This is a genomic window from Corynebacterium sp. MSK310 (assembly GCF_030227355.1).
Classification (GTDB): Bacteria; Actinomycetota; Actinomycetes; order Mycobacteriales; family Mycobacteriaceae; genus Corynebacterium; species Corynebacterium rhinophilum.
Genome location: NZ_JASPFZ010000002.1, coordinates 57,146 through 114,132 on the forward strand (window position 1 = coordinate 57,146; position 56,987 = coordinate 114,132).

Below are 56,987 nucleotides of genomic sequence, written 5' to 3' on the forward strand. Positions count from 1 at the left end.
GCGAAAATATGCCCGCGCCGACGGTGGATCCGATAATCAGCGCGACAAGCGTCCACAATGACACCGAGTGGGACTTATTTTGGCTGGAGGTCATTGGCCTAAAGTACCGCGCCCGCCCCGTTAAAGGGAACTTGAGAAAATACACGGGATAGACTTTGTAGCTATGACAGTCCTGTTGCTCGATGAACGCTGGCCCACCATGATCCCCATGCGCGCCTATGGCAGGTTATATGGACCCGTTCAGTTCACCGGGGAAGTGCCGGTATCAGTGCGGTGGAACTTCTCGGATCTACTTAGCGGCGATGATGCCACCGGCACCTTGGTGACCACCGATGAACACGATCCAGAAACCCAAGCGCGCATTGCTACCGGGGAGCAGGTCATTAGGGCCGAGTCGCTCGAGGATCCCGTGATGCAGGCGCGCAGCGCTATGGCAACGGCCCGCCGCATCGGCGAATGGGAACGCGAGCAGACCCATGAATCCCTCCTGCCGTACTTAGAAGAGGAGGCAGGCGAATTTGCGGCGGCCGTGCGCCAGCGCGCGCCCGAGGAGGATTTGCTCAAAGAGCTAGGGGATATCTTCCTGCAGGTGCTTTTTCACGCCGAGATTTCCACTTTCTCGCTAGACGATGTCGCCGCCAGCTTCGTGCGCAAGATGCGCTCCCGCGCGCCATATCTCTTTGACGGAACGGCGGACATAGTAGGCGTAGAAGAACAAAACCGCCTCTGGGCGGAGGGGAAATCGCGGGAGTAAAAGCGGCGTCAAAGTCTCAGGGACTTTTACGCTTGGCGGGCGCGTGTAGTTATCCGGCGGGGTGAATGTCACTTAGTAGGATGGCTACTCATGAACAGGCTGCTGCGAACAATCGGGGGCTGCGGACTAGCCGTAGTAATCATTATTGCGCTGGTAATGGGGCTATTTGTGTCAAATTCCGCCGATGATTCTTCGGTTCCCAATGCCACCCCGCCCGTGGGTGGAAAAGAGGTGGCAAATATCGATGTCAACGCGCCGGGCCGCACGGCCGATAAGCTAACGCACTGGGCATCGGATTTGGCAGAAGCGACCGATATTCCGCCGCAAGCGCTGCGCGCCTATGGCAACGCGGAACTTATCGCACGGCAGCAGCACCCGGGCTGCAATTTGCGGTGGAATACCCTTGCGGGTCTGGGCTTTGTAGAAACCCGGCACGGTACCTATAACGGCAACTGGTTTAAGTCCTCCAAGTTGGATGACAACGGATACCCGCAGCCGCCGATCGTCGGCATTACCCTGGATGGCACGAATAACACCGCGCACACCCCGGATACCGATAACGGCGAAATCGACGGGGATACGGAATTTGACCGCGCGGTGGGGCCATTGCAGTTCATCCCTACCTCGTGGGAGTCCGTGGGCGGCGATGCCAATGGCGATGGCAAGGCCGACCCGAACCAGATCGACGATGCCGCCCTGGGCGCGGCGAACCTCTTGTGCTTTGGTGATAGGGATCTCAGTGACCCGGATCAGTGGGAAGAGGCCATCTTAAATTACAACCAGTCCAGGGAATATCTGGACAAGGTAGCCCACGCGGCCAATGCCTACTCGGTACCGCAACCGTCTCGTTAGCCTCACGCGTGGCGGTTTTCTGGAACAATTGGGCGTGTAACTGAACTAAGTGGCTCAGCGACGAACATCATCTATAAGGAGTGAGTTACAGCATGGCTGGTATCATCCACGCATTTGGACGCGAGATTCTGGATTCCCGCGGTAACCCGACCGTAGAGGCCGAGGTCTTCTTGGAGGACGGCGCCCACGGCGTTGCCGGCGTTCCTTCCGGCGCATCGACCGGTGTGCACGAGGCGCACGAGCTGCGCGACGGCGGCGACCGCTACCTGGGCAAGGGTGTGCAGAAGGCCGTAGAGAACATCAACGAGGAAATTGGCGATGAGATCGCTGGCCTCGAAGCCGATGACCAGCGCCTCATTGACCAGGCGCTCATCAAGCTGGACGGCACGGATAATAAGTCCCGCCTCGGCGCCAATGCCATCCTCGGTGTTTCCATCGCTACCGCTAAGGCGGCGGCCGAGTCCGCCGCGCTGCCGCTCTACCGCTACATCGGCGGACCAAACGCTCACGTTCTTCCCGTTCCCATGATGAACATCCTGAACGGCGGCTCCCACGCTGACTCTGGCGTGGACGTGCAGGAGTTCATGATTGCTCCCATCGGCGCAGAGACCTTCACCGAGGCGCTCAGCGTTGGTGCTGGCGTGTACCACTCCCTGAAGGCCGTGCTGAAGGACAAGGGCCTGTCCACCGGTTTGGGCGATGAGGGCGGCTTTGCTCCTTCCGTTGATTCCACCCGCGCTGCGCTCGACGTCATCGTTGAGGCCATCAAGAAGGCCGGATTCGAGCCAGGCAAGGACGTTGCCTTGGCCCTTGACGTTGCTTCCTCCGAGTTCTACGAGGACGGCAAGTACCACTTCGAAGGCGGCGAGCACACCGCCGAGGAGATGTCCAAGGTCTACGAGGAGCTCATCAACGAGTACCCCATCGTTTCCATCGAGGACCCGCTGCAGGAAGATGACTGGGAAGGCTACACCACCCTGACCGCCGCCATTGGCGATAAGGTCCAGATCGTCGGCGATGACTTCTTCGTCACCAACCCGGCTCGCCTGCAGGAGGGCATCGACAAGAAGGCAGCCAACGCGCTGCTGGTAAAGGTTAACCAGATTGGTACCTTGACCGAGACCTTCGATGCCGTAGAGCTCGCGCACCGCAACGGCTACCGCACCATGATGTCCCACCGCTCCGGCGAGACCGAGGACACCACCATTGCGGACTTGGCTGTCGCCCTTAACTGCGGCCAGATCAAGACCGGTGCCCCGGCCCGCTCCGAGCGCGTGGCTAAGTACAACCAGCTGCTGCGCATTGAGCAGGAGCTTGGCGATGCCGCCGTCTACGCCGGCCGTTCCGCCTTCCCACGCTTCAACGCTTAAGGCCTTGGGATCTAGCCTAGAAGCTGGACTCCGTTAGAAAGTTAGTCCCCGCGGCGCCCCGGGAAGGTGTGGCGGGGACTTCCTCGTTGTGCCACTATTTTCTGCGCAGTGTGGCCGCGAAAAGCCTATTGCGCAGCACATGTTCCGAACGCTGAAACCGCCTGAGAAAGTTGGTGAATTTCCGCGCGTGCCACGCCCGTGTTACTGGTGTGGCGGCGCTAGGATAGTAATCCTATGGCACGTGAGAAGAAGACGGAGCGCCGCCGGAGCCGCACCAGGGTTCCGGTGGCCTCGCGTGCTGCGGATATCCGCAAATCCCAGCGGGCGCAGGAAAAGAAGAACCGCAAGCCCGATCGCATGAGCATCGTTGGCATGACCGTCATCGTTGTTTTCGTGCTGGTGGTGCTCGTCATCATTGCGGTGCCGCTGCGCAATTACTACCACGGCCGCTCTGAAATCGCCCGGCTGAATGAATCGATTGCGGCGAAGCAGGATGAAAAAGACGCCCTATTAGAAGAGATCGATAAATATAAATCCGAGGACTATATCAAGCAGGAAGCCCGGCGGCGCTTCGGCGTGGTAGAGCAGGGCGAGACCGCGTACCGCATCCTCGATCCTAATATTCAGCCCGATAACCAGGTCACTACCGATAGTCAGGCGCAGGAAGATTCGCGCCCGTGGTTTGAGGTGCTGTGGGATTCGGTGGCGCAGCCGCCAGAAGAAGAGGCCCCAGCGGGCGAGTCGCAGCACCTGCCGATTGAGCCAGCGCCTGAGGAAAGCGGCGATATGCGATAATTGTTCGCATGACCGTCACTGATGCAGATTTAGCCATCGTCTCCGAGCAATTGGGCCGCACCCCACGCGGCGTGCTGGAGGTATCTTTCCGCACGCCGGATGACCAACCGGCCGTGATTAAAACCTCTCCTAAGCTGCCGGATGGCACCCCATTTCCCACGCTGTATTACCTCACCGATCCCCGCCTCACAGCGGAGGCCTCCCGGCTGGAGGTCGCCCACGTAATGAAGTGGATGGAGTCCCGCCTGTCCGAGGACAAGGAGCTCGCCGCGGACTATCACCAGGCCCACGAGCATTTCTTAGCCAAGCGCAATGAGATTGAGGACCTGGGCACGGACTTTTCCGGCGGCGGCATGCCGGAGCGAGTGAAGTGCCTGCACGTGCTCATTGCCTATGCGCTTGCCGAAGGCCCTCAGCACTTCCGTCTCGGCACCGAGGCCGTGGCCATGGCGGCCGACCACGGTAAGCTGCGCGGTACGGCGATTCCGCAGGACTGGCCCACGGTGGAAGAGCTGGGCATTGAACTGGCGGAGTTCGATTTTTCCAACGCGGAATAGGAGTAAGACATGACTCGCGTGGCAGCCATTGACTGCGGTACCAATTCCATTCGTCTGCTCATTTCTGAGATTGATGAAGACGGCAAGGTGCGCGATATTACCCGCACCATGGAAATTATTCGCCTGGGCCAAGGCGTGGATGCAACGGGTGAAATCGCGCCCGATGCCTTAGAGCGCGCCCGCGTGGCCTTGGAAGGCTATGTGCGCCAGATGAAGTTCGAAAAGGTCACCCGCGTGCGCATGGTGGCAACCAGTGCCACCCGCGATGCAAAGAATCAGCAGGAATTTTTCGATATGACTGCTGAACTTTTGGGCCAGATTGAATCCGGTGCCAAGGCGGAGGTTATCTCCGGCGAAGAAGAAGCACTCCTGTCTTTCAACGGCGCGGTAGCCGATATGGAGCCTGACCGCGGCCCCTTCTGCGTCATTGACTTGGGCGGCGGTTCTACCGAATTCGTCGTGGGTACCGCGGATGAAGAGATTCTAGGTTCGCACTCTGCGTACATGGGCTGTGTGCGCCTGACAGAACGCATCATGCGCACCGACCCGCCCACGGAATCAGAGGTTGAAATCGCCTCTGAATACGTAGCAGAGCGCATGGGCGAGGTGGAAAAGATCGTCCCCATGTCCAAGGCGCGCACCATTGTGGGCTGTGCCGGCACGTTCACCACGCTATCCGCCTTGGCACAGGGCCTAGAGCGCTATGATGCCGATGCGATCCATGGCTCGGAGCTGCGTTTCGATGCCCTGCGGGTGCTGCTCAAGCAACTCGTCAGCATTCCCTCGGAAGAACGCGCCCTCAATCCGGTCATTCACCCAGGCCGCGCCGATGTCATCGGCGGTGGGGCAGTAGCAGTTGAGGGAATCATGCAGCTTATCGAGCGCACTAGTGATGCGCGCAGCTTTTTCATCAGTGAAAAAGACATCCTAGACGGCATCATTGCAGGTCTGGTTAGTGAATCTACCCCTCATTAACTCTTTTTAGGAATAGTGTCCTACACTATTCCTTGCGCCCCGCCCCCATAGCCCAATCGGCAGAGGCAGTCGACTTAAAATCGATTCAGTGTGGGTTCGAGTCCCACTGGGGGCACGCTGTGAAGTCTCGAGACATCGTTCCTATGGTGTCTCGAGACTTTTCGTATGGCTCAGTAACTGAGCCACGCCGCGTAGCGTACGCCGATACGATCAGTGCAGTCCCCGCCGGTCCGCAGCTCTTTGCCTGCGTCTGCGTCAATGATTTTAGGTTGCACGGTTTTCCGGTTGTTGCTGTCGATAGCAATTCCGACTGCAATGAATGCTGGGATGAAAAACGCGCTAGCTCCCGCCAGCGTCATGATGATTGCTGTGCTGGTGGATATGAGTGTAAATCGCAAGATGTTCCTTTAATCTCGACCGAAGTATGACTGTCTAGGTACTTGAGGATTAGCTCATGAAGTAGGTACCTTTTTAAGCTTATATCGAAGCTACGAATAGTGAATCCTCGGTGTACCTGACTGCAGGTGATGGGCGCCGAAGACTCGATAAAAGGGCAGCAGGAATCAAGGTCGGTAACGTCCTGGCGGGGGTCGTTCGCCATAGTTAGTCGTCTCGTAGTCAGATGTTCCTTTGCAATCTGTTGACCTTCTTATGTCGAGGCTCTTTCCCGCGGCTCATAAGGCGCGAGAGCAAGTTTCTAGCAACAAAACTCGGGTTACGTCAGCGGAGGGACCGGTCCGGCAATAAATTTCCGAGAATCTTGAACAAATTATTCCAAATGAGGAACTTTGTGGGGCGTGATGACGTTGATCTACATGAGAAAGATGATTTGTACATCACTGAGAAAGGACAACCGTGCGTTCAAGCAATCCGGTTATGACCTCGCTGACTGAAAGTAGCCAGCAGCAGAACCCCAGCTACGCGGGCGAAGCCCCTCGCCCCATGACCGTGGATGACGTCGTCACCAAGACGGGAATTACCCTCGGCATCATTATCGTGGCCGCTGCTATCAACTTCTACTTGGGCACCATGAACCCTGGCACCGCCATGATGCTTATGCTGGTCGGCGGCATCGGCGGATTCATTACCGTACTTGTGGCTTCCTTTGGTCGGAAGTGGGGTTCACCGGCCGCAACCCTAATCTATGCGGTATTCGAGGGCTTCTTCGTTGGTGGCTTCTCCTTCGTATTCGCTAATAGCACCATCGGTGGTTCTAATGGCATGGCGCTGATTGGCCAGGCAATCGTCGGTACCATCGGCGTATTCATCGGTATGCTCATTGTCTACAAGACTGGTGCAGTAAAGGTCACTCCAAAGTTCACCAAGATTTTGGTCGGCCTCATTGCAGGTGTCGCGGTCATGGCCCTTGCAAACTTCTTGGGTGCCCTCTTCTTCGATTTCAACCCACTGCGCGATGGTGGCCCTCTCGCCATCATCTTCTCCCTAGTTTGCATTGTCTTGGCTGCTCTGTCCTTCCTGACTGACTTTGACCAAGCAGATCGCCTTATCCGTGCTGGTGCTCCTGCTAAGCAGGCATGGGGCGTGGCTCTCGGCTTGGCCGTAACCTTGGTCTGGCTCTACACCGAAATTCTTCGCCTGTTGAGCTACGTTCAGCGCAACTAAGTCTTTTTCATGCTTTCGGCCCGCACTACGGTGCGGGCCATTTTTGTGTCCGCGTTTGGCTTACAGGCCTGTAATTATTGGGGTAATTCAGGGGGTATTAAGTCGTTGTTTAGCCTTTAAGCGGGTAGGAGAGGACATTCAGGCTTAAGACAGCTAATGAGCAGCAAATTTCACCATTTGGAAAGTTATAAATGTGGTGTGTGAGATAAATGAAATAGTTAAATAGTGATTAATTTGCGGGCTCGGCAAGAAATTTTTACGCGATTCATGCATGCTATGTGGCGGGAACGGGAAACCGGAAGGTAGAGAGTTCTCTCCTCTATTTTCTCCTCGTTCCAGCTCGTCTAGTAGGAGTAACCGAAGGATTGTTGTGAAACGTCAGGCAACCGTAGCAGCGCTGGTAGTCAGCTCGGTCGCGCTGAGTGGCTGCGTTGCGGAAGTCGGCTCGAGGAGCGCGTCAGAAGATGCCGCGATGACGGCAGAAGCTGATGGCACTAGTTCGGTCGATGGCGCGGGTGATGCCAACGGAAACCAGGGGGATGACGTGGAAGACAATGCGGGGGATTCGGAACACTCCAAAGGCGAGGACACGAGTGCTGGCGCCGGTCTTCGGGGGGAGACCGGCGCCACGGCAGATGGGGATTCCGGGGTACTACCGTCGCCGGGAGAATTTGATCCAGCTGATCCAGATTTCGAGCTATTCGACCCTTGTACGGAGATTCCAACGGACAGACTAAAAGCTGCGGGAATCGGGTCTCCTATTGGGGATACTCGGAGAATCTCCGGTTCCGTCATATGTACCTTTGAGTTCCAAGGTGACCAAAATCGGGGAGGAGTGGTTGGATTATCTGGAATGATTAGTTCCAGCCCGCTTGATGATTCATTGAATCGGGAAGAAAATCCAAAAGGAAACTCTTCAAAGTTTGGGGACGTTGAAGAAAATGAACTTTTTGGAGATATGTTTTGCACTGTAATCCAAGAAACCGTTCGAGGGGTTATACGAGTCAATTACTCAGGATTTAGTCCTGACGAAAGTTACGAAGAAAAGTGTTCAATTGCTAGCGGAGTACTAGCGAATCTTTAGGATAAAAATCGGGGGAATTATGAAAATCAGTAGTGAAAGTCTACTAAACACTGCCATGGAAACAGAGTTTCTAGGAACGGAACTTATGGGGGCGGTTGGGAATGCCCAATCACCGTTGGATTCGGCGTTTTCACCTGTCAGCGGAATCGACCATGTAGGGGCGATTCATCAGCGAATCCTTGAAACAGATCCCGGTTCCGCAGGTAATTCTTTAAGAGCTTTCTCGGAGCAATTGAAATGGCTCTACGACAGTCTTGCTCGTGAAGCCCGAGGCTTTGAAGCCCAAGAAGCTGCAAATAGTAGGGCGATGGATATCGCGGACGCTGGCGGTGAGATTGGCGTTGAATCGATGCCGATTATGGATCAGCCGGAGCCAGGGTATAGCCCGTTTATGTTTACTCCGCCTGTAGTTAACGTCGGTACGTCGATTACTAAGCTGGCAACGGACTTGATGTCTACGCAGATTTGGAGCGTATCCGAAGCTAATGCGCGGTGGAAGTCCTTAGGCTCCGAGGTTCGGGAGATCGTTAGCGGGCTTGAAAAAGCCGCGGGATCCTTGGAAAGCGAGAATGACAGCGAAACGACGTCGCGGGCGGCAGCGAAGATCCGAGAGGTAGCGGCCTCGGGGAAGCATTTTGTGGCCAATGCTGAAGCAATGGGAGAAAAGCTCACTGGTTTCCACTCGCGATTGATGATGATTCAGCCGTCGGCAATGGCAATGGCGATGGATATTATGAAGATCCCTGACCCGGCCGAACGAAAAATCGCAGAGACTGCGGCGTTGGCAAAGCTCCAACCGGATCTTCAAAGGTTTGCCATCGAGGCAATGCCTAATCAGCATGCGTTAATGGAACAGTCGCCAGCTGCCGGAGGGGGCGGTGTTGATGCCGGTTTGTCTGGCGTGGATGGCGATGGCCAGAAGTATAGTACCGACAGTGTTGTGTGGCCGCGCGCGATTCAGGAAGCTATTGCCCGCGGCGAAGTGGGGCCGGGAAACTTCGACGTGGCAAATGGTACGGTCCACGATTTGGAATCCGTCGGCATGACTCCAGAGGAAACCGCTGCGTTCCAAGAGCAATTGCACGCGGACGGCAGAAAGGCCGTTTCCCAATTAGGGGTGGGCGATGGAATAGATATCAGCGGTCGCGATGTCGCAACCAGTGGAGCCTCACTCCCTGGGGCGACGCCGCATAGTCAGCTAGGTTCTATGTCAATGGCTGGCGGTGGGCCCGGTGCTACGGGTATGGGCACTGGGGCCGGGTTAGGTACCGGAACTGGAATTGCAAGTGCCGCGGGTACTCCTACCTTCGGCGGGCGAGCTGGAAGTGGAAATCCTGGCGCGCTCCGCGGTGGCGGATTCAATCCAACGGCCGGGCTCGGTAGCGGGGCCTTGGGCACGGGTGGAAGGCCTGGTTCTGGCGTAGGCGGAAACATGGGTGCACTCGTAAATTCCGCCCCAGGACTAGGTGCTGGCGGAACCACTGCGCGCGGCGGAGCAGCTTTGCGTGGTGGCTCCGGTGAGAGCGTCGGCGCTCGCGGTGTGGGAGGCGCGCTTCCTCGCGGGGCAGGCGAATCTGCTGGCAATAGCAGCGGTGGTAACGGTAGCCGGGGACACCTTGAAAGGGGAGCTGTGCGCGAAGCTGTGGTGCGCGGGGGAGGCGCCATCAATAACCCCGGTGCCAAATCTGGCGCCGCAAGGCCAGCAGCAGGTATGCGAGCCTTTGCGCCAATGATGGGAACCCGGGGTCAGGGAAATGACAAGAACCGGGTGAAGGCGGTAACGACTCAAGTTGAGCGCGATCCTAATAAGCGAGATCTGTTGGGAGAACCACCGGCTGTTGTGCCTGGGGTTATCGGCAATTGGGCGCGAGAATCCTAGGCAGCGAATCGGGAAAGGAAAAGGCTGAAGGATAGTATCCTTCAGCCCATTTCTTTTATTGGGGCAGTTGCGTCGCGGTGGCGTTTGGCTGCTGCACAGGTTCCTCGACCCCGTTCTGCAGGCCCTCCGAATCCACCCCGGGTTCGGTGGTGACAGCAGATGAAGTCGTCTCGTCATTCTTCTGTGCCGGCGCCTCGCCGGTGAAGGTCGATGCGTTGTCGATCTTGCCGGATTCAGAATCCTGTTCGTTCGGCGGGTGGCATGCGGCCAAGGAAAGGCCGGCGGTAAAAACTAAACCAGCGGTGGCGAAACGGGAGAATTTCTTCATGGGGATGTGCTCTTTCTCCAGAGTAGTGAAGGCGGTAATGAGGTGGGAGGAGGAAATTAGGATTCGCGCGGGGTGGCGGCCTTGGCGGAATCGTATGGGGCAGCCGATTCGATGGTTACCGAAATGGTCTTTCCGTTTGGTGCGGAGTACTCGCGGGTTTCACCCTCCTGTGCACCGATGATGGCGGCGCCCAGCGGGGACTGCTCGGAGTAGGTCTCTAGGTCCTTGTTATCGGTCGCAGCGGCGCGGGTACCGATGAGGAAGGTTTCCTTATCGTTCTTGTCGCCGTTGTAGTACACGTGAACAACGCTGCCGGTGTAGGCAACGCCTTCCTGCATGGTGCCACGCTCGGTGGTGGAGTTGGCCAGCAGCTCAGAAATCTGCTTGATGCGGGCCTCTTCCTGGTCCTGCATCTCGCGGGCGGCGTCGTAGCCGGCGTTTTCTTTCAGGTCGCCCTCTTCGCGGCGCTCATTGATTTCCGCTGCCACCTCTGGGCGGTGATCGATGAGTTCCTGCAGCTCGGTCTCGAGCTTTGCCTTGGTTTCTGGGGTGATGTACTGCTTTTGCTGCTCAGCCATTCTAAAACCTTCCGTGCTGTGGAATAGTGGTCAAAGTCCTGCGATGATGGCGGGACCGAAGTTAAGTATGCAACCAGGCAATTGCCCAGTTCTAGGCTGTACAAATCCTAGCACATGGGGCTAGCGACTTTCCGCGTAGTCGGGATTGTCCATATCCAGGTAATCCGGGATATTGCCGGAGCAACCATAGGCTCCACCGGCGACGGCGCGGGCATTGGTGGGGACATCGACGGCAATGCGATGCGTCTCATTTCCGCCAGCGGGAACGGCAAATTCGCGGCGGCCTACCTCGGATTTGGAATAATCGTAAGCCTGCACGATGCAGTAAGCATCCTCATCGGTGTGATTGCGGGTTACGTCGACCCAGACGCGCGTGGTGTCATCGCTCAGAACCTCTTGAGTGACCATAGAAATCTGAGCATTGACGGATTCTTTTTCCCGAAAATACTGGAAGCCGTAGTAGAGAAGGGTGACGAGCATGGCGGCGAAAATTAACACCAGCGCCTTATTGGCCCAGCTACCAGAGTTCTTTTGTGATTTATCGCGCGAGCCGTAGCGCGCGGCGGAGCGAGAATTTCCGGCGGAAGTCATAGCCCTACTTTAACCGAGGAGTACCATTTTCCCATTATCTACTAAGATAGTGGTCTGTTCTAAAAGCTAGTTTTAAAGGGGATGGATTTTCAGTGAGCGACTTTCGCCTCCTAGCAATCCACGCACACCCGGATGATGAATCCTCCAAGGGTGCTGCGACAACGGCCCGTTACGCAGCAGAAGGTGCGGATGTAATGGTGCTGACCTGCACCGGTGGTGAACGCGGTGACATTATTAACCCGGCTATGGACCGTCCTGGTGTTAAGGAAAACATGGCTGAGGTACGCCGCGAGGAAATGGCTAAGGCAGCCCGCGCGCTTGGGGTCCAACACCAGTGGTTAGGCCACGTTGATTCTGGCCTGCCAGATCCTGAGGAAGGCAAGAGCATGGAAGACCTCTTGCCGGAAGGCTGCTTTGCCCTGATGGGCGATGATGCAGCGGCCCAGGAAATGGTGCGCGTTATCCGTTCATTCCGCCCGCAGGTCATCATTACCTATGACGAAAACGGCGGCTACCCGCACCCAGACCACCTCATGGTTCACCGAGCCTCCATGATTGCGTGGGAAAAGGCCGGTGACGCCTCTTACCACCCAGAACTGGGCGAGCCCTTCGAGCCGCTGAAGCTGTACTATTCGCATGGCTTTGTGTACCAGCGTATGAAGATGTTCCACGATCTTCTACTTGAAGAGGGAAAGCCCAGCCCGTACGGTCCTATGCTGGCGCGTTGGGACACGGCTTTCGGCGATATTATGGCCCGCGTTACCACGCAGGTGGAGTGCGCCGAGTACTTCCAAAACCGTGATGATGCGCTGCGGGCGCACGCGACGCAGATCGATCCTGCGGGCGCATTCTTGGCAACCTCCGTGGAGGTCCAACAGCGCTTGTGGCCAACGGAGGAGTTTGAATTAGCCAAGACCAGGGTATCGACCTCGCTGCCGGAAAATGATTTATTTGCGGGCATTGAAAAGAACGAGGAGACTTAAAGCATGAGCGTCTATGACTCCCTTTTCTTGGCTGCGCACGATGTCACTGTTCTTGCGCAAGGCACAGAAGGTGCAGAGGGCGGGCCGATGGGTCCCGAGTTTGGTAAAGCCTCGCCCATCGGGCTGCTTATCTTGGCTATCTTGGGCGTTGCCGTGCTGGTAGCGGGTTGGAATTTCCACCGTCGCTTTTCGCGCTTCCGTCGGCGCACTATGTTCGCTGAAGACCACGGAATCGATCCATTCGACGAAGAGGCAGTGGATGCGGCGCTCAAGGAAGCTGGCCTTTACGATAACCGCAAGAAGTCGATTTTCTAGCCGGTTGGAGTAATCAACGTGACATTTCTCAAGCGGCTGATGTACCCCTTGTATGAAGCACGCCTCGTGCGGCTTATCAAGGGCAGACCGCAGCCGAAGCACGTGGCGATCATGGCTGACGGCAACCGCCGCTGGGCGCGGGAAGCCGGTTTTACGGATATCAGCCACGGTCACCGCCAGGGGGCGAAGAAAATTGGGGAGATGATCGCGTGGTGCCGTGATACCGATATTGAGGTAGTCACCATCTACCTCTTGTCCACGGAGAACTTGAAGCGCAGCCAGCAGGAAGTGCAGCTGCTTTTTGACATCATCTCTGATGTGGTCACGCATTTGTCCCAGGGGGATCTGGATTGCCAGGTGCGCCTTGTGGGTAACTTAGATTTATTGCCCGCGCCGGTAACCCAGCGCATGGTTGACGCCGCTGAGGAAACCAAGGATAACCAAGGCGTCATTGTCAATGTGGCCGTGGGCTACGGTGGGCGCCAAGAAATCGTCGATGCCGTTCAGAAGCTGGTGCGCAGCGAGGCCGAAAAGGGCACGAGCGCGGCCGAGATGGCGGACCGTGTCACCGCGGATTCGATTACGGAACACCTTTATACCAAGGGCCTGCCGGACCCGGATTTGGTGATCCGCACCTCCGGTGAGCAGCGACTTTCCGGATTCCTCCTGTGGCAAGCAGCCTATTCAGAAATTTGGTTCACCGATACCTATTGGCCGGCGTTCCGGAAGGTAGATTTCCTGCGCGCGCTGCGTGATTATTCGCAGCGTTCGCGCCGCTTTGGCAAATAGCGGCTAGATTTTTCGCATCCGCACCTTTTCGACGAGGTGATGCGAGCCCTTTTTCAATACCAGGGATGCGCGCACGCGGGTGGGCAGGATATTTTCCACCAAATTTGGCAGGTTAATGGATTGCCAAATCTCGCGGGCTTGGGCGCGCGCCTGCTCATCGTTCATATCGGCATAAGCAGCGAAGTGAGCATTGGGTCTGCGGAATTCGGTGTGGCGCAGCGTGAGGAAGCGGTCGATGTACCACTGCTCAATATCGTCCGTGCGGGCATCGACATAGACGGAGAAGTCAAAAAGATCCGCGATGGTTAAGGTGGGGCTGGTTTGGAGGACGTTGAGGCCTTCCAAGATTAAGATATCCGGCTGGTTGACCTCTTGATAGCGATCTTTGACGATGTCATAGGTGATATGCGAATACAGCGGCGCTTTGACCACGGGTTTTCCGGATTTGACGTCGGTAACAAAGCGCATAAGTGCGCGGCGGTCGTAGGATTCGGGGAAACCCTTCCGCTTCATCAGTCCGCGGTCTTTAAGCGTTTGGGTGGGAAAGAGGAACCCGTCCGTGGTCACCAGGTCCACCTTCGGGTGAGAGTCCCAGCGCTGTAGGAGCACTTGGAGGAGGCGGGCGGTGGTGGATTTACCAACGGCCACGGAACCGCCTACGCCGATGACGAAAGGCACGTGCGTGGGAGGGTTGCCCAAGAAGGCTTCGGTGGCGGCGGTGAGTTGTTGCCGGGCGGTGACCTGCATGTGGATAAGGCGGGAGAGGGGGAGGTAGACGTCTGCCACCTCGTCCAAATCAATGCGATCGCCGATGCCGCGTAGCTCTTCTAGTTCGTTTTCTGTCAACACCTGTGGCATGGATTTGCGAAGATCACGCCAGGTTTCACGGTCAAAGTCGAGGTAGGGGCTTGAATCCAGGTTGCGCGCCATAGCCTAATTGTCGCACGCGATGATAAGGGAATTAAAAATTTGCCCCCTGTAAGGTAGCCGAAAGGTTATGATATGTAATAGTTCATACTGCTTCCTACCGAGAAGAGGACTAGTCTTATATGGCTTCTTTCAATACTGACCTGCGCGATCTTGACCCCGATGTTTTCGGCGCTATCCAGGGAGAAATTTCCCGCCAGCGCGAAACTCTAGAAATGATCGCTTCTGAAAACTTCGTGCCGCGCGCCGTCTTGCAGGCACAGGGTTCTGTCCTGACCAATAAGTACGCCGAGGGATACCCAGGGCGTCGTTACTACGGCGGCTGTGAGCACGTCGATGTTGTTGAGGATCTCGCACGCGACCGTGCGAAGGCGCTCTTCAACGCGGAATTTGCCAACGTGCAGCCACACTCCGGCGCGCAGGCGAATGCCGCAGTCCTGGCCAGCATCGCGGAACCGGGCGATAAGATCCTCGGCCTGTCCTTGGCGCATGGTGGACACCTGACCCACGGGATGAAGTTGAACTTCTCCGGCAAGCTTTACGATGTCGCGGCGTATGGTGTGGACCCAGAGACCATGCGCGTGGACATGGATAAGCTGCGCGAACAGGCGCTAAAGGAGAAGCCAAAGGTCATCATCGGCGGTTGGTCCGCGTACCCGCGCACCTTGGATTTCGCGGCCTTCCGCGAGATTGCCGATGAGGTGGGCGCTTACCTGTGGGTTGACATGGCCCACTTCGCGGGTCTGGTTGCCGCAGGCCTGCACCCGAACCCAGTGGAGCACGCCGATATCGTCTCCACCACCGTGCACAAGACCCTGGGCGGTCCGCGATCCGGCATGATCTTGGCCAAGCAGGAATACGCAAAGAAGCTGAACTCCAATGTCTTCCCAGGCCAGCAGGGTGGACCGTTGATGCACGCGGTCGCTGCAAAGGCTATTTCTATGAAGATTGCGGCCAGCGAGGAATTCAAGGAGCGCCAGGAGCGCACCCTTGAGGGCGCCCGCATTCTGGCTGATCGCCTCTTGGCGGAAGATACGCAGGCAGCTGGCGTGGACGTTGTGTCCGGTGGCACTGATGTCCACCTCGTCCTGGTTGATCTGCGCAATTCGCAGCTCGATGGTCAGCAGGCAGAAGACCTGTTGCACCAGGTAGGAATCACCGTCAACCGCAATGCGGTCCCGAACGATCCTCGCCCGCCGATGGTCACCTCGGGCCTGCGCATCGGCACCTCCGCCCTGGCCACCCGCGGCCTTGATGCGGAAGCCTTCACCGAGGTTGCCGATGTCATCGGCACCGCCTTGGCACAGGGCAATAACGCCGACGTCGAGGCGCTTCGCCGGCGCGTCGACAAGATTGCCGAGGATTACCCGCTGTATGAAGGCCTTGAGGACTGGAAGCTGGTTTAGTCCTTATCCTCTGCGGCGTCCTCGTTGACGTCGTGCCCGCGAGCCTGCGCCAGCGTGGCGCGGGCTTGCTGCAGCCACTCCGGCTGTTTTTCCAAAAGCTCGCTGATTTCCGCAGTGGTCAGCGGCTTATCCATGTCATTCTTCTTTAATGCGGTGACAGAAATGCCCAGCTTGTGGGCAACTTCCTGCCGGGGGTGGGGGCCTTCGCGGCGCAGCGTTTGCAGCCACTGTGGGGGATTGTGCTGCAATTCGCGCAGTTCTTCGTGGCTTACCGCGCTATTTTGAAATTCTTCGGGCGCGGCGGGCAGATAGATATTCAGCTTTTTAGCGGCGGTCTGCGCGCGCATTGCGGTACCGGACGGTTGCTGTTGGTTATGTTGTTCACTCACGGTTTAACCGTAGCACTTTCAGTAGACTGTGCTCCATGCTGCGCTTAGCCTTTGTGACCGGTACGGAACCTGGAAAATGGTTTCAGAGATTTCAGGACAATACTGCGCACGGCGGTTTATCTACCATCGATGCGGATGACGGCATGGCGGAATTGCTCGCAGGTCGCGTGGATCTGGCGTTAACGCGCCTGCCGGATGCGCGCCTGGATGACTCCTTCCACGTGGTCCGCCTCTATGAGGAGGCCCCTGGCATTGCGGTCCCGAAAGATTCAGTTTATGCGGAGGTGGGCGAGGCGCTGGCGCTTGCCGATGTCTCCGATGAACACCTCAACTACCGCCTCACCGATGCCGGCGAGGTCGATATCGCCGCCGTTCGCGAAGCCCTGCAGGTGGTCGCGGCCAATGTGGGCATCGCCATCGCACCGCTGCCGCTGCTAAAAATCCTCAGCAAGAAACAGGTGGTTCCGCTTGCGCTGAAGGGCAGCGAGGTGCCGGTCACCGAAATTGCCTTGGTCTGGCGGAAGGCGGAGGATAATGAGGCCATCCAGGACTTTGTGGGCATCGCTAAGGGGCGTACCGCCCGCTCCTCCAGGCAGGAGAAGCCGAAGCGCACGGCCCGCGAAAAAGCTAAAGCCAAACAGTCTCGAAGGATTGTTAACAATCCGTTACAGAAACAAAAGAAGCGCCCTAAGCAGCGTAAACGGCGATGAACTGAAACCTGGACCGCGCAAACCTCGGTGCACAGAGTGGCGGCATAGTGCACTTGGGGTCTACGGTGGGCTGCGCTCGCCTCAACGGCGGCCTAAAACTACAGTGAACTAATTTTCGGCTGAAAATCGAAAGGTAGATCTAGAAATGCGCAAGATTACTCGTCGTATTGCAGGTGGCTTCGCGGCCGCAACCCTCTCCGTTGCTCTCGTTGCATGCTCGGACGCAGAGGATACCGTTGATGACGCCAAGGATACCGCTGGCTCCGTAGCCGCAGACGCCTCGGATGCTGCTGGTTCTGCCGCAGCCGATGCCACCGACGCCGCAGGTTCCGCTGCCGCAGAGGCAACTGGCTCCAAGGACGATAATGCAGAGGGCGCCAAGGGCGATACCCAGACCGTCACTACTGCAAATGGCGAGGAAGAAGTTCCCGCTGACCTTGCAGCCGCCATCGAGGAAAAGCAGGCAGAGTGGGGCGACGTGCAGAGCGTAGAGTCCTCCGATAAGGGCACCTTGGCTACCTTCGAGGGCGGCAAGCACCTGGTCTACTCTGAGGAGACTGGTGCACAGCCGGTCATCGGCAAGATTGCTGAAACCTGGGTAAACGAGGGTGGCCTCGACTCTTCCGTTGGCCTGCCTACCAAGCCAGAGGCTGACGCAACTGAGGCAAACGGCTGGACCCAAGAGTTTAGCAACGGCACCATCTCCTGGACTGAGGGTGAAGACGGCCAATTCAAGGCTGATATCGAGGCCTAAAGGCTAAAATTCGGCGCCCGCATAAGCGGCACGCCGAACACTCTCGACACTTTCCCTGCGGGTTGTTCCGCAGGGATTTGTCGTTTTCTTAAAGTTCATCTTCCACCCATGTGATTTCAACCTTGGGTGCTTAGGTTGGGTGGCAGCCCCCAAGAGATCGCAGCACTAGCGGTATTGGGGGACAGACAAGGAAGAACAGCTTTCTACCGTTTCACAAAGGAAGATTCCTGCCATCATGACTCGCCCCTCTGTACTTTCTACTCCACTAGGCACCACCGATAATGACATCGCCACCAAGACCTATGTCCTCGATACTTCGGTCTTATTATCTGACCCGTGGGCGCTGCGAAAATTCGCTGAACACGAGGTCGTCCTTCCCGTTGTGGTTATCTCTGAATTAGAAGGAAAACGTCATCACCCGGAGCTTGGCTGGTTCGCCCGCCAAGCTCTTCGCTTTTTGGAAGAGCTGCGCGCTACCTATGAGGCGCTCGACCAACCCGTTCCGGTAAATGTAGCTGGCGGTACTTTGCGGGTAGAGCTTAACCACCAAGACCAGTCGCTCTTGCCGGCCGCATTCCGCGGCCCGGAAGGGGACCACCGCATCTTGGCCTGCACCTTGAACCTGGCGCACGAGGGTAAGGACACGGTCTTGGTCACCAAAGACGTACCGCTGCGCGTCAAGGCCGGCGCCGTGGGCGTGCAGGCCGATGAATACCACGCCCAAGACGTCATTTTGACTGGGTACTCCGGTATGGCCACCGCCTATACCACCACAGATGTCATCGACGCCCTCTACAGCGATGGGGAAGTGCTGCTAGACGGGGTTGTCACGGACGATGACACCCCGGTTGAAGACTTGCCGGTGCACTGCGGCATCACCTTGATTGCCGGCGCGCAATCTGCCTTGGGGCGCATCATGCCGGACGGGGCGGTGCGCTTGGTGCGCGGCGATCGCAATGCCTTCGGCGTGCAGGGGCGTTCGGCGGAACAACGCATTGCCTTGGATCTGCTGCTGGATCCGGAGGTTGGCATCGTTTCCATCGGCGGTAGGGCCGGTACTGGTAAATCAGCGTTGGCATTGTGCGCAGGCTTGGAGGCTGTCTTGGAACGCGGAGAGCACCGCCGCATTGTGGTCTTCCGGCCCATGTACGCCGTCGGCGGGCAGTCGCTGGGGTACCTGCCGGGCTCTGAATCAGAGAAGATGAACCCATGGGCTCAAGCGGTCTATGACACCTTGGAAGGCCTAGTCTCTGACAACGTCCTAGAAGAGATTCACCAGCGTGGGCTCATCGAGGTCCTGCCACTGACCCATATCCGCGGCCGGTCCCTGCACGATGCCTTCGTTATCGTGGACGAGGCGCAGTCATTGGAGCGCAATGTTTTGCTCACCGTGCTCTCGCGCTTGGGGGAAGGCTCGCGAGTAGTGCTCACCCACGACGTTGCCCAGCGCGATAACCTGCGGGTGGGCCGCCACGATGGGGTACAGGCGGTCATCGAAAAGCTCAAGGGCCACGAGCTCTTCTCGCACATTACCCTTAAGCGTTCGGAGCGCTCCGCCATTGCGGAACTGGTAACCGATCTATTAGAAGGCAACGACTAAGTGGGGGCCGGATGAAAGCGATTTCGCAGACAGCGAATTTAATGAATTCTTTATAGAAAAAATCACCCAAGACCAGTAATAATGGTGCTTATGAGCGAGAACGCCAAGAAGACGTCTGCGGACGATAAGAAAAAGGATTTCCGTATTCGGCCCTTCACTTCGGCCGATTACCCGCAGATGCGGGACATCTACGAGCAGGGCCTGCAAACCGGCCATGCCACCTATGAAACCCGATCCTTGACCTACGAGGAGTTTACGAGCTCCAAGATCATGGCCTCGGTGCACGTAGCCGTTGAGGCGGACGATGATTCCAAGGTATTGGGGTGGGTTTCGGCCGCCCCGATTTCCTCGCGCACCGTCTTCCACGGCGTCGTGGAGGATTCCATTTACTTGGGATCTGATGCCCAAGGCCGTGGCATTGCAGGGGCCTTGCTCGATTGCCTCATTGAAGTGTGCAAGGACCTGCACAAGTGGGCCATCCACTCTTGGATCTTCCCGGAAAATGAAGGTTCTGCGGGCCTTCACAAGTCCCGCGGTTTTGAAAAGGTCGGCACCTACTCACACATGGCCAAGATGACCTATGGTGAGTTGGCCGGGCAGTGGCGCGATACCGATGTCTACGAGCTCCTGCTTCCCAAGCCGGAGGAAAAGAACAGTTAAAGGGCACTCGCCTTTTCGTCACGAAGGCCGTAGCGCTGCCGGGGGAATAAATCATCCCGGCGGCGCTACGGCCTTTATTTGTTTTTCCCAAGCTAGGCGATCAACCAGGCGGGGGAGCAAAAGTGCGCTCCTAGACTGCGGGTACCTCCCAGCGCCCAAACCAACTCTGTGCTTGGGGCCGCATGGAATCGCTCAGGCGGCTAAACGGCGGCACCTCGATGCCTTGGCGCTCTGCCAAGGCCACGAGGTAATCGCGGGTGCGCCATACCTCGATGGGGCTTGCCTCAATATCGAGCACCTCCGCGAGGCCGCCAGCCTGGTAGCCGAGGGAGGAGTTGATGGGGGCATCGGCAAGCGGCAGGCTACCGCGCAGCGCATGGAGCTCCCTACTGGTGGCGGCGGTTTCTGCGGGGTTGAGCGACATTAATCGATCGTCTCCTTCAGGCGCTCTTCACGCAGGGGAAGCAGGACCAAGAGGGCGACGATGACGAGCGGGACCATCAGCGCGATGACCGGGGTGAGTCCGTCATTATAGGAATTTAATACTGCCTGCCTGAGCGGCTCTGGCAGGGAAGACACCAAGTCCGGGGTCAGGCTATTGGCATTGCCCTCGCCATTGCCAAACTTCTCGGCATAGGCCGCGCCCTCAGGTCCCAGCTGCTGGATGGCCTGCGGCAGGCGGTTGGCCATCTCATCCTGCATGTTGTTAATGAACATGGAACCGACCAGGGAAGCACCTAGGGCAGAACCGATCTGGCGGAAGAAGTTATTCGCCGCGGTTGCCGTACCCACCTGGGAGAGCGGGAAGGAGTTCTGGACGATGAGAACGAGCACCTGCATGACCATGCCCAGGCCGATGCCGAAGGCGAGGAACTCGAAGCCGAGTTGCGTGAGCGATGTGTCTACCGACAAGCGGGACATCCAAAAGAGTGCACCGGCGGTAATGGCCAAGCCGATAACGGGGTAGATTTTGTAGCGGCCGGTCCGGGCGATGATGAAACCGACGCCGGTGGAGGTGCCGATAAGGCCAACCATCATCGGAATCATCATCAGGCCTGCGTTAGTGGGCGAGAGGGTGTGGACCATTTGAAGGTAGGTGGGCATATAGCCCAGCACCCCGAACATGGCCAGGCCCAGGATGACGCCGGATAGGGTAGTCAGGGCCATGTTGCGGTTCTTGAAGAGGCGAACCGGGATAAGCGGTTCGGCAGCGCGCAATTCCACGATGGTGGTAATGATCGCGCCGACGAGGGTAATGGCGCCGAGAGTGAGGATCATGGTGGAATCCCAGTCGTACTCGGTGCCGCCCCAGGTGGTCATGAGGATAAGGGAAGCTGTAGTAATGGCGATGAAGGTGGCACCGAGCCAGTCAAAGCGCTTCATATCGGCCTGGCCCACGCGCAGGTTGAGCACCAGGATGCAGACCACCATGGCCAGCAGGCCGAGTGGAATATTCATCCACATGCCCCAACGCCAGCCGGGGCCATCAGTAAACCAGCCACCCAAGACGGGGCCGAGGACGGAGGACAGGCCGAATACGCCGCCCATGATGCCCATGAACTTGCCGCGCTCGCGGGAAGAGGTGACCTCGGCGATGATGGACTGCGAGGAAATCATCATGAACCCAGCACCGAAGCCTTGCACGGCGCGGGCGATGATGAGAACCGTCATGGAATCGGCAAAACCACCGATGGCAGAGCCCACGACGAAGACGGCGATGCCGCCAATGTAGAGCCACTTGCGGCCCAACATGTCACCCAGCTTGCCGGAAATTGGCATGGCGATGGTCATGGTGACAAGGAATGCGGAGATGACCCAGCTCATGTGGTCAACGCCGCCAAGCTCACCAACGATCGTTGGCAAAGCGGAAGAGAAAATCATCTGGCCCAGCGAGCTCATCAACATGGTGAGCACCAGCGCAGAGAAAATGAGCCCCAGGTTATCCGCCCGCGACTGGCCCTGCGCAGGAGCCTTTTCGGCTGTATCTACCATCGGATTCCTTTCATAACATCATTAATCAACTTCAGTGAATCATTAAGACGCGAACTCAGGGCGTCGCTGCAATCGCTATCAGGGGCGGCGATGGAAAGCCACAGGGCCTCGCGGACTACACCGGCGATGACCATGGCCTCCGTTGCCGCTGAATGGCCCTCGAGGATGCGCAATTCCGGTTCTTGGTTAAGGCGCTCCTCAATGAGCCCAATAAGCTCGATGGATTTCGCCCGCTTGCGGCTAATGGAGGCGGCGGCCGCCTCTGGGTCATTAGCAATGCGCTTGCGTCTCTCCCGAATCGTGGGATTAACGTGATGGCCCTCCATGTGCTGTTCCACCAGGTTAAGGACTAATTCCATGATGTTGGTGGTGGGTTCACGGAGGAAATACTCGCGCATTTCCGCGGTGAAGTCAGCACTTGGTGCCCCAAGCACGGCGGATTCCTTCGAATCAAAATAGTTAAAAAACGTGCGCCGAGAAATACCGGCTAGTTCGCAGATCTCTTCAATAGTGACCTCGCCAAAGGAATGCTTGTCCACCAACTCGGTGGCGGCATCCTCGATGCGTAGCCGCGTTTCTAGGCGTTTCTGCTCGCGTAGTGATAGTTCTTCTTGCACAGAATGCAACTTTACACTCGGTGCAAACTTGCACCAAGTGCAAAATGGGTGATTTTGTAGATGTGTACGCCGAATCTATGTTGTAGGTCACAGCATACGCTTGCCGATGCCCCCTCTTTACCCGCGCTTACCATGCCTGGCAAGCGCGTCGAGGCATGCGAAAACCCCCGCTCAGAGGCGATTTCCGAGCGGGGGTCGTAGCGCTAAACGCGGGCTAGATTAAATATTGTCGCGCTCGCGGTTGGTCATGCTCAATACGTCCAAGCGCTTGTCCAGCTCTTCCTCAGTGAGGTTCTCGCCGTCAACAAAGCCCAGGTCGATAACGGCCTGGCGGACGGTGATCTTCTCATTGAGGGCGTGCTTTGCGGCCTTGGCGGAGTTCTCGTAGCCGATGGCGGAGTTCAGCGGGGTCACAATGGAAGTGGAGGACTCCGCGAAGTGCTTCATGCGCTCCTCGTTGGCCTCGATGTGGTCGACGCACTTCTCGGCAAAGACGCGGGCGGAGTTAGCCAGCAGGCGAGCGGACTCGAGCACGTTGCGCGCCATCATTGGGATGAAGACGTTGAGCTCGAACTGGCCTTGCGCGCCGCCGAAGGCAACGGCTGCGTCATTGCCCACAACCTGGCCGGCCACCATGGTGACTGCCTCAGGGATAACCGGGTTGACCTTGCCCGGCATGATGGAAGAACCAGGCTGGAGGTCCTTCAGGTGGATTTCTGCCAGGCCGGTCAGCGGGCCGGAGCCCAGCATGCGCAGGTCATTGGCAATCTTGTTGAAGGATACGGCCACCGAGCGCATGGCTCCGGAGAACTCTACAAGGCCGTCGCGGTTAGCCTGTGCCTCGAAGTGGTTTTCAGCTTCCTTCAGGTTCTCAACGCCGGTGAGCTTCTTGAGCTCTTCGGTCACCTTGCCGCCGAACTCAGCGGAGGTGTTCAGGCCGGTGCCGGTGGCGGTACCACCGATGGCCAGCTCGCCCAAGCGCGGGAGGGTAGCCTCGATGCGTTCGATGCCGAGCTCCACCTGGCGGGCGTAGCCGCTGAACTCCTGGCCCAGGGTGATGGGGGTGGCGTCCATGAGGTGGGTGCGGCCGGCCTTGACAACGTCCGCGAATTCCTTCGCCTTCTTGGTCAAGGACTCGTGCAGCACCTTCAGGCCCGGAATGAGGTCATTGACGGCTGCTTCCGTGGCCGCCACGTGGGTAGCTGTGGGGAAGGTGTCATTGGAGGACTGGCCCATGTTGACGTCATCGTTCGGGTGAACCTCTACGCCCTGCTTCTGTGCCAAGGAGGCGATGACCTCGTTGGTGTTCATATTGGAGGAGGTACCGGAGCCGGTCTGGAAGACATCGATGGGGAAGGCATCATTGTGCTTGCCTTCCGCGATTTCCTTCGCAGCGGCGATAATAGCGTCTGCCTTTTCCGCATCTAGGCTGCCGGAGTCCTTGTTGACCTGTGCGCATGCCGCCTTGAGCAGGCCGAGTGCGCGGATTTGCGCATCTTCTAGGCCGCGGCCGGAGATGGGGAAGTTGTCTACCGCGCGCTGGGTTTGTGCGCGCCACAGGGCATCAGCGGGAACTTTAACCTCGCCCATAGTGTCATGTTCGGTACGGTATTCGGTCATGAAAATCACCTCGGTTAATTGATTGTGTGCGTCTACCCCCAGTATGGCGAAAAGCTAAAAACTAGAGCACGAAAAGCCCGAGCCCGCCCCGCCATTTGGGGGTGAGGTTTAGTTCTTGGTGGGGTCCGAGTAGTCCACGACGGAGTATTCCTGCAGCTTTGCCAGCTTGTGGAAGGAATCGACGTAGCGGATGGTGCCGGACTTGGAACGCATGACCAGCGAACGGGTGGAGGCGCCATTATTGCGGTAGGAGACACCTCGCAGCATGTCGCCGTTGGTCACGCCGGTGGCAGCGAAGTAGCAGTTCTTGGACGAGACCAAGTCATTGGTGCCTAAGACCTTGTCCAAGTCGTGGCCGGCGGCGCGGGCCTTTTCTGCTTCCTCTTCATCCTTTGGCCACAGCTTGCCCTGGATTTCGCCACCCATGCACCGCATGGCGCAGGCGGTGATGATGCCCTCAGGGGTACCGCCGATGCCCATCATCATGTCGATGGAATTGGAATCCTGGCAGGTGGCGATGGCACCCGCCACATCGCCGTCCATGATGAGGCGTACCTTGGCGCCTGCCTCACGGATCTCTTGGATGAGCTTATCGTGGCGCGGACGGTCCAATACCACCACGGTGATATCGGCGGTGCGCAGGCCCTTTGCCTTGGCAACAGATTCGATATTCCACTGCACGGATTGGTTGATATCGATGGATCCGACGGCTTCAGGTCCAACGGCGATCTTTTCCATGTAGAAGACTGCGGATGGGTCATACATGGTGCCGCGCTCTGCAGCGGCGATTACGGAAATGGCATTGGGGCGGCCTTCGGCCATCAGCCGCGTGCCATCTACGGGGTCTACGGCAATGTCCATCGCCGCACCCTCGCCGGTGCCGACCTCTTCGCCGTTGAAGAGCATTGGGGCCTCATCCTTTTCGCCCTCACCAATGACAACAACGCCCTTCATTGCCACGGAGTTAATCAGCTTGCGCATGGCATCGACTGCCGCGCCATCGCCCTCATTCTTCATGCCACGACCTACCCAGCGGCCAGAGGCCAGGGCGGCGGCTTCGGTCACGCGCACCAGCTCCATGGCCAAGTTACGGTCGGGCAAATAAGAAGTATTTTCGGACATGTGTAGTGGTTGCCTTCCATGTTTTCTCACCGTGGGGGTAATTCCCACGCGCTTAGTGTTCTACTTTTCCTATTCTGGCACTTTTTGGTGTCAATAGGTCCGATTTGGGGCCCCTTTTGTGGGGATTTTCCTCTCTCGGGGGAGCATTATCGGCGCGAATGTGCGCACGCGGGAGGCATGTGGCACTTTCACGGCGGCTCATGCGATACTAAGGCGCGTGGCAGCAGAACAAAGACCGAAGATTTTCGAAGGCGCTCGCGACATCATTTTGTCCCTGTCCATAGTGGTCCTCATGATGTTGCTTGTGGTGGGCGCAACCGGGCTTTGCTCGGTGAATCCGGAAACAGCGCAAGGCCCAGTCCAAGAGGTAGACGAGGAGACCTTCCTGGATACGCAGGCCCGCGCCGGTGTTGGCGCCATCCGAGATCCCCAGATGCCCGAAGGCTGGCAGGCCAATGCGGCCCGACGTTCGCAGCTAGGAGGCGAGACAGCCACCGTCGTCAGCTGGCTTACCGCAGATGGAAACTACGTGGAATCCACCCAAACCCAAGTTTCTGCAGAAGACGCCGGCGAAAAATACGACGCTAACTATCGCGGGCTGAACTCCACGCGCGAGGTAGCGGGCCACCAAGTACGCGTGCTGGCAAGCGACGACGATTCGGTGCGCCGCTTGTGGATCGCTGACCTAGGCGATGCCCGCCTCATCATCTCCGGCGCAGCCCCCGATGAAGAATTCGCCGCCGCCACCGAGGCCTTCATCAAGGCCAAGCCTATAAGCGGAAAGTAACCTCGCTGAGCCCCTCATCGTCTGCTTTCACCGTGATTCCCTCAGTACCACCGGCGGCTTCTTCCAAGGCAGCCGCATCTAGCCCGCTCAGGCGCGTCTTTTCTAGGTAGACGTCCACGCGCTCGCGCTGGGAACGCTGCGGGTAGATGGAGACTTGGACCACCTTGGCATCGGCAAGCAGCAGCACGATGGACTGGGAAAAGTAACTCAGTTCCTCCTCAGTCGCCGAAACCTGGGTGATGGTATGCGCCGGCCCGAAAAATTCCTCCACCAACGCGCGGGAATCGCCGCCCATGATGGAGCCTGCCGATGCCGATTTGGATACGAAATCAATCCGCTTTCCCGGGTAACCATAAATCTGCATTACTCTTCACCCTCCTCGGCCTGTTGCTCGTTGTTTTCCGCCTTTTCGAGAGCATCTTCCACGCGCTTGGAGGCGCCATCCAAGTGGGATTCGCACGTGCGAGCAAGTGCCTCGCCGCGCTCCCAGTACTTCAGGGACTCGTCCAAGCCCATCTGGCCGAGCTCTAGAATCTTGACGGTTTCAATGAGCTCATCGCGCGCCTGCTCATAGCTCAATTCCTCTACTGGAGTAAAGGCATCCTGGCCCGGCTGGCCGGAACCAATGGTTTCATCTGACATCAGCATTTCTCCTACTATTTCTGGCTAATCGGCGGCCTGGGAGGCCATGGATACGGCGGTGATGGAACCATCGCCCACGCGAATGCGCAATTGCGCGCCGGGCGGTGATTGCTCATAAGAGCTAACTACCTCCGGATCGCTGCCATCTTTGGGCAAGACTTGAACAATAGAATACCCACGGGCAAGCGTCGCCGAAGGGCCTAAAGCAGAAACCCGTGCGCGAAGGGACTCCACGTGCCGGGTCTCGCGGTCTAACAACACCCGCAATTCGCGGCGCATACTCGTGCGCATGCGCTCGACTTCTTCACGTCGGGCGCGGATCGGGGTCATCGGATCGGCCAATACCGGCCGGGAACGGATATTATCTAATCCACGGCGCTCGCGTTCTACCCAACCGCGCAACGCCGCTGCCATGCGGGAACGCGCCTCTGCGAGGACCGCCCGTTCCTCTGCCACCGAAGGGACCACGCGCTTGGCGGCGTCCGTGGGTGTGGCCGCGCGTAAGTCTGCGACATTATCCAGCACTGGGCTATCCGGCTCGTGGCCAATCGCGGAGACCACCGGCGTGCTGGCGGCCACGACGGCACGTTGCAGGGCTTCTTCAGAAAAGGGCAGGAGGTCTTCGACAGAACCGCCACCGCGGGCGATGATGATGACATCAATATCTGCATCGGCGTCGAGCTCCTGCAGGGCCGAAACCACCTCGGGGACGGTATTTGCCCCCTGAACCGCGGTATTGATGACGCGGAATTGCACGGCCGGCCACCGGTCGCGGGCGACCGCCATGACATCGCGCTCGGCGGCAGAACCGCGGCCAGTAATCAGGCCGATCTTCTGCGGGAGATAGGGAAGTGGGCGCTTGCGCGCGGGATCAAAGAGGCCTTCTGCGGCGAGCTGCGCGCGTAGCTTTTCGATGCGCGCCAATAAATCGCCGATGCCCACGTGCCGGATCTCTGTGGTCCACAAGGAAAAGGATCCGCGGCCTGCATAAAAGGCGGGCTTGCCGTGCACGATGACGCGGTCGCCGTCCTTCAGCGGTGTAGGTAGGTTGTGCAGCATTGAGGAAGAGCAGGTCAATTGCACCGACTTTTCCTGCTGCACATCGCGCAGGGTGAGATAAGACAGCTTCCACGTGGGCTTGTAATTGATCTGCGTTAATTGGCCTTCCACCCACAGATATCCAAGGCGCTCGATCCACCCCTTCACCTGGTCATTGACCTGGCCTACAGGCCACGGGGTCTCTGGAGTATTTGCCGGTTGGTTCACGCAGCCACCCTTTCCATCTACAGCGCCATACGGTGCCTTTTAGTGTAGGTGCTCCGGACAAGCACCGCCCCGCTTGGGTGGCCTAGATGGGCACTTTTGCTGCTGGATAGCCCTTACTATTGTTTTGCTTTACCTTTCGATACTCTGGGAGGCATGACTGATGGTAAAAATGTTCTCCTCGCGGCACCGCGCGGTTACTGCGCTGGAGTGGACCGCGCCGTCGAGACTGTAGAAAAGGCGCTAGAAAAATACGGCGCACCCATTTATGTGCGCAAGCAAATCGTCCACAACCGTTATGTCGTTGAATCTCTGGCCAAGCGCGGAGTCATCTTCGTTGAAGAGGCATCCGAAGCCCCAGAGGGTGCTCACCTCGTATTCTCTGCCCACGGCATCTCCCCGGCGGTGCGCAATCAGGCGCAAGAGCGCAAGCAATTGACCCTGGATGCCACCTGCCCCTTGGTTACCAAGGTGCACAAGGAAGCCCAGCGCTTCGAGCGCGATGGTTACCACATCCTCCTCGTGGGCCATGAAGGCCACGAAGAGGTAGAGGGCACCGCGGGTGAGGCCCCCGATGTCACGCACTTGGTCGATGGCGTCGACGGCGTGGACAAGCTGCCAGATTACTTGCAGGATGAAAAACTCATCTGGCTTTCGCAGACCACGCTCTCGGTGGATGAGACCGTCGTCATCGTCAATAAACTGCGCGAGCGTTTCCCGCACCTGGAAAACCCGCCATCAGATGATATTTGCTACGCCACCCAAAACCGGCAAGAGTCCGTCAAGGCCATCGCGCCGAAGTGCGATCTGATGATCGTGGTGGGGTCAAAAAACTCGTCCAACTCGGTGCGCCTCGTAGAAGTCGCACTCGAGGCAGGCGCGCGCGACTCCCACTTGGTGGACTTCGCCGCAGAAATCGATGAATCGTGGTTAGACGGCGTACAGACCGTTGGTGTGACCTGTGGCGCCTCCGTGCCGGAACTCTTGGTGCGCGAAGTGCTCGAATACTTGGATGATCGCGGCTTTAATGACGTGGAGCAAGTAACCACCTCTACGGAATCCATTACCTTTGCGCTGCCGCGTGATCTGCGTCCCGCGCGCACCTAGCGCTGCAACGCCTAAAACAACGATAACCGTGAGCCTGGTGGCCTCTTAAAGAGTGCCGAGGGCTCACGGTTTAGTTTATTCGTAGAGGTTATCGTCCCAACGCTGCTTCTTGGCAGTGGCTTTTGTCGAGGAAGTGGGACCTGTTTCGGGGGACGGTGGTATCACGTCCCCCGCGCGCCGGTTCGGATCGGGTTGCAAGCGATTTTCGCGTTCCGCCTGTTGCTCGCGACGACGCTCTTCTCGGTCGCGGCCGCGGATGCGGTCCTGCGGCTTCTGCGGAGGTTGCGCCTGTGCATGCGATCTGCGGCGAGAGGCGCGTGGGGATGAGGCCTGCGGGTTTTCGGATCTATTACGCGCCATGAGTTCCGCCACGGAAAGCCGCTCAGCGCGGTTCTGACGATCCCGCTTCATGTCCGCGCGCCGCGAGATCCTTTGCTGATTCACAGCGCGCTGTGCGGCCTTGCGGAAGCGAATCCAGCGCAAAACGCCGATTGCCGTCGCGCCAAGAACCGCGATAAGCAACCACACGAAGTTCTGGACCAGCGGATACACCGAGGTGAGCAGCGACGTTTTAGAAAAACTGGTGCCTTCTGGAGCATTGGACTTGGTGATGAAGATTCCCGCCGTCACCACGGTTACCGCGTACAAAATGGGGATGGACGCGATGGACAGGAATAATCCCCGCTCCTCAACGATGAGCGCTATGAGCAGCGAGCTGATGATGAGGAAGGCAAAGTACATCCAGCCTATAGAGCCGGCAAGAATGGAAATCAATGCGCCGGTGAGCAAAAGTGCCGCCAATAGCCCAAGGCCCTTCAGCAGCGAGATGTTCGGCATGCTCAGGCCTTGCGCGGCGGTTGGCTTTCGTTGTTTGGCTAGTGACACGTCGCAAAATCCTACCGTCTGGCGCGGGCCAATGGCTATATCCACGCAGTAAAACTGCCTAGAATTTATGAAAAATTTGTCCCGCGCGGCCACGTATCAATGGGGGAGGGCTCGCGCGGTGCCCTGTTCGTGCGGCCGGGGATCTCCATTTCGTGCAGCTTGCGGGCAGTCACGCCCACGCGCGAATCCAGCGAGGAGAGCGTGGAATTATAGGCTTCTACTGCCTTTTCGAGGTTTTGACCCACCTTGCCGTAGTGCTCCGAAAGGGTATTGAGCCGCGAATAGAGCTCGCGTCCCAAGCGTTGGACTTCTTTTGCCTTGGTGGAAATATCTTCTTGGTGCCAACCCATAGCTACCGTGCGCAAAAGCGCGAAGAGGGAGCTCGGGGTGGCGATGACGACGTTGCGCTCAAAACCAAACTCGATGAGCTCAGGATCGACCGACAACGCAGCATCGAGGAAGGGATCTGCGGGCACGAAGAGCACCACGAATTCCGGGGTGGGTTGGAAGGCCTCAATATAGTCCTTGTGGGACAACGCCTGGATGTGGCTGCGCAGCTGATGCGCGTGGCGGCGCAGGTAGCCGGCGTGTTCTTCTGGATCTTCGGTTTCTAGCGCATCGAGGTAAGAAGAAAATGGGACCTTGGCATCGACGATGATATGCCTGCCACCGGCCAAGTTGATGAGCATATCTGGGCGCACGATGCGGCCGTTTAAGGGGGCAGAGACTTGGGTATCGAAGTCTACGTGCCGTCTCATGCCGCCGAGTTCGACGACGCGCTCTAGCTGAATCTCGCCCCACCGCCCGCGCACATTGGGTGAGCGTAGAGCCGTAACGAGCTGATCCGTGCGCTCTGTTAGCCGGGACGAGGTGCGGGTCACCGCCTGCACTTGGCTGGACAGGGAGGCCAAGTGGGCGGTGCGATCTTCTTCCAATTCTTGGAGCTGGAATCCAAGCCTATCCATGGCCTTTTCCAGCGGTTGCAGCTCGGCCTGGCGGCGCTGGGATTCTTGCAGCGCCCGGTGCTCCTCGCTCGGCGCGGAGCGGGAAGCGGAATGAGAGTGGGCCAACCATCCCAGAACGGCGCCCAATAGGAGACCGATAAACAGCAGCAGCACGGGCAAAGTGGATGTCATGGAATCCACTATGACACGTGCTGCCGACACAGCACACTATTTTTTCGAATCTCCGTTCAAAAGATTTTCAAAGGCATCCCGCGCCCGGCGCAGGTTGGAGCGCATGCTCGGTTCGTCATAGTCCTCCGGGGTGGAATCGACGTCGACGGAGGCGTCGAGCGTGGTGGGATCGCCATCGGAAGCCGCGTCGGCGCCGGCGATATCGGGGTTGGCGTGTTCTGGGACCTTGCGCCATTGCTCGCGCTTGTACTGCGCTTGCTCTTCGGTATAGCGGCCGATGAGGTAGCCCGCGACGGTGGAGTAGTTGAGCTCGGAGGAGTGCTTTTCGCCGGACTGCAGCTTCATCATGTCCTGCACGTAGCGATAAGCCACCGCGATCATGGCGGCGGTCGGCACGGCCAAGAATCCACCAATGAGTCCAAAGAGCGCGGAGCCGACGATGACGGAGACCAAAACAATGACTGGGTGCAGGTTCATGGCCTTCGCCTGCAGCCACGGCGAGAGGACATTTCCTTCAAGTTGCTGGACCAAAAGAACGAGACCCAAGACCAACAGTGCTCGGGTAAAGCCCAAAGACACTAAGGCGATAACCACCGCGAGCGCGCCGGAGACAATGGCGCCGACGAACGGGATGAAGCCGGCGATGAAGGTGATGATTGCCAGGGCCATCGCCAAGGGCACGCCGATAAGCACGAGGCCGAGGCCGATAAAGATGGCATCGATAAGCGAGACCACCGCCTGTGCCCGAATGAATCCGCCCAGGGTATTCCAGGCGCGCGTGAGCAATTCCGTGAGGTGCCAGCCGGCACGTCGCCCGGTGGCATCGCGCAGCCACGGCAGGAATTTGGTGCCGTCCTTGAGGAAGAAGAAGGTGAGCACCAAGACAATGAACACCGTGACGAAAAATGAGGTGGCATTGCCGATGCCCGTAAATACAGACCCGGCGATAACGCCCGCACGCTCCTGCAACCAGCCTGCGGCCTCGTCGATATAGGTGCTCATATCGTCGCTATCGAGGTTCAAGGGTGGGCCCTGGGCCCAAACCTGGAGCTGCTGGATGCCCGAGACCGTTTGTAAGTAGAGCGACTGGGATTGCCGCATGAAGTCCGGTGCCACCGAGGCGATGAGCCCACCGACGGCGGCTGAAGAGAGCAGGATTGTCACAATCGCTGCCAGGCCCGCGGGTAGTCCCTTTGTTCGCATCCAACGCGCCATGGGGTTAAGCACGGTACAGATAATAAGAGCCAAGAGCACTGGAAGGATGCCCTGCCAGAAGCTACCCAGGACCTGATAGACAGCAAAAAGGAAAACGCCGATTATCAGCAGGCGCACGGCCCACAGGGAGGTCGATTTCACCATCTCGCCCGCGATGACGGAGCGATCGACCTGATTGCCCGGGGGATGCGGCGATACGTCGTCCAATTGGTTGGTGTCGAAGTCACCGTCCATCTTATCGCCCGGGCTCGCCTGTGGCTTTTCGGGTGTTGGTTGCTTATCAGAACTCACCCCACCATCTTGCCTCATAACGCGGTAGGTGCGTTAGGATTAGCCCCGTGAGTCTTACACTAGGAATCGTCGGCTTGCCCAATGTGGGCAAGTCCACTTTGTTTAATGCCCTGACCCGTTCCGAAATCTTGGCGGCTAATTACCCATTCGCCACCATCGAGCCCAACGTGGGCTTGGTGGAGCTGCCGGATCCCCGTTTGGACGCCCTCGCCAAGATGTTCAACTCCGAGCGTATCTTGCCGGCGACCGTGTCCTTCGTGGATATTGCCGGCATCGTCGCAGGTGCCTCGCAGGGCGAGGGTATGGGAAACGCCTTCCTAGCCAATATCCGCGAGGCCGACGCTATCTGCCAGGTGGTCCGCGCCTTTTCTGATGACAATGTCATCCACGTCGATGGCCAGGTAGATCCCGGCAATGACATTTCCGTTATTAATACAGAGCTGATTCTGGCGGATCTGCAGACCATCGAGAAGGCCCTGCCGCGCCTAGAAAAGGATGCCCGGAAGAATAAGGACTTGGCGCCTGTTGTGGAGGCAACCAAGAAGGCGCAGGAAATCCTAGAGGATGACCGCACCCTCTTCGCCGCCGCCAAGACCGGCGAGATTGATCTTTCCCTCGTACGCGAGCTGCACCTGATGACGGCTAAGCCCTTCCTCTATGTCTTTAACTCGGACGAGGCTGTGCTTACCGATGCCACCAAGAAGGACGAACTGCGCCAGCTCGTCGCCCCAGCAGATTGCGTCTTCCTCGATGCACAAACCGAGTCCGAGCTCTTGGAGCTGGATGAGGACGAGGCAAGCGAGCTGCTCGAGGCAGTAGGCCAAGAAGAGCCCGGCTTGGCTACCTTGGCCAAGGCTGGTTTCTCCACCTTGGGCCTGCAAACCTACCTCACCGCTGGTGAAAAGGAAGCCCGCGCGTGGACCATTAAGCAAGGCGCTGCCGCACCCCAGGCCGCTGGCGTAATCCACACCGATTTTGAAAAGAAGTTCATCAAGGCAGAAATCGTCTCCTTCGACGATCTTGTTGCTGCTGGCTCAATGGCCGAAGCGCGAGCCAACGGCAAGGTCCGCCAAGAAGGCAAGGACTACATCATGCACGATGGCGACGTGTGTGACTTCAAAATCGGCGGCTAAAACCTAGCTTGTTGCAGGTCGCGGTAGTGAACGTGGCGAGCGCGCGAATGTAGAGTTATCCTATCTGCGTACCCGACAACAATAAGGAGGCCATAATAATGGCTGAGCTAGAAAACAAGACGATCGCAATCATTGCTACGAATGACTTTGAAGACTCCGAGCTGACCTCTCCGCTAGAGGCCGTGCAGAAGGCCGGCGCTACCGTAAAGGTTCTGGCGCCTAAGGCCGGCACCATTACGGGCAAGAACGGTACCGAGATTAGCGTTGATGCTACGACCAAGGACTCCGAGGGTGAGACCTTCGACGGCATCATCTTGCCTGGCGGCACCAATAACGCCGACCTCATCCGCCTGGATGAGGCAGCCGTTAGCATCGTGCGCAAGCACATGGGCGAGGACCGCCCCTTGGGCGCTATCTGCCACGGCGGTTGGATTCTAGCCGATGCAGAGGCCCTCAAGGGCCGCACCCTGACGTCCTTCCCGTCCCTGCAGACCGATCTCCGCAACGCAGGTGCTACCTGGGTTGACGAAGAGGTCCACTGCGACCAGGGCTTGGTCTCCTCCCGTACCCCGGACGACCTGCCTGCATTCAACGCTAAGTTGGTCGAAGAGTTTGCAGAGGGTCAGCACTAAACTAGGCAAAAGCCTCAATTACTCCCTACGAGCCAGATGGTGAGAAACCTTCTGGTTCGTAGGGAGATTTTTCGTCTATATGGGCTCCTCGCGTTCGCTAGGGTGGATCAAGGATTTGGTTGAATGTTTAAGGATTCTCGCCGTCTGCTAACCTGTGAACCTAGAAGGGGAGTAGTTCCTACGGCGCTTACTGCGCCGCGATGACTGGTCGACACACTGGCTTAAAGGCCCGGCCACTCAGCATCGAGGCATCGATGCGAACGAGACCTTCGGACTGATTCTGGTTGCCGAAGGGAGAGTAGTAGACCTTGTCTTCTTTAAGTTCTGAGCAGCGTATTTTAGAGCGCTTTATGATGTTGTCCATCGCCGCGGCGGTGGCGACAATTGTCCTGAAATCCTTGGCGGCGTGGCTGACGGGCTCGGTTGGTTTCTTCTCTGATGCCCTCGAATCCCTCGTGAACCTCGTGGCCGCCATCGCGGGTTATTGCGCCTTGCGTATTGCCGCTAAGCCTGCCGATGATAATCACCACTTTGGCCACGGTAAGGCGGAGTATATTTCCGCGTTGGTAGAAGGGGCGATGATTTTCATTGCGGCAGGAGCCATCATCTACACCGCAGTCCAACGCCTTTTTACTCCCCAGCCCGTTGAAGAAGGCGGTTGGGGCTTAGCGCTGTCGCTATTGTCCTCGATACTTAATTTGGGCGTCGGTTTGGCCCTGATTAAGGCGGGCAAGCGCTACCGGTCTGCGACGCTAAATGCGGATGGGCACCACCTGATTACGGATGTGTGGACCTCCGCCGGCGTTCTCGTCGGCATGGCTGCGGTGTATCTTACGGGCTGGTTGTGGCTTGATGCGCTTGTGGCCTTGGCCATTGGCATCAATATCTTGTGGACGGGATTTAAGATTTTGCGCGATTCCGTCAGCAGCCTGCTTTCTGAGGCCCTTCCGCAAGAAGAACAAGATCAAATTTGGGATCTCTTAGCTGAACTGGAAAAAGAAAAGTCCGTGACTTTCACGGATTGGCGTACGGTAGCCTCCGGCAGGCAAAGAATGGTCTACCTGACCATGGAGGTGCCAGCGGACTGGAGCGTGCTCTACTCACACGAGATTGCCGATGACGTCGAAGTCGCCCTCGACGAGCTTTTCGCCGGATGCAGCGTATTTATCCACGTGGAGCCGGCTGGTGTTGCGCATCGCCGCCCACTTCCATTCCGGCAATAAATAAAGGCCCAAGGCCCAAGGCGCTGTGCCCTGGGCCTTTATTTTCGTTTATTAAGCCTTGACGCTTACTTCCTCGTCGGAGTCTTCCTCCATGATGTGCTTGACGCCATTTTCGGCTTCATCCCAGACCTCTTGGTTCTGGATGCCCGCGCGCTTGGCGACGACCGTCGCGCACAATGCCTGACCCGTGACGTTGAGTGCCGTACGGCCCATGTCAATGATGGGCTCAATGGCCAGCAGCAAGCCAACGCCGGCCAAAGGGAGGCCCAGCGTGGACAGAGTCAGCGTGAGCATGACTGTCGCGCCAGTGGTACCCGCGGTAGCCGCGGAACCAATAACGGAGACGAAAATGATGAGCAGGTATTGCGTGAAGTCTAGGTCCACGCCATAGAATTGCGCGACGAAAATCGCAGCAACAGCAGGGTAGACAGAGGCGCAGCCATCCATCTTCGTAGTAGCGCCGAGTGGCACTGCGAAGGACGCGTACTCGGTGGGAACGCCTAAGGCGCGTTCGCTGAAGCGTTGCGTTGCGGGCATAACACCCATAGAGGAGCGGGTGACAAAGCCCAAGGACGTTACCGGCCAAATGCGCTTGTAGAAGCCCGTGACCGAGATATTGTTGAACTTCAGTACCGCTGGGTAGACCACGGCGAAGACGATTGCCAGGCCCACATACATTGCCAAGACGAATTTGCCCAGGGAGCCAAGTGCGTCCCAGCCGTAGGTAGCAACTGCCTTACCAATGAGCGCTGCGGTACCAATCGGTGCCAGGCGGATAATCCACCACAGGACCTTCTGGATGACCTTGAGGAAGGACTCCGTAAAGTGCAGGAAGGGATCGGCTGCCTTACCGGTCTGTACGGCGGCAATGCCAATGGCCAAGGAGATAACCAGCAGCTGAAGCGCACCGAAGTTCAGCGATATTTCGCCATCGCTGGCAGAGGCGGTAAGGCCAAAGAAGTTTTGTGGCAGGAGCTGCTCAAAGAAGGCAGTCCACGAACCAACGCTTGACGGATCCTCTGCAGCGGATGCATCGACGCTCGTGCCAGCACCGGGCTTCATGACTAATGCCACGACGATGCCCACGATGACGGAGAAGAACGCCGTAATGGCGAACCACACCAACGTAGAAATGGCCAAGGATGCGGCATTGGCAACCTTGCGCAGGTTAGCTACAGAGGTGACCACCGCGGCGAAGATAAGCGGCGGAACCATGACCTTTAATAGCTGGACATAGGCGCCACCGACTCCGCTGAGTAGGTTGGTCAACCACCCTGGATTGTCAGGGTCGGTATCCATCCCAGATGCAATCAGTCCCAGGATGAGGCCGATAATAAGGCCCGCAATGACTTGCGCGCCAAACCCCGTTGCCCAGCTAGGAAGTTTGGAGTGAGAGGAAACTTTTTGTGTCATAGAACGTCCTTTAGAAATAAAATGAACAGGTCTGACTATTTGTTGAGTACGGTTCTGTTCAACTTCAACTAGTTTCACTTTATTCCACGCGTCAAACCGCAAAGAAAAAGGGTCTCGTTTGCAGCAGGAGAATTGCTATGACCGCTTTGTAGATAAAGCGGTTCAGTAACCACTCGTGCTTTCACCTTCAGCTGCGACCTCCATCCCGCCCTTTATCTCCTCCTCCTGCAACGCCGCCCTTCGCGCTCACCGCGAGCATCAGCTCGGTTGGCTCGCCTATCTCCCGTGAGCGCGAAGGGAGGGGTAGGGGAGATGAATGGTCGCCCTCGATTTAATACACTGCCCGTCCGCTCGAATTCGTCTTCCTCACCTTCGCGCTCACCGATAGCGCAGCGCCCCGGTGAAAGCCGCTGCCGGTGAGCGCGAAGGGCGGTTGGGTACTACGCGCAAACTAAGAGAACAGCGCTTAATCAAAGCAGCGGGGTACCGTTAGCTGCCATACTGGAATGATGAAGATTCTGGTAACTGCTTTTGATGCCTTTGGCGGCGAAGAGATTAACCCTACAGAACGTGCGCTGGATAGGCTGCCGGATGAAATCCGCGGCGCGCAGATTATTAAGCACCCTGTGCCAACGGTATTCGGTGAAGCACTGAAACAGGCAATTGCTGCGGCCGAGGAAGAAGATGTGGACGCGGTGGTCTGCCTGGGGCAGGCCGGCGGGCGCGGGCATATCACTCCGGAGCGGGTAGGCATCAACTTGGCGGATGCTTCTATTCCGGATAATGCGGGCAACCAGCCAATCGATGAACCAGTGGTTGAAGGTGGCCCAGTCGCATACTTTTCCACTCTGCCGGTGAAGGCGATGGTCGCAGCGATTCAGGAGGCGGAGATTCCGGCACGGGTCTCGACCACCGCGGGATCGTTTGTGTGCAACCACCTGTTATATGGCCTGCTGCACCATTTCAAAGATACGCAGGTAAAAGCAGGCTTTATCCACGTGCCGTTTATTAAGGAGCAGAATAAAGAAAACAGCCCGCTGCTGGAGCTCGCGGACGTCGTGCAGGGCGTGGAATCCGCGATAAGCGCAGTTGCGAAAAACGCTTAGGGTCACCTTGCTAGAGAATTTTTCCGCCCAAATATAGATTTAAAGTCATGTCTCGCTTAAGTCCTCTCAACTGGCCGGTGGTGCGCCAGCTGCGTAGCGGCGATCCCTTTGGCAGGGATATCAATACGCAGTCTTCTAAGAGTAAGGAAAAGCACGGGCGCACGGTGGAAGCTGACCGCGTGGTGCAATCCGTGTGCCCATACTGCGCCGTCGGTTGTGCCCAGCGCGTATACGTCAAAGATGACCGGGTCATCCAGATTGAGGGCGATCCAGATTCGCCGATTTCGCGCGGGCGTTTGTGCCCCAAGGGCTCGGCGTCGGAGCAGTTGGTCAACTCCGCAACGCGTTTGACCAAGATTAAATATCGCGCACCGCACTCCACCGAGTGGCAGGAGCTGGATGAAGACACCGCGATGGACATGATCGCGGATCGTTTCTTGGAAGCGCGCCGGAAGGGCTGGCAAGACACCGACGACTCGGGGCGGACGTTGAACCGCACGATGGGTGTCGCTGGCCTTGGTGGCGCGACCTTGGATAACGAGGAAAACTACCTCATCAAGAAGCTTTTTACCGCTGCCGGTGCGGTGCAGCTCGAAAACCAGGCGCGCATATGACACTCCGCCACAGTTCCTAGTTTAGGAACTTCGTTTGGCCGCGGCGGCGCAACCCAACCGCTGCAGGATATGGCGAATGCTGATTGCATCGTCATTGAGGGTTCGAATATGGCCGAGTGCCACCCGGTGGGATTCCAGTGGGTCGTAGAAGCTAAAAAGCGTGGTGCCCGCATTATTCACGTGGATCCGCGGTATACGCGTACCTCTGCGTTCTCCAACCGTCACATTGGTATTCGCGGCGGTACCGACGTGGTGCTGTTGGGTGCGGTCATTAATTACATGCTCCAAAATGAACTGTACTTCCGCGATTATGTCGTTGCATATACCAATGCGCCGATGATCATCTCGGAGGACTACCAGGACACCGAGGAACTGGACGGACTGTTTTCTGGCTATGACCCGGAAACCGGCACGTACGTGACCGATTCGTGGCAGTACGTGCAAAAGCCGGAAGGTTCTTCCTGGAATGTGGAGCGAGATGACACCCTGGAGCACCCGAATTCGGTCTTCCAGATTCTCAAGCGCCACTATGCGCGCTATACCCCTGAGCTGGTAGAAGAAACCTGCGGCATCGCGCAGGAAGACTTCTACTACCTGGCGGATTCCATTGCGCAGAATTCGGATCCGGAACACACCACGTGTTTCGCCTATGCTTTGGGCTTTACCCAGCACACCTTGGGCGCGCAGTTCATCCGTACCGCTGCCATTTTGCAGCTCTTGATGGGCAATGTGGGCCGTCCGGGCTCCGGAATCATGGCCCTGCGCGGGCATGCCTCCATTCAGGGATCCACGGACATCCCGACGCTCTTCCACTCCCTGCCCGGCTACCTGCCCATGCCGAGCGTGGAAAAGCAGACGTGGCCGGAATTCGTGGATGAGATCCGGGATGAGTCCCAAAAGGGCTTCTGGCAGATCGGCGAAAATTACGCCGTGTCCTTGATGAAGTCCTACTGGGGAGACGCGGCGACCAAGGAAAACAACTGGGGCTATGACCTCATGCCGCGCATTTCCGGCGCGCATTCCACCTACGAAACCCTGCAGGCCATGCTTAATGGGCAGGTAGATGGCTACTTCGTCTTTGGCCAGAATCCGGCGGTAGCGCAGTCCAATGGTGGCATGCAGCGCCGCGGTTTGGCATCGCTGAAGTGGCTAGTGGTGCGCGATTTCCAGGAAATCGAAACCGCATCGTTTTGGAAGGATGCGCCGGAGATTAAAAACGGCGAGCTGAAGACGGAAGACATCGAGACCGAAGTCTTCTTAATGCCCGCAGCTACCCACGTGGAAAAGGCCGGTACCTTTACCCAGACGCAGCGCATGCTGCAGTGGCGCTTCCAAGCGGCGCCGCCGCCAGGCGATGCCAAGAGCGAGCTGTGGTTCTTCTACCAGCTGGGCAAGAAGCTGAAGGAACGCCTGCGCGATTCCACCGATCCGCGTGATCTCCCGCTCCAGAAGGTGACGTGGGATTACGTGGAAAATGAGGAAGGCGAGCCGAACTCCGAGGATGTCCTCAAGGAGATCAACGGCTACTACCTGGATGGGCCCAAGAAGGGTGAGCTTTTGCCCACCTTCGTGGAGATGAAGAATGACGGCACGACCTCCGGCGGCTGCTGGATCTACACCGGCGTGTACAAGGACGGCGTTAACCAGTCCGCGCGCAAGGTCCCGGGTTCGGAGCAGAACGAGGTCGCGCCCGAGTGGGGCTGGGTATGGCCTGCTAACCGCCGCATTTTGTACAACCGTGCATCGGCCAAGCCGGATGGCACCCCGTGGTCCGAGCGCAAGAAGTACGTGTGGTGGGACGAGGCCCAGGGCAAGTGGGTAGGCGATGACGTCCCTGACTTCCCGGTAACGAAGTCGCCGGAGTACAAGGCTCCTGCCGATGCCGTCGGTCCGGACGCCCTTGATGGCACGGACGCCTTCATCATGCAGGCGGACGGACGCGGTTGGCTCTTTGCGCCTTCCGGGCTTTCCGATGGCCCTTTGCCCACCCACTACGAGCCGCAGGAGTCTCCGGTGACCAACGTGCTGTATAAGCAGCAGCAATCGCCGACGCGCTTGACCATCAAGCGCCCGGATAACTTGCAGCGTCCAGAACCGGGCATGCCCGGTGCGGAGGTTTTTCCGTTCGTATTTTCTACCTACCGTCTCACGGAGATGTACACCTCGGGTGCGATGTCGCGCCGTCTGCCTTATCTGGCGGAGCTGCAGCCGGGCCTATTCTGCGAGGTGGATAAGGACTTGGCCGCAAAGCGGGGCTTGGAAAATGGCGAGTGGGCAACGATTATCTCGCCGCGCGGCGTGATTGAGGCGCAGGTCTTGGTCACCGATCGCATGCAGATGCTGAAGATTAATGGGGAAGAATTCCACCAGATTGGCCTGCCCTTCCACTACGGCGAGTCCGAGACCACCGCTGTGGCCGGTGACGGTGCCAACGATCTCTTGGGTCTTACGCTCGAGCCGAATGTGTTCATTCAGAACTCAAAGATCGGCGCCTGCGATATCCAGCCGGGCCGCCGGCCAAGGGGAGAAGGCCGCTTGAAGCTGCTCAAGCAGTATCAGGAGCGGGCGCAGTTGAGCGTTGATTCCGGCAATGATTTGTTGTCGGTTCCTGACTCGTTTACCTATAACCCCGAGCCCGAAAAGCATGGTCAGTTTGGCGCGGATAGTAGTGATGATGAGACGGCAAGCGAAGGCGAAAAAGGTAAGTAAATGACTAATCTACTGACCGAGGACGCGGGCCAGCACGGCTATGATTCCTACCGCCGCATGGCCTTTTTCACCGATACGTCTGTGTGCATCGGCTGCAAGGCCTGCGAGGTGGCGTGTAAGGAATGGAACCGCAACCCGGTAGAGGGATATGACGTCACCGGTAATTCCTATGACAATACCGGCGCCCTGGGCGCCAATACGTGGCGGCACGTAGCCTTTGTGGAACAAAACAATGACCGTATCGAGAAGGCTCGTGAAGAGGGAAAACAGCTTATTTCCCTAGGCATGCCCACCATCGGTGGAAAGCCTGACGAGGTCGATACCACCCCGCCGGATACGGATACGTTCCGGTGGTTGATGTCCTCGGACGTCTGCAAGCACTGCACGCATGCTGGGTGTTTGGATGTGTGCCCAACGGGTGCTCTCTTCCGCACCGAGTTTGGCACCGTGGTCGTCCAAGATGATGTGTGTAATGGCTGCGGAACCTGCGTGGCGGGATGCCCCTTCGGCGTCATCGAACGCCGCGATGACGGCGGGGTGTCGTTGAAATACGATAAGACCGCGACGGTGGATTATCAGGATAATTCGCACGCCGGCATCAACGTGCTCAAAAAGCTCAAGCAGCGCAAGCCCCAAGGCACAGACCATACGCCTGGCGAGGCAATGCCGATTAAGAATGTGGGCGTCGCCCAGAAGTGCACCATGTGCTATGACCGCCTGAAACAGGGCGAGCAGCCGGCCTGTTCCAAGACGTGTCCGACGGATTCCATCCAGTTCGGTACCTATGAGGACATGCTGGCCGCAGCGAAGGATCGCGTGCGCGTCCTGCACGAACAGGGCATAACGGAGGCGCGGCTCTATGGCGCCAATGACAATGATGGCGTGGGCGGAACCGGCTCTATCTTCTTATTGCTGGATTCGCCAGAGGTCTATGGCCTGCCGCCGGACCCGCGCGTGCCCACTGCGGATTTGCCGAACATGTATAAAACCGCGGCCAAGGCCATCGGCGGGATGGCGCTGGCCGTGGCGGGTTCCTTTTTGATTGGAGGGCGCAAATGAGCGGTTTTGATGAGTACCGGCCACCGCAACCGGAGCGGCCGAATCGCTACCGTAATTTCGACGGGCCAAAGCGCAAGAAGAAGCGCAAGCGCCCGGGCGCGGGTGCGCAGGATGGCTCCAAAGAGGAGCGGATGGCAGAAGACTTTGAGTTTTCTTCCTACTACGGCAGGCCCGTGGTTAAGGCCCCGCCGTGGGAGTGGCCCATCGGTGGATATTTCTTATTGGGCGGTATAGCCGGCGGATCGGGCCTTTTGGCTACCGGTGCACAGGCCGCAGGCAACGCACCTTTGCGCCGGACCACGCGGGTAGCGGCCTTTGGCGCGGCGGCCGCAGGATCGGTCTTTTTGATTTTGGACCTGGGCCGGCCGGAGCGCGCGTTGAATATGTTCCGCGTCTTCAAGGTGACCTCGCCGATGTCGCTCGGATCGTGGCTGCTCGCGGGCTTTTCCACCGCGGCGGCCATTCCGGCCGCGGTAGAGGTGGATAACGCGACCAAGCGGAGATTTCCGCTTCCGAAGTGGCTGCGCGCGAGCCTGAGCAAGGCCGCGACTCCGGCCGGAGTGATAACCGGTGTGCTCGGTGGCCCACTGGCCGGATATACGGCGGTATTGCTGTCTAATACGTCCAACCCAGTGTGGAATGACATGAAGCGGCACTTGCCCTATGTCTTTGTGTCCTCGGCTTCGGCAGCAGCCTCTGGCCTGGCCATGGTGACCACTCCGGTAAAGCACGCCGGTCCCGCCCGTGCCTTAGGAATGGCAGCTGCGGCCAGCGATATCGCGGCGACGAAGGTGCTTGAAAGCAATATGGAGCCGGAGCCGCGCGAGGAATTGCATCACGGAACGCCGGGAAAGCTCATGCGCGCCTCGGAATACTTGATTGCCGCTGGCGGGGTGGGCAGTGCGGTGGCGGCGGCGACGAAGTCCCGCGCCGTGTCTGTGGCCGCGGGCCTATCATTGCTTGCCGGATCCGCGTGCACGCGCTTTGGCGTGCTCAACGCGGGCCTTGAAGCGGTCAAGAACCCGGCCACCACGATGGGCCCGCAAAAGCGCCGCGCGGAGCGGCGCCGGCGCGAGCAGGGTCTTGCCACCGACGTGCTCAGCGCAGGCTAGCGAGGGCTGGCCAGGCTTAGTCGAGGTTGGCAAAGGAATCGGCGAGCTCTTCGCCGATCTCCTGCATGCGCGATTGCTCCGCCTCTAGGGACTCGGAATCGCGGTGGAGATAGTAGTTGACCGCCGCGTCATGGACCGTGGTCACGCAGGTGGTCGAGATGGCATCCTCGACCGCCCAGGCCGAGCAATAAAAATGCCGGTCCGCTGCGGTGAAATCGAATGGTTTGTACTCATTTCCCGCGCGGCCTTGGGCGGCATTTTGCTTATCGATGTCCTCATTGACCAGTTCCAAGTAGCGCTCTGCCGCCGCATCTGGGTCATCGGGGCATACGGCCTCGTTATCGGACTCGTATTTCGTGCCCAGTACGCTAACCTTCTCCGGCGAGTCGCCGCCGTAGAGCACGGAGAAGGAGTCATTCTCATCGCTGGTGGAATCGGGATCCTGGTTAGCGCCGATCAGGGTGTCGGGCAGGGAAGTACGCAGCTCCGATAATTCGATGGGTGAGCAGCCGCGGTTGGTGCTCCCGTCGGCGCAGGCGACAAGGCCCGCACCGAGGGCGAGGGTGGCAAGGGGCAGGCTAAAAAGGCGGTGGTTCATCTTAGGAAATGGTGATGTAGGAATCGTCAGAAAGCGGTGTCGTGCGGCCGATGACGGGGTAGCCCGGGACTTCGCCGATGATGAGGAGGCCGCCGGAAGTTTGGGCATCGGCAAGCAGCACTAGCTCTTCCTCCGTAAGGGAGGAGGGCTGCAGGTGCGGGCGGACCCAATTCAGGTTGCGGCGCGAACCGCCCGGGATAAAGCCTTCCGCGAGGGCATCGGTGGCGCCGTCCACGGTGGGGACCGCGGAAAAGTCCAACTCAGCCGATACGCCGGAGGCGCGGCACATCTTGTACAGGTGGCCCAGTAACCCGAAGCCGGTGACATCGGTGGCCGCGCGCGCACCGGCGGCGACCGCATCCTGTGCGGCCTGGCGGTTGAGCGCGGTCATGGAATCGATGGCTGCTTGGGATACCTCGCCGGTGGCCTTGTGCTTATTATTCAAAATGCCCACGCCGATGGGCTTGGTCAGCGTAATGGGCAGGCCGGCCTCCGCGGCATCGTTGCGCATGAGTTTTTCGGGATCGCCGATGCCCGTCGCCGCCATGCCGTACAGCGGCTCTGGGGCGGTAATGGAGTGACCGCCGGTAATGGAAATGCCCGCCTCGGTGGCTTTATCCATGCCGCCGCGCAGCACCTCGCGCAGGATGTCCAAGCCAAGCTTTTCATTGGGCCAGCCCACGAGGTTGATGGCGGTAACGGGGGTGCCGCCCATGGCGTAGACATCGGATAGCGCATTGGCTGCGGCAATCTGGCCCCAGGTATAGGGATCATTGACCATGGGGGTGAAAAAGTCCGCGGTGGAAATCACGGCGAGGCCGTTGTCGATCTTGACCGCTGCGGCATCATCGCCATCGTCGAGGCCGACCAGGACATTGGGATCGGCCTTGCCGATGAGCCCTTCTACCGCTGATTCCAATTCCCCGGCGGGAATCTTGCAGGCGCAGCCGCCACCGGCGGCGAAAGAGGTTAAATTAATCTGCTCGGTCATGCTGGTCATTTTACCCGCCGGAAAGTGGTGGGGCGGCGGCGGTGGGGTGCGCGCGGGATCTGTAAAGTAGCCAGACGGAGGCGTACGTGTCCTGGTGGGCGCCCCGGTCTTCAAAACCGGTGAGGCCGAGCATCTCGGTCTGGCAGGTTCGATTCCTGTCCGTCTCCGCCATACGCGCGCAAGGAGGAAAACGAGTGCCGAGCCATAACGCTGGTCGCCCCGCGAATAATGCCCGTGATCCCCGCCGGAATTTACCCCGCATGGATGAGCTTTTGCGGCTCCCCGCGGTAGAAAGCGCGCGGGAGATAATCGCAGAACACGCCATCCGCGCCTTGATTAAAAGCGTGCTGTCCGCCGCCCGGCGCGGGGAGGTGCCCGTTACCGGCGTAGAAGAAGAAATAGCGCGAAGGCTGGCTGACCACAGCACCTATTCCTTGCAGCCGGTCATCAACGCCACCGGCGTCATCATCCATACAAACTTGGGCCGCGCCCCGCTGCCAGAGGCTGCGATAGCCGCGCTGCAGGACGCGGCCGGATATACCGACGTGGAAATGGACTTAGACACTGGGCGGCGCTCGTCCCGGCGCGGTGCCGGTGCCACCCAGGCCCTTTTGGCGGCCTGCCCCGGCTCGGAGGATGCGCTGGTGGTCAATAACGGTGCGGCGGCCCTATTGCTGGCCACGGCCGCGTTGGCCCCGGGCAAGGAGATCATCATCTCGCGCGGCGAGCTCATTGAAATCGGCGCGGGGTTCCGCCTACCGGAGCTGATTGAATCCACCGCGACGCGCCTGCGGGAGGTAGGCGCGACCAACCGGACGCACCTCCATGATTATGAAGGCGCGCTGGGGGAGGAGACCGGCGCGATTTTGAAGGTGCACCCGTCCAATTTTCGGATTGAGGGGTTTAGCTCCTCGGTGGGTGTGGGCGAGTTGGCGCAGCTGGCGAAGAAACAAGACACGAACCTTATTGTGGATCTCGGCTCAGGCTTGCTCACCCATGATCCGGTCCTGCCGGACGAGCCCGATATTCACGCGCAGCTCAAGGCCGGGGCGGATATTGTCATCGCCTCGGGCGATAAGCTATTGGGCGGGCCGCAGGCCGGGATCCTGTTGGGCACTAAGGACGCGATTGCGGCGGTGAAAAAGCACCCGTTGGCGCGGGCGGTGCGCACCGATAAGCTGCGGCTCAATGCCTTAGAGGCTGCGATCACGACGCCCGCGAATGCGGTGCAACAGGCGCTCCACCTTGACCCGGCGTGCCACCGCGCGCGCACCGAGGCCATCGCCGCGGCGGTGGGTGGCGAGGTTGTTGAGCATGATGGCCGCGTGGGCGGGGGAGGCGCCCCCGAGTACCCGCTGCCCGGCGTTGCGGTGTCCTTGCCGGAGGAACTTGCACCAAAGCTGCGCCAGCACACCCCGCCGGTGGTGGCGCGCCAGCACCAGGGCCGCTGCCTCATCGACGTGCGCTGCGTACCCGAGACCCAGGATGAGGTGCTCATCGCGGCCATCCGGGCGGTGATGTAGGTGTACGTTATCGCGACCGCCGGACATGTCGATCACGGCAAATCCAGCCTGGTGCGCGCCTTAACGGACATGGATCCGGATAGGTGGGCCGAGGAAAAGCGCCGCGGGCTCACCATTGACCTGGGCTTTGTGTGGACGGCGCTGCCCTCTGGCGCGGACGTGGCGTTTGTGGATGTCCCCGGCCACGAAAAGTTCTTTGGCAATATGCTCGCCGGTGTAGGCCCGGCCTCCGTGGTGCTCTTCGTGGTTGCCGCGGACGAGGGCTGGCAGGCCCAATCCACCGACCACCGCGACGCGCTGCACGCGCTGGGCATCGAGCACGGCATTATCGCCTTGACCTGCAGCGACCGCGCCGATGAAAAGCGCCGCGCGGAGGTCGCCGCTCAAGTGCGCACGCAGTTTTCTGCCACGCCGCTTGCCGATGCCCCCATTATCCCCGTCTCCTCCCACACCGGCGAAGGCCTGGCGGAACTGGGCGCGGCGCTGGATGAACTGGTGGCCCAAGTGCCCGCACCCGCGATAGATACGCCAGTGCGGCTGTGGATCGATCGTGCCTTTAGCGTCAAGGGCGCGGGAACCGTGGTGACCGGGACGCTGAGCGCCGGCACGCTGCGCACCGGCGACACCCTGGTGCTTTCCACCGCGGCAGGGGACAAGCGCGTGGAGATCCGCGGCCTGCACAGCGAAAATACCGCGCAGGAATCCCTGGGCCCCGTAACACGTGCCGCGGTCAACCTGCGCGGGGTCGATGCCGCCGATATCCACCGCGGTGACCTGCTGCTTACCCCAGGTGCGTGGCGCGCTATTGATACCGTAGACGTCCACCGCACCTTTGGCACCGCACTTGATGAATTGCCCGATAACCTCGTGGTCCACTGCGGGACCGCGGGGGTAGAAGCGCACTTGCGGCCGCTGTCAGCGGATTTCGCCCGCCTGCGCCTATCGCGCGCTATGCCGCTGATCATCCTGGATCGCCTTGTCGTCCGCAGCCCCGGTGGCCGCCATGTCAGCGCCGGCGTGGAGGTCATTGACGTGCGCCCGCCGGAGCTAGATCGCCGCGGTGCCGCCCGCAAGCGTGCCGAGGCATTGGCGGAGCACACCTCCTTCCGCAATCCTTCCTCCTACCTGCAGCGTGTGGGCTATGCCCGGCGCGCGGACCTGGAACTCGATGGTTATGACACCGATGCCACGCCGTCGGGCATCATTAACTTTCAACAGTGGTGGATTGCCGCCTGCCAGGTAACGCGCTGGAAAGAAGCGCTGACTACCGCGCTGCAGGAGCACGCCGCGGCCAATCCGCTCGCACCGGGCATGCCGCGCAAGGCGGCACTCGATGCCTTGGGACTTAAGGAAGAGGGGCTGCTGCGCCTAGCGGTGGCCGCTGCCCACGCGGAAGAATCCGAAGGCCTTATCCGCCTGCCGGGCCACACCGTGGATCTTGGCGCCGCCGAGTCCGCCGTGGCCGAATTAGAGCGCATGTTAGAAAAGGAGCCCTTCGCCGCACCGGAGGTGCACGAGCTTAAAGAGCTGGGACTGAGCGAGAAAGAACTGGCCGCAGCCGAGCGCGCCGGGCGCCTATTACGCCTGAAAGACGGGATCATCCTCTTACCGGACGCGCCGGGCAAGGCACGGGAGCGCCTCTCACAACTCGAGCAGCCCTTTACCCTGTCCGCCGCCCGCCAAGCGCTAGGGACCACCCGCCGGGTGGCCATCCCGCTGCTGGAATACCTCGATGCCCACGGCATTACCCGCCGCGGTGAAGGCGGCAAGCGCACACTGCGCTAAGCAAACGCGTCCGACCTATTTGCGGTGATTTCCGCCGCGCGGGCGGGACTGTTCGCGCGCCACGCGCCGGGCACGCACGCGGGCGGATTCGGAAGAAAAGCGGCCCGGTTCCTCCGCGACGGGAAGCGCGCGCCAGCTCAGGTTCTGTGAGCCCGGCATGGACGAGACCAAGTCAGCCAAGCCGCTGCTAGCAGGCGGTGCCGCAGCCTGGTCGCCCGCGTGGGCACGAGGCGTGGTCGGGGCAGCGCCGTCTTCCGGGGCAGCGTCGTTCTCTGGAGCAGCGCTGGGCGTCGCGGGCGAAGCTTCGGCACGGCCAAGATCCTTGTTGGCACTCGGGCTGACCGGGCGCCGCGAGCCGGCGGGAAGATCGCTGGCGATGTCAGCGGACTCCAGCGCGAACTCCCACTCCTCGGGCGGGGCTGGGGTGGCAGGACGGGAGGTGGCACCAGGAAGCGCGGTGCGGCCAGACGGCACCCGCAGGGGTGGCACCGCCGGGGAGAATAATTCGCTATCTGGGGAATCCGCTGCGGGGATATCGACCGCGATCATCCCACCGGCGCTATACGCACGGGCGGCCATCGTGGTACCGGCTTCTTGCGCCGGCGCATACGCGGTGCGCAGGCCAGGAAACTGGCTCAACGCGCCGCACGGGCCGAGCACAGTATCGCCGCAGGCGGCCACGACGGCATCATCGATGACTTTGAGTGTGACAAAGAACTGCTGCGTTTCAAGGTGAGATAGCTGCGACTCGGTCAGGTCGCCCGCCGCAGTATCAACGACTGCACCGTGGCCGCCGGCGAGCAACGCCGATTCGGCCGGCTGGTCATTGACCGGCACCATCCACGGCCACAGCCCGAGGGAGACGGCAACCTCGAGTTCGCCGTCAACAATGCCGACCGTGGCTACTGTCTGCGGGGTGGCCTGCGATGCCTTCAACCGGTGCAGGTCCGGGTATTCGGCTGCCTCTACCTCATCGAGAAACCCAATGAAGCCAAACTCCGAGCGTACCCGCCAGCCGTTGGAGTAGGTATCGGGTTCTAAAGAGACATCGATAAGCGCGGGCTGGCTACCCACGCCAGGAATGCTGAGCACCGTGCCGGAGATAACATGTTCCAATATAGCGACGTGTTCGACGCCGAAGTAGCTGGTAGCAAGCGGGTAAGACACCATAGGAAGACAGTAACTCCAAAGCTTCAAAGCGGGGCGTAACGTACGGGTTTCATTTTACGCATGTGGGGGTAAAACATCGCTTAGCCGGTGGTTTTCGGCATTGTTCGTTAACGTGTTAATGATTCCCACAAGTTGAATAGTGAATAATGAAATAGGAGTAGGGCTTTGTCATCTAATTCATCGCCTCGGCCCGATAACGGAACCACCAGTGGGCTGGAGAACGTTAATAATACGGAAGAAAGTCAAAAGCGCGTGCGCGGCGCACAACGCATACTGCACGACATCATCTACCCGCACAATATTCACCCTGCCTTGGTTCCTGGCGTGTCCATTGAGGACCAGAAGGTTAAATACAGCGTGGATAAGACCATCCTGGGCGTCGTCGGTGGACTCGTTATCGCCTTCGTAATATGGGGCGTGCTCGCTCCCGAACAGGTTTTTAATACCTCCTCCATCGCCCTGGACTGGGTCATGCGCAACCTAGGCTGGATCTTTACTGCACTGGCCACCTTCCTGATGTTCCTGCTGTTGATCCTCGCCTTTTCCAAATACGGAAAAATCCCACTCGGCGTGGATGGTGAAAAGCCGGAGTTTTCCACGATTAGCTGGGCCGCCATGCTCTTTGGTGCGGGCATCGGCATCGGGCTTATCTTCTTCGGACCCTACGAACCGCTCACTCATTATCTCTCACCGCGACCTGGCGCCTATGAAGCCGCCAGCGATGAAGCGGTGCTCGGCGCGCTCGCCCAATCGGCCATGCACTGGGGCCTTAATGCGTGGGCCATCTACGCCATCGTAGGGCTGTGCGTGGCCTATGTGTCCTTCCGCCGCGGTCGCGTACCCCTCATGAGCTCCATCTTGATGCCGCTTTTTGGCAACCGCTCCACCGATTCCACACCGGCGCGCATTATCGATGGCCTGGCGATCATCGCCACCCTCTTTGGTACCGCGGCCACTTTGGGAATTGGCGCGCTACAGATCGGCCGCGGAGTGGAAATCGTCAGCGGTTGGTCTACCACTGGCAATACCGCAGCCTTGGTCATCATTGTCGTGCTTTCCATCGGCACCATCTTTTCCGCCGTGTCTGGTGTAGCTAAGGGCGTGCGGTGGCTATCCAATATCAACCTGGCATTGGCGCTGGGTATCGCGATCTTCTTCTTCGTCATCGGACCGACTGCTCTCCTGGCCAATATGATGCCCGCGGTCATTATTGAGTACCTCGACAACACTCCCGAAATGTTGTCCGCCAACATGGGAGAGGGCGAAGATATGGTCTCCTTCCTGTCCTCATGGACCACGTTCTACTGGGCGTGGTGGGTATCGTGGTCGCCGTTCGTTGGCGTATTCGTGGCCAAGATTTCCCGCGGGCGCACCATCCGCCAATTCGTCCTTGGCGTGCTGTTTATTCCTTCCGCTATCATCATCGCAGCATTCACCATCTTGGGCGGCACCACCATTTGGCTGCAACGCCGCGATGGCGATATCGCTCCCGATGGGACCATTGATTCCATGCCGGCGGCGGAAGACATCTTCTTCAACGTCTTGGACCATTTCCCCGGATCTAATTGGATGGCACCATTAGTCATCGTCATGCTAGTGGTATTTTTCATCACCACCGCGGACTCGGCCTCGCTGGTCAATTCCCAGCTCACCCAGCGCGGCAACCCGCAGCCGAAAGCCACTGTTACTGTCTTTTGGGTGCTCTGTATGGCGGGCATCGCCGTGGTTATTCTCATCTCCGGCGGCAAAAACGCGCTGCAAGGCCTGCAAAACCTAATCACCATTACGGCGCTTCCTTTTGCCGTCATCATCGTGCTGATGTGCATTGCCCTCATTAGAGAACTGCGCCATGATCCAGCCTCGATCCGCCACTATTACGAGCACCAGGCCGTCTCCAATGCTGTCATCCACGGCGTGCGCGATTACGGCGATAATTTTGCCCTGTCTATCGAGCCCACAACGGGAGATTCCGATTACGCTACCGGCGGCGAATTTGATTCCACGGCCGCAGAGGTCACGGAGTGGTACGCGCGCACCGATGAGGAAGGCCATGCCATTGGTTATGACTACGAAGCTGGCCGTTACGTGGAAGATGATCCTTCGGTGGCGGATGGCGAGTTCGTATCCGGCTCCGGCGAAGACGATGCACAGACCCCGCCTTCCCATTAGGGCTTGATAATTATTGTCAGGTACAGTCACAGACTATGACCTTGTCCACGTTCGCCTTCGCCTTTGGACTGGTCCTGCTCTCGGGCCTGTCCACCTCCATCGGCGGGGCATTGGCGGTGGGAAAGCGCCAGCCAGGGCCCGCGTTTATGGCCGCAGCCTTAGGGCTTTCGGCGGGTGTGATGCTCTATGTCTCCTTCATGGAAATCCTGCCGGAAGGCATAGAGCAGCTTAGCGATGCCCTCGGGGGCGAAAAACCCGGCACCTGGGCCGCGGTAGGAGCCTTCTTCGCTGGCATTGCGGTCATCGCGATTATTGACCGGATGGTGCCAGAAGAGATCAACCCGCACGAACCAGGCACGACGGAAGAAGACGCCCGCCGCGGCAGGCTGATGAAGACGGGCGTATTTACCGCAGTCGCGCTGGGCTTGCACAATTTCCCGGAGGGCTTTGCCACCTTCTTAGCCGGCCTAGAGTCTAAGGAGATTGCTGTTCCGGTGGCAGTGGCGATTGCCATCCATAATATCCCGGAAGGCATCGCCGTCGCGGTGCCGCTGCGGGAGGCGACCGGCTCGCGCAAGAAGGCCTTTTGGTGGGCTACGCTTTCCGGGCTGGCTGAACCGCTGGGCGCACTCATCGGCTTTGGTCTGCTCTTACCGGTATTGGGGCCGGCCACCATGGGCATTAGCTTCGCCGCCGTAGCCGGCATCATGGTGTTTATCTCCCTGGATGAGCTGCTTCCCACCGCGGAAGAAACTGGTGAACACCACTACGCCATCTACGGCCTTATCGCCGGTATGGCCATTATGGCGATATCGCTCATGCTGTTTATGTAATTTAGTGCTGCGCTGCTGAGGTGGCAGACGGTGAGCCGGTCGAGGCCTTGACGGCCACGACGATGCTGGCGATGATAAGTCCGAGGATGAGCCCGCACACCATGGACAGGCCGGTTTCGGCCAGCCAGCTCAGCGCGCCATTGTGGATATGTTCAGTGGCGGCCTCGATAAGCCCATGCGGCTGGTCTACCCCGAATTCGTGCAGGCCCGTGGTGACGATATGCCCGCCTACCCACAACATGGCGGCCGTACCGATGATGCCGATGATGTCCAGCACGAAGGGCATGCCCTTGACCAAAGCATTGCCTAACAGGGAATTGCCATCGCGGCGCCGGGTTAAGGCCAGGCCAATGTCATCCATCTTGACCAGCAAGCCCACGGCGCCGTAGACGCCTAGGGTCAAGATGATACCGACGGCGATGAGCGCGCCGAGGCGCAGCCAGAAGGGCTGATCGATGACCTCATTTAAGGAGATCACCATGATCTCAGCAGACAGGATGAGGTCGGTGGTGATGGCGGATTTCACCAGGCTATCTTCGGCCTCTGGGCCCTTGTGCTGGACGGAATCGGTGGCATCGCTAGGGGAGGAGTGGAAGAAGGAGAGGATCTTTTCCGCGCCTTCGTAGCATAAATAGGTACCGCCGCACATCAAGATGGGCGTGAGCGCCCACGGCGCAATCCAAGACAGGATCATCGCAATCGGCAAAATGATGACGAGCTTGTTGATGAGCGAACCCTTGGTGATACGCCAGATCATCGGCAGCTCGCGCTGCGGTTTTATGCCCTCGACGTATTGTGGGGTCACTGCGGCATCATCGACGACGACGCCGAGAGACTTCATAGATGTCTTGCCGCCTAAGGCGGCCACATCGTCAACGCTGGAGGCGGCGGCGCGGGCTATTAAGGCGACATCGTCAAGCAGGGCAAAAAGGCCACCGGCCATGGCTTATCCTTCGGGGGCTAAAGTTACGTTTTTTGACCAAGACAAGTCTATGCCGTGGTGGGCAAGCCAGGCCATTGCATCGTCGCCGTGGCGGGTAATTCCCTCGACCGCGTTTAGAGTGGTGTCGATGGCGAGTTCGGCGTCCTCGGCGGAAATGAGGCCAGCGGACGTCGCTGCGGAGAGCTCGTCGATATCGAGGACAGTAATGGGTTCGCCGGTGGTGGTGACCAAGTCGACGTAGAGATCGCGGGTGGTCCACTCATTGCCTTGGCGCTGGATTTCGGCGACGTCGATATAAAAGTCCTGCTTTACCTCGACGCCGGGGCGGAAGTGGAAGATATTCGCGCGCAGGTTGAGGCTTGGCAGCAGCCACGATTCGAGGTAGCCAAAACGCGGGTGATCGGCACCGCGTGCCATATACAGGCCAAACTCGGTTTCGGTATAGGTATCGACTTGGCGCAGGTAGCCCTTGGGATCGGTATTGGTGAAGGCCGCAGTATTAAAGGTCTCCTGTTTGACTGGGTGGAGATCAACGGCCATTACTTCACCTCTAGGAAGGCGGCGGTGGGGACGAAATCGCAGCGTGCCTCGGTGGTATTAACGGAACCGGAAAGCAGGGCAACGACCAGGCCCTTGCCTGTGTGGGCCGTGCCAGAAAGCGTTGTGGGCCCATCCTGGTTGATGCCGTTATTGTGCAGCGGGGTAATGCCGCTTTGCAGGGTATTGATATTAAACCACTGCACGTTCATGCCTCCTTGGTCCGGTGCTGCCGGTGGGGTGCCCAAGGCGGTAAAGAGGAAGACGGTTTCGCCCTCGCCGGCGCCGGGGGCGGGAATTTCCGTAGGACCAGGTACCGCGATGCCAGAGCCGGTGGCGGCGTTGGTGCCGCCGATGCAGTTCGCGGAGACGGTGGGCCAATAAAACTGCCGGAAGTACGGGTTATCGCCCTGCGGCATGGGCACACCGCCACCACCGTCGCCGGTACCGGCGAAGAAGTCCAAGGCGGACAAGATCGTATTGCGGGCGTCTTCGGGGATCCATGGCTGCGCAGCAAAGGCGCGCACGCGGTCCTGGGTTTCAGGGGTAGGGCGGCCGAGCTCATCCAAGGGGCTGGCGGGCATGTGCTGCTGTGCCAGTGAGGAAAGATCTGGGGCGAAGGCCTGTGCGGGCGCTACCAGGGGAGAGGCGAGGCCAATAAGCGCGGCGGTGGCAGCGGCGATGTAGCCGGTGCGGCCGCTTAGGCGCCAAGAAGTTTGGGCGTGGCTCACGGTATCAGGTCCTTATTGTCTCGCGGGGAAAGTAGTATAGCCCCATTGGTCACAGCAGTAACAGTAATAACTCTAGTAACGATAGTTATCCGCTGGGAAGTGTCAAGTACTAGGTCGTTTCAGGCACGCGAGACGTTACGGGGTGGCATAGGTCGCGTCTTGGCTCCCCAATGCTGCACTATGCCCTGTTAGGGGGTATCGTAGGACGTCGTTCAAGAACATTTCTCGCGCACCAGCGCTTGTAGATCCTCCGAAGGAGAACCCAACTAGTGAGTAATACCGAGTTCCGTAATGTTGCCATTGTCGCGCACGTTGACCATGGCAAGACCACGTTGGTCAACGGCATGCTGGAGCAGTCCGGTGCTTTTGGCGAACACGGTGAGCACACGGACCGCGTCATGGACTCCAACGATCAGGAGCGCGAGCGCGGCATTACCATTTTGGCCAAGAACACGGCCATCCGCCGCCAGGGTCTGGGCAAAGACGGCGCAGACCTCATCATTAACGTCATCGACACCCCGGGCCACGCCGACTTCGGCGGCGAGGTGGAGCGCGGCATTTCCATGGTGGACGGCGTCGTGCTGCTTGTCGATGCCTCTGAGGGCCCCCTCCCACAGACCCGCTTCGTCCTGACCAAGGCGCTAGAGGCCAAGCTGCCGGTCATCGTCTGTGTGAACAAGACCGACCGCCCCGATGCCCGCATCGACGAGGTTGTCACCGAGTCCCAAGACCTGCTGCTAGAAATCGCCGCTGGCCTCGAGGATGAGGAAGCCGCAGCAGCAGCTGAAGAGTTGCTCGATCTCCCGGTTCTGTACGCCTCCGGCCGCGCCGGCGTTGCCTCCACCGAGAACCCGGGCGATGGCAACGTTCCCGATAGCGAGGACCTGCAGGCGCTTTTCGATGTCATCTACAACGTCCTGCCCGAGCCCTCCGCTACCGTCGATGCCCCACTGCAGGCGCACGTCACCAACCTTGACGCCTCTGACTTCCTCGGCCGTATTGCGCTGCTGCGCATCTACGCCGGCCGCATCAAGAAGGGCCAGCAGGTGGCCTGGATTCACTACGACGATGAGGGCAACCAGCACACCAAGACCGTCAAGGTTGCCGAACTACTGCGCACCGTCGGCTTCGAGCGCCAGCCGGCCGAAGAGGCCATCGCCGGCGATATCGTCGCCATCTCTGGTATTTCCGATGTCATGATTGGTGACACCATCGCCGATCCAGAAAACCCAGAGGCCCTGCCGCGCATCACCGTTGACGAGCCGGCCATCTCCATGACCATCGGTGTGAACACCTCGCCGATGGCAGGCCGCGGCGGCGGCACCAAGCTGACCGCCCGCATGGTCAAGGCCCGCTTGGAGCAGGAGCTTATCGGTAACGTCTCCCTGCGCGTGCTGCCCACCGAGCGCCCAGATACCTGGGAGGTCCAGGGCCGCGGCGAGATGGCTCTCTCCGTGCTCATTGAGTCCATGCGCCGCGAGGGCTTCGAGCTGACCATTGGTAAGCCGCAGGTAGTTACCCAGCAGATCGATGGCAAGACCTATGAGCCCTATGAGATCCTCACCATCGATTCCCCGTCGGAGCACCAGGGTGCCATCACCCAGCTGCTGGCTTCCCGCAAGGGACAGATGCAGTCCATGGACGTGCGCGAGGGCGACTGGGTGCGCATGATCTTCCGCGTTCCCGCCCGTGGCCTCATCGGTTTCCGTACCCAGTTCATGACCGAGACCCGCGGTGCCGGCATCGCCAACTCCATCTCCGATGGCATCGATGTCTGGGCCGGCGAGATCAAGTCCCGCGCCACCGGCTCCTTGGTGGCTGACCGTACCGGCCAGATCACCCAGTACGCACTGATGCAGCTGGCTGACCGCGGCAACTTCTTCGTCGAGCCAGGTGCAGAGGCCTACGAAGGCATGGTCGTGGGTGCCAATAACCGCGATGAGGATATTGACATCAACATCACCAAGGAAAAGAAGCTGACCAATATGCGCTCTGCCACCGCAGACGCCACGGTCACCCTGGCCAAGGCTCACACGCTCTCGCTGGAAGAGGCACTGGAATTCTGTGGCAACGACGAGTGCGTCGAGGTAGCCCCAGACGTGCTGCGCGT

Annotated in this window: 55 protein-coding genes and 2 tRNA genes (2 of these 57 running past the window's edge); 33 read left to right on the forward strand and 24 right to left on the reverse strand. The window is 59.0% G+C overall.

All coding sequences use genetic code 11. The annotated features are described in order from the left end of the window. Nucleotides 1-94: the start of an amino acid permease gene (locus tag QP891_RS02610; RefSeq protein ID WP_284769963.1), read on the reverse strand. Its footprint begins 1,382 nt before the window's first position; the window shows 94 of its 1,476 coding nt (coding positions 1-94); the start codon lies at nt 92-94; its stop codon lies beyond the left edge, outside the window. Between the two features lie 69 nt (nt 95-163). On the opposite strand from QP891_RS02610, the gene QP891_RS02615 reads away from it, so the two are divergent. The 10 genes from QP891_RS02615 (at nt 164) to QP891_RS02660 (ending at nt 9,889) form a co-directional block, all read left to right on the forward strand. Then, on the forward strand, nt 164-754 hold the full coding sequence (locus QP891_RS02615) for a MazG nucleotide pyrophosphohydrolase domain-containing protein (RefSeq protein ID WP_284769962.1): 591 nt from the start codon (nt 164-166) through the stop codon (nt 752-754). 90 nt (nt 755-844) lie between these two features. Further along, complete coding sequence (locus QP891_RS02620) at nt 845-1,606, forward strand: lytic transglycosylase domain-containing protein (RefSeq protein WP_284805824.1); 762 nt, start codon at nt 845-847, stop codon at nt 1,604-1,606. A gap of 92 nt (nt 1,607-1,698) precedes the next feature. Beyond that, entirely contained in the window at nt 1,699-2,976 is a 1,278-nt protein-coding gene (gene eno / locus QP891_RS02625) for a phosphopyruvate hydratase (RefSeq protein ID WP_284769960.1), read from the forward strand. 234 nt (nt 2,977-3,210) lie between these two features. After that, entirely contained in the window at nt 3,211-3,771 is a 561-nt protein-coding gene (locus tag QP891_RS02630) for a septum formation initiator family protein (RefSeq protein ID WP_284769959.1), read from the forward strand. Nucleotides 3,772-3,779: 8 nt separating this feature from the next. Further along, entirely contained in the window at nt 3,780-4,328 is a 549-nt protein-coding gene (locus QP891_RS02635) for a DUF501 domain-containing protein (protein WP_284769958.1), read from the forward strand. A gap of 9 nt (nt 4,329-4,337) precedes the next feature. Then, nucleotides 4,338-5,303 carry a Ppx/GppA phosphatase family protein gene (locus QP891_RS02640; protein ID WP_284769957.1) on the forward strand — a complete coding sequence of 322 codons (966 nt, stop codon included), beginning with the start codon at nt 4,338-4,340 and terminating at the stop codon, nt 5,301-5,303. Nucleotides 5,304-5,344: 41 nt separating this feature from the next. Further along, nucleotides 5,345-5,418, forward strand: a tRNA-Leu gene (locus tag QP891_RS02645). A gap of 740 nt (nt 5,419-6,158) precedes the next feature. Beyond that, nucleotides 6,159-6,926 carry a Bax inhibitor-1/YccA family protein gene (locus tag QP891_RS02650; protein WP_284769956.1) on the forward strand — a complete coding sequence of 256 codons (768 nt, stop codon included), beginning with the start codon at nt 6,159-6,161 and terminating at the stop codon, nt 6,924-6,926. A gap of 370 nt (nt 6,927-7,296) precedes the next feature. Continuing rightward, a complete protein-coding gene (locus tag QP891_RS02655; RefSeq protein WP_284805825.1) occupies nt 7,297-8,010 on the forward strand; it encodes a DUF3558 domain-containing protein in 714 nt (237 codons plus the stop codon). A 307-nt stretch (nt 8,011-8,317) separates the two neighbouring features. Next, the gene (locus QP891_RS02660; protein ID WP_284769954.1) at nt 8,318-9,889 is read left to right on the forward strand and encodes a hypothetical protein; all 1,572 of its coding nucleotides are present in this window, start codon (nt 8,318-8,320) and stop codon (nt 9,887-9,889) included. A 55-nt stretch (nt 9,890-9,944) separates the two neighbouring features. Here QP891_RS02660 and QP891_RS02665 read toward each other — a convergent pair whose 3' ends face one another. The 3 genes from QP891_RS02665 to QP891_RS02675 form a co-directional block, all read right to left on the reverse strand. After that, nucleotides 9,945-10,217 carry a thiamine biosynthesis protein X gene (locus QP891_RS02665; RefSeq protein WP_284769953.1) on the reverse strand — a complete coding sequence of 91 codons (273 nt, stop codon included), beginning with the start codon at nt 10,215-10,217 and terminating at the stop codon, nt 9,945-9,947. A 56-nt stretch (nt 10,218-10,273) separates the two neighbouring features. After that, a complete protein-coding gene (gene greA / locus QP891_RS02670; RefSeq protein ID WP_284769952.1) occupies nt 10,274-10,795 on the reverse strand; it encodes a transcription elongation factor GreA in 522 nt (173 codons plus the stop codon). Nucleotides 10,796-10,915: 120 nt separating this feature from the next. Continuing rightward, nucleotides 10,916-11,386 (reverse strand): DUF4307 domain-containing protein, encoded by a 471-nt coding sequence (locus QP891_RS02675; protein WP_284769951.1) that lies wholly within the window; start codon nt 11,384-11,386, stop codon nt 10,916-10,918. A 92-nt stretch (nt 11,387-11,478) separates the two neighbouring features. Here QP891_RS02675 and mca point away from each other — a divergent pair, with 92 nt between their 5' ends. The 3 genes from mca to QP891_RS02690 are packed head-to-tail and all read left to right on the forward strand — an operon-like array spanning nt 11,479 to nt 13,473. Then, nucleotides 11,479-12,369 carry a mycothiol conjugate amidase Mca gene (mca, locus tag QP891_RS02680; protein WP_284769950.1) on the forward strand — a complete coding sequence of 297 codons (891 nt, stop codon included), beginning with the start codon at nt 11,479-11,481 and terminating at the stop codon, nt 12,367-12,369. A 3-nt stretch (nt 12,370-12,372) separates the two neighbouring features. After that, nucleotides 12,373-12,684, forward strand: a complete 312-nt coding sequence (locus tag QP891_RS02685; RefSeq protein ID WP_005280029.1) for a hypothetical protein — start codon at nt 12,373-12,375, stop codon at nt 12,682-12,684. An 18-nt stretch (nt 12,685-12,702) separates the two neighbouring features. Further along, entirely contained in the window at nt 12,703-13,473 is a 771-nt protein-coding gene (locus QP891_RS02690; RefSeq protein WP_023026159.1) for an isoprenyl transferase, read from the forward strand. A gap of 3 nt (nt 13,474-13,476) precedes the next feature. Here the strand turns inward: QP891_RS02690 and coaA are convergent, their stop codons facing one another. Next, entirely contained in the window at nt 13,477-14,403 is a 927-nt protein-coding gene (gene coaA / locus QP891_RS02695) for a type I pantothenate kinase (RefSeq protein WP_284769949.1), read from the reverse strand. A 119-nt stretch (nt 14,404-14,522) separates the two neighbouring features. On the opposite strand from coaA, the gene glyA reads away from it, so the two are divergent. Further along, nucleotides 14,523-15,806, forward strand: a complete 1,284-nt coding sequence (glyA, locus tag QP891_RS02700; RefSeq protein WP_284623156.1) for a serine hydroxymethyltransferase — start codon at nt 14,523-14,525, stop codon at nt 15,804-15,806. Here the strand turns inward: glyA and QP891_RS02705 are convergent. After that, nucleotides 15,803-16,195 (reverse strand): DUF5997 family protein, encoded by a 393-nt coding sequence (locus QP891_RS02705; protein WP_296089941.1) that lies wholly within the window; start codon nt 16,193-16,195, stop codon nt 15,803-15,805. The genes glyA and QP891_RS02705 overlap by 4 nt on opposite strands. Nucleotides 16,196-16,230: 35 nt before the next feature. On the opposite strand from QP891_RS02705, the gene QP891_RS02710 reads away from it, so the two are divergent. The 4 genes from QP891_RS02710 to QP891_RS02725 all read left to right on the forward strand — a co-directional run bounded on the left by QP891_RS02710 (nt 16,231) and on the right by QP891_RS02725 (nt 19,919). Next, nucleotides 16,231-16,905, forward strand: coding sequence for a LysR family transcriptional regulator substrate-binding protein (locus QP891_RS02710; protein WP_284644190.1), 675 nt, complete (start codon nt 16,231-16,233; stop codon nt 16,903-16,905). A 145-nt stretch (nt 16,906-17,050) separates the two neighbouring features. After that, nucleotides 17,051-17,659: an LGFP repeat-containing protein gene (locus QP891_RS02715; RefSeq protein WP_284769948.1), complete on the forward strand. Its 609-nt coding sequence runs from the start codon at nt 17,051-17,053 to the stop codon at nt 17,657-17,659. Nucleotides 17,660-17,894: 235 nt separating this feature from the next. Beyond that, on the forward strand, nt 17,895-19,259 hold the full coding sequence (gene phoH2 / locus QP891_RS02720; protein WP_284769947.1) for an RNA 5'-3' helicase PhoH2: 1,365 nt from the start codon (nt 17,895-17,897) through the stop codon (nt 19,257-19,259). Nucleotides 19,260-19,340: 81 nt separating this feature from the next. Then, complete coding sequence (locus QP891_RS02725; protein WP_284769946.1) at nt 19,341-19,919, forward strand: GNAT family N-acetyltransferase; 579 nt, start codon at nt 19,341-19,343, stop codon at nt 19,917-19,919. 130 nt (nt 19,920-20,049) lie between these two features. On the opposite strand, the gene QP891_RS02730 is transcribed toward QP891_RS02725, so the two are convergent. The 5 genes from QP891_RS02730 to glpX form a co-directional block, all read right to left on the reverse strand. After that, complete coding sequence (locus QP891_RS02730) at nt 20,050-20,343, reverse strand: DUF2316 family protein (RefSeq protein ID WP_284769945.1); 294 nt, start codon at nt 20,341-20,343, stop codon at nt 20,050-20,052. Continuing rightward, nucleotides 20,343-21,911 carry an MDR family MFS transporter gene (locus tag QP891_RS02735; RefSeq protein WP_284769944.1) on the reverse strand — a complete coding sequence of 523 codons (1,569 nt, stop codon included), beginning with the start codon at nt 21,909-21,911 and terminating at the stop codon, nt 20,343-20,345. Before QP891_RS02735 ends, QP891_RS02730 begins: the two co-directional genes overlap by 1 nt. Further along, nucleotides 21,905-22,528, reverse strand: a complete 624-nt coding sequence (locus QP891_RS02740) for a TetR/AcrR family transcriptional regulator (RefSeq protein ID WP_284769943.1) — start codon at nt 22,526-22,528, stop codon at nt 21,905-21,907. Before QP891_RS02740 ends, QP891_RS02735 begins: the two co-directional genes overlap by 7 nt. 219 nt (nt 22,529-22,747) lie before the next feature. After that, the gene (locus QP891_RS02745; protein WP_284769942.1) at nt 22,748-24,148 is read right to left on the reverse strand and encodes a class II fumarate hydratase; all 1,401 of its coding nucleotides are present in this window, start codon (nt 24,146-24,148) and stop codon (nt 22,748-22,750) included. 108 nt (nt 24,149-24,256) lie between these two features. After that, nucleotides 24,257-25,270, reverse strand: coding sequence for a class II fructose-bisphosphatase (gene glpX / locus QP891_RS02750; protein WP_284769941.1), 1,014 nt, complete (start codon nt 25,268-25,270; stop codon nt 24,257-24,259). Nucleotides 25,271-25,487: 217 nt separating this feature from the next. On the opposite strand from glpX, the gene QP891_RS02755 reads away from it, so the two are divergent. Then, entirely contained in the window at nt 25,488-26,057 is a 570-nt protein-coding gene (locus QP891_RS02755) for a DUF4245 domain-containing protein (RefSeq protein WP_284769940.1), read from the forward strand. On the opposite strand, the gene QP891_RS02760 is transcribed toward QP891_RS02755, so the two are convergent. Genes QP891_RS02760 through xseA form a run of 3 tightly spaced genes read right to left on the reverse strand, consistent with a single transcriptional unit; the run spans nt 26,041 to nt 27,965 of the window. After that, nucleotides 26,041-26,421 carry a hypothetical protein gene (locus QP891_RS02760; protein ID WP_284769939.1) on the reverse strand — a complete coding sequence of 127 codons (381 nt, stop codon included), beginning with the start codon at nt 26,419-26,421 and terminating at the stop codon, nt 26,041-26,043. The genes QP891_RS02755 and QP891_RS02760 overlap by 17 nt on opposite strands. After that, nucleotides 26,421-26,699 carry an exodeoxyribonuclease VII small subunit gene (locus QP891_RS02765; RefSeq protein ID WP_005280052.1) on the reverse strand — a complete coding sequence of 93 codons (279 nt, stop codon included), beginning with the start codon at nt 26,697-26,699 and terminating at the stop codon, nt 26,421-26,423. Before QP891_RS02765 ends, QP891_RS02760 begins: the two co-directional genes overlap by 1 nt. Before the next feature lie 24 nt (nt 26,700-26,723). Then, a complete protein-coding gene (xseA, locus tag QP891_RS02770; protein WP_284769938.1) occupies nt 26,724-27,965 on the reverse strand; it encodes an exodeoxyribonuclease VII large subunit in 1,242 nt (413 codons plus the stop codon). A 153-nt stretch (nt 27,966-28,118) separates the two neighbouring features. Between xseA and QP891_RS02775 the strand changes: the two genes are divergently transcribed. Beyond that, a complete protein-coding gene (locus QP891_RS02775) occupies nt 28,119-29,069 on the forward strand; it encodes a 4-hydroxy-3-methylbut-2-enyl diphosphate reductase (RefSeq protein WP_284769937.1) in 951 nt (316 codons plus the stop codon). A 75-nt stretch (nt 29,070-29,144) separates the two neighbouring features. Here the strand turns inward: QP891_RS02775 and QP891_RS02780 are convergent, their stop codons facing one another. From QP891_RS02780 to QP891_RS02790, 3 genes are all read right to left on the reverse strand, one after another. Further along, a complete protein-coding gene (locus QP891_RS02780) occupies nt 29,145-29,954 on the reverse strand; it encodes a DUF6542 domain-containing protein (protein WP_284769936.1) in 810 nt (269 codons plus the stop codon). Between the two features lie 65 nt (nt 29,955-30,019). After that, on the reverse strand, nt 30,020-31,090 hold the full coding sequence (locus tag QP891_RS02785; RefSeq protein WP_284769935.1) for a DNA recombination protein RmuC: 1,071 nt from the start codon (nt 31,088-31,090) through the stop codon (nt 30,020-30,022). 36 nt (nt 31,091-31,126) lie between these two features. Then, complete coding sequence (locus QP891_RS02790; RefSeq protein WP_284769934.1) at nt 31,127-32,614, reverse strand: AI-2E family transporter; 1,488 nt, start codon at nt 32,612-32,614, stop codon at nt 31,127-31,129. Nucleotides 32,615-32,643: 29 nt separating this feature from the next. Between QP891_RS02790 and ychF the strand changes: the two genes are divergently transcribed. The 3 genes from ychF to QP891_RS02805 all read left to right on the forward strand — a co-directional run bounded on the left by ychF (nt 32,644) and on the right by QP891_RS02805 (nt 35,584). Further along, entirely contained in the window at nt 32,644-33,729 is a 1,086-nt protein-coding gene (ychF, locus tag QP891_RS02795) for a redox-regulated ATPase YchF (protein WP_284769933.1), read from the forward strand. Nucleotides 33,730-33,827: 98 nt separating this feature from the next. Beyond that, complete coding sequence (locus QP891_RS02800) at nt 33,828-34,361, forward strand: type 1 glutamine amidotransferase domain-containing protein (protein ID WP_284769932.1); 534 nt, start codon at nt 33,828-33,830, stop codon at nt 34,359-34,361. A 308-nt stretch (nt 34,362-34,669) separates the two neighbouring features. After that, on the forward strand, nt 34,670-35,584 hold the full coding sequence (locus QP891_RS02805) for a cation diffusion facilitator family transporter (protein WP_458773877.1): 915 nt from the start codon (nt 34,670-34,672) through the stop codon (nt 35,582-35,584). A gap of 51 nt (nt 35,585-35,635) precedes the next feature. Here QP891_RS02805 and QP891_RS02810 read toward each other — a convergent pair whose 3' ends face one another. Next, a complete protein-coding gene (locus tag QP891_RS02810; RefSeq protein WP_284769931.1) occupies nt 35,636-36,997 on the reverse strand; it encodes a dicarboxylate/amino acid:cation symporter in 1,362 nt (453 codons plus the stop codon). A 509-nt stretch (nt 36,998-37,506) separates the two neighbouring features. Between QP891_RS02810 and pcp the strand changes: the two genes are divergently transcribed. Genes pcp through nrfD form a run of 4 tightly spaced genes read left to right on the forward strand, consistent with a single transcriptional unit; the run spans nt 37,507 to nt 43,597 of the window. Next, the gene (gene pcp, locus QP891_RS02815; RefSeq protein WP_284769930.1) at nt 37,507-38,103 is read left to right on the forward strand and encodes a pyroglutamyl-peptidase I; all 597 of its coding nucleotides are present in this window, start codon (nt 37,507-37,509) and stop codon (nt 38,101-38,103) included. Nucleotides 38,104-38,150: 47 nt separating this feature from the next. After that, nucleotides 38,151-41,426 carry a formate dehydrogenase-N subunit alpha gene (fdnG, locus tag QP891_RS02820; protein ID WP_284769929.1) on the forward strand — a complete coding sequence of 1,092 codons (3,276 nt, stop codon included), beginning with the start codon at nt 38,151-38,153 and terminating at the stop codon, nt 41,424-41,426. Next, the gene (locus QP891_RS02825) at nt 41,427-42,485 is read left to right on the forward strand and encodes a 4Fe-4S dicluster domain-containing protein (RefSeq protein WP_284796300.1); all 1,059 of its coding nucleotides are present in this window, start codon (nt 41,427-41,429) and stop codon (nt 42,483-42,485) included. It abuts the gene before it with no gap. Continuing rightward, a complete protein-coding gene (nrfD, locus tag QP891_RS02830) occupies nt 42,482-43,597 on the forward strand; it encodes an NrfD/PsrC family molybdoenzyme membrane anchor subunit (RefSeq protein ID WP_284796301.1) in 1,116 nt (371 codons plus the stop codon). Before QP891_RS02825 ends, nrfD begins: the two co-directional genes overlap by 4 nt. A gap of 16 nt (nt 43,598-43,613) precedes the next feature. Here nrfD and QP891_RS02835 read toward each other — a convergent pair whose 3' ends face one another. Both QP891_RS02835 and selD read right to left on the reverse strand, forming a co-directional pair. Continuing rightward, entirely contained in the window at nt 43,614-44,195 is a 582-nt protein-coding gene (locus QP891_RS02835; RefSeq protein ID WP_284769926.1) for a hypothetical protein, read from the reverse strand. A gap of 1 nt (nt 44,196) precedes the next feature. Further along, nucleotides 44,197-45,186: a selenide, water dikinase SelD gene (gene selD, locus QP891_RS02840; protein ID WP_284769925.1), complete on the reverse strand. Its 990-nt coding sequence runs from the start codon at nt 45,184-45,186 to the stop codon at nt 44,197-44,199. Between the two features lie 76 nt (nt 45,187-45,262). Here selD and QP891_RS02845 point away from each other — a divergent pair. The 3 genes from QP891_RS02845 (at nt 45,263) to selB (ending at nt 48,494) form a co-directional block, all read left to right on the forward strand. Next, nucleotides 45,263-45,357 (forward strand) — tRNA-Sec (locus tag QP891_RS02845). A 23-nt stretch (nt 45,358-45,380) separates the two neighbouring features. Then, entirely contained in the window at nt 45,381-46,709 is a 1,329-nt protein-coding gene (gene selA, locus QP891_RS02850; protein ID WP_284769924.1) for an L-seryl-tRNA(Sec) selenium transferase, read from the forward strand. Continuing rightward, nucleotides 46,710-48,494 carry a selenocysteine-specific translation elongation factor gene (gene selB / locus QP891_RS02855; protein ID WP_284769923.1) on the forward strand — a complete coding sequence of 595 codons (1,785 nt, stop codon included), beginning with the start codon at nt 46,710-46,712 and terminating at the stop codon, nt 48,492-48,494. It abuts the gene before it with no gap. Nucleotides 48,495-48,509: 15 nt separating this feature from the next. Here selB and QP891_RS02860 read toward each other — a convergent pair whose 3' ends face one another. Then, entirely contained in the window at nt 48,510-49,664 is a 1,155-nt protein-coding gene (locus QP891_RS02860; protein WP_284784659.1) for a hypothetical protein, read from the reverse strand. A gap of 252 nt (nt 49,665-49,916) precedes the next feature. On the opposite strand from QP891_RS02860, the gene QP891_RS02865 reads away from it, so the two are divergent. Together QP891_RS02865 and zupT are read left to right on the forward strand one after the other, a co-directional pair. Continuing rightward, entirely contained in the window at nt 49,917-51,833 is a 1,917-nt protein-coding gene (locus tag QP891_RS02865) for a BCCT family transporter (RefSeq protein WP_410762329.1), read from the forward strand. 35 nt (nt 51,834-51,868) lie between these two features. Further along, nucleotides 51,869-52,666 carry a zinc transporter ZupT gene (gene zupT, locus QP891_RS02870; RefSeq protein WP_284769921.1) on the forward strand — a complete coding sequence of 266 codons (798 nt, stop codon included), beginning with the start codon at nt 51,869-51,871 and terminating at the stop codon, nt 52,664-52,666. A 1-nt stretch (nt 52,667) separates the two neighbouring features. On the opposite strand, the gene QP891_RS02875 is transcribed toward zupT, so the two are convergent. Genes QP891_RS02875 through QP891_RS02885 form a run of 3 tightly spaced genes read right to left on the reverse strand, consistent with a single transcriptional unit; the run spans nt 52,668 to nt 54,877 of the window. Then, nucleotides 52,668-53,609: a DUF808 domain-containing protein gene (locus QP891_RS02875; protein WP_284769920.1), complete on the reverse strand. Its 942-nt coding sequence runs from the start codon at nt 53,607-53,609 to the stop codon at nt 52,668-52,670. Between the two features lie 3 nt (nt 53,610-53,612). Continuing rightward, on the reverse strand, nt 53,613-54,149 hold the full coding sequence (locus tag QP891_RS02880) for a ribonuclease FAU-1 family protein (RefSeq protein WP_284769919.1): 537 nt from the start codon (nt 54,147-54,149) through the stop codon (nt 53,613-53,615). After that, nucleotides 54,149-54,877, reverse strand: a complete 729-nt coding sequence (locus QP891_RS02885) for an Rv1157c family protein (protein WP_284769918.1) — start codon at nt 54,875-54,877, stop codon at nt 54,149-54,151. The genes QP891_RS02880 and QP891_RS02885 overlap by 1 nt, the downstream gene beginning before the upstream one ends. Nucleotides 54,878-55,146: 269 nt before the next feature. On the opposite strand from QP891_RS02885, the gene typA reads away from it, so the two are divergent. Next, nucleotides 55,147-56,987, forward strand: the 5' portion of a protein-coding gene (gene typA, locus QP891_RS02890) for a translational GTPase TypA (RefSeq protein WP_284769917.1). The gene runs 70 nt beyond the window's last position; only the first 1,841 of its 1,911 coding nucleotides appear in the window; it begins with the start codon at nt 55,147-55,149; its stop codon lies beyond the right edge, outside the window.

Coding starts and splice junctions, on each gene's coding strand:
- QP891_RS02635 (WP_284769958.1), top strand. CDS start 3,780: ATGACCGTCACTGATGCAGATTTAGCCATCGTCTCCGAGCAATTGGGC.
- QP891_RS02835 (WP_284769926.1), bottom strand. CDS start 44,195: ATGAACCACCGCCTTTTTAGCCTGCCCCTTGCCACCCTCGCCCTCGGT.
- coaA (WP_284769949.1), bottom strand. CDS start 14,403: ATGGCGCGCAACCTGGATTCAAGCCCCTACCTCGACTTTGACCGTGAA.
- QP891_RS02725 (WP_284769946.1), top strand. CDS start 19,341: ATGGTGCTTATGAGCGAGAACGCCAAGAAGACGTCTGCGGACGATAAG.
- QP891_RS02710 (WP_284644190.1), top strand. CDS start 16,231: ATGCTGCGCTTAGCCTTTGTGACCGGTACGGAACCTGGAAAATGGTTT.
- QP891_RS02800 (WP_284769932.1), top strand. CDS start 33,828: ATGGCTGAGCTAGAAAACAAGACGATCGCAATCATTGCTACGAATGAC.
- QP891_RS02775 (WP_284769937.1), top strand. CDS start 28,119: ATGACTGATGGTAAAAATGTTCTCCTCGCGGCACCGCGCGGTTACTGC.
- QP891_RS02745 (WP_284769942.1), bottom strand. CDS start 24,148: ATGACCGAATACCGTACCGAACATGACACTATGGGCGAGGTTAAAGTT.
- glyA (WP_284623156.1), top strand. CDS start 14,523: ATGGCTTCTTTCAATACTGACCTGCGCGATCTTGACCCCGATGTTTTC.
- QP891_RS02810 (WP_284769931.1), bottom strand. CDS start 36,997: ATGACACAAAAAGTTTCCTCTCACTCCAAACTTCCTAGCTGGGCAACG.
- greA (WP_284769952.1), bottom strand. CDS start 10,795: ATGGCTGAGCAGCAAAAGCAGTACATCACCCCAGAAACCAAGGCAAAG.
- nrfD (WP_284796301.1), top strand. CDS start 42,482: ATGAGCGGTTTTGATGAGTACCGGCCACCGCAACCGGAGCGGCCGAAT.
- QP891_RS02735 (WP_284769944.1), bottom strand. CDS start 21,911: ATGGTAGATACAGCCGAAAAGGCTCCTGCGCAGGGCCAGTCGCGGGCG.
- QP891_RS02685 (WP_005280029.1), top strand. CDS start 12,373: ATGAGCGTCTATGACTCCCTTTTCTTGGCTGCGCACGATGTCACTGTT.
- phoH2 (WP_284769947.1), top strand. CDS start 17,895: ATGACTCGCCCCTCTGTACTTTCTACTCCACTAGGCACCACCGATAAT.
- QP891_RS02615 (WP_284769962.1), top strand. CDS start 164: ATGACAGTCCTGTTGCTCGATGAACGCTGGCCCACCATGATCCCCATG.
- zupT (WP_284769921.1), top strand. CDS start 51,869: ATGACCTTGTCCACGTTCGCCTTCGCCTTTGGACTGGTCCTGCTCTCG.
- pcp (WP_284769930.1), top strand. CDS start 37,507: ATGAAGATTCTGGTAACTGCTTTTGATGCCTTTGGCGGCGAAGAGATT.
- QP891_RS02620 (WP_284805824.1), top strand. CDS start 845: ATGAACAGGCTGCTGCGAACAATCGGGGGCTGCGGACTAGCCGTAGTA.
- QP891_RS02675 (WP_284769951.1), bottom strand. CDS start 11,386: ATGACTTCCGCCGGAAATTCTCGCTCCGCCGCGCGCTACGGCTCGCGC.
- QP891_RS02825 (WP_284796300.1), top strand. CDS start 41,427: ATGACTAATCTACTGACCGAGGACGCGGGCCAGCACGGCTATGATTCC.
- QP891_RS02790 (WP_284769934.1), bottom strand. CDS start 32,614: ATGAGGCAAGATGGTGGGGTGAGTTCTGATAAGCAACCAACACCCGAA.
- QP891_RS02730 (WP_284769945.1), bottom strand. CDS start 20,343: ATGTCGCTCAACCCCGCAGAAACCGCCGCCACCAGTAGGGAGCTCCAT.
- QP891_RS02785 (WP_284769935.1), bottom strand. CDS start 31,090: ATGACATCCACTTTGCCCGTGCTGCTGCTGTTTATCGGTCTCCTATTG.
- selD (WP_284769925.1), bottom strand. CDS start 45,186: ATGACCGAGCAGATTAATTTAACCTCTTTCGCCGCCGGTGGCGGCTGC.
- QP891_RS02665 (WP_284769953.1), bottom strand. CDS start 10,217: ATGAAGAAATTCTCCCGTTTCGCCACCGCTGGTTTAGTTTTTACCGCC.
- QP891_RS02880 (WP_284769919.1), bottom strand. CDS start 54,149: ATGGCCGTTGATCTCCACCCAGTCAAACAGGAGACCTTTAATACTGCG.
- QP891_RS02715 (WP_284769948.1), top strand. CDS start 17,051: ATGCGCAAGATTACTCGTCGTATTGCAGGTGGCTTCGCGGCCGCAACC.
- QP891_RS02875 (WP_284769920.1), bottom strand. CDS start 53,609: ATGGCCGGTGGCCTTTTTGCCCTGCTTGACGATGTCGCCTTAATAGCC.
- QP891_RS02660 (WP_284769954.1), top strand. CDS start 8,318: ATGGATATCGCGGACGCTGGCGGTGAGATTGGCGTTGAATCGATGCCG.
- glpX (WP_284769941.1), bottom strand. CDS start 25,270: ATGTCCGAAAATACTTCTTATTTGCCCGACCGTAACTTGGCCATGGAG.
- QP891_RS02860 (WP_284784659.1), bottom strand. CDS start 49,664: ATGGTGTCTTACCCGCTTGCTACCAGCTACTTCGGCGTCGAACACGTC.
- eno (WP_284769960.1), top strand. CDS start 1,699: ATGGCTGGTATCATCCACGCATTTGGACGCGAGATTCTGGATTCCCGC.
- QP891_RS02640 (WP_284769957.1), top strand. CDS start 4,338: ATGACTCGCGTGGCAGCCATTGACTGCGGTACCAATTCCATTCGTCTG.
- QP891_RS02630 (WP_284769959.1), top strand. CDS start 3,211: ATGGCACGTGAGAAGAAGACGGAGCGCCGCCGGAGCCGCACCAGGGTT.
- QP891_RS02765 (WP_005280052.1), bottom strand. CDS start 26,699: ATGTCAGATGAAACCATTGGTTCCGGCCAGCCGGGCCAGGATGCCTTT.
- QP891_RS02760 (WP_284769939.1), bottom strand. CDS start 26,421: ATGCAGATTTATGGTTACCCGGGAAAGCGGATTGATTTCGTATCCAAA.